Below are 57,671 nucleotides of genomic sequence, written 5' to 3' on the forward strand. Positions count from 1 at the left end.
TGCAGACCCGCCCACGTGCATAGCAGCAGCGTAAGCACAATGGGTCGCGACCGCTGTTCATTCGAGCCCGCCGCGAACCGTCAGTAGATGGCCGGCAGCAGGTCGAACGGGTTTGTGCGGTTGCCGAATTCGTGGCGCAGCGCGTGGCGGGCGGCGTGGTAGCCGTTCTTGCCGTGGACGCCGGGGCCAGGTGGGGCAGCGAAGGTAGACGCCGGGTAGTGCAGTGCGGTCAGGGTGCCAGCGGGGGACGGGCGGAAGATCTTCTGGCGGAGGGTCATTGCGCCGACGGAGATGTCACCGCCGATTTAGTTGGGGTTGTGGGCAGGCACGGTGGCGGTGCGGACGGGAGTTCTGCGGCGGCCTCGAGTTCGCAGGTGGCCGTCACGGTCAGGTGTCGGTGCCGGGCTCTACAGTGCCGAATATGACAGTTGCCGACAGCGCATCGCCGTTCGAGGACCGGGGCGGGTATGTCGTGAGCCCGGGCCCGGGTTGTTCCCCGTCGTTCCGGCAGTACGTGGCGTCGGCTCGGGCGGGTGACGTCGATGCCCTGTTCTTGCTCGAATCGGCGGATGCCGACGCGGTAGAAATGGACGTACTGCTCTACAAACTGCTCAATGTCGCAGCAGATTTCGGCCACCCCGAGGCCGGCTCCTTCCTCGTTGACCTTCTCGAATGTTCCTCTCTTCGTTACGACGACGACCGCTTCGCGCAGGGCGATGCCCATTTCCAGCTCGGCCTGGCCTACCTCCTCGGAGCCGACGGCCTGCCGGTGGACCCCGACAAGAGCCGAGCTCATCTCGAGATGTCACACAAGTGCCGGTGGCCCTTCCACGTGCAGCAGGGAGAGAACCTCCTGGCCGAGGCTCGATCGCTGCTGACCGCTGCCCAGCTGATGGTGTTCGACGAGATCTATCGCCCGGGGTGATCGGGCTGGCCGCGTGGAACGACTGGTCTTTGTCATTCCGTTGGTGTGCTGGTTGCTGGCGGCGCAGTCGGCGCAGCATCGCCTATGGGTAGGCGTCACACTAGCGACGATCGCGGCGACACAACTGGTGGTGTCGTTCCTCGCTTGGACACTCCGCGATGTGCAGTACAGCGTCGAGGTGTTGCTGACCCTGGCTAGCGCGGGCATCCTGGTGGCGGGTCTGATCGCCGACCGACGAGCGGGCGGCATGGCTTCACGTCGCACCGCGCTCGGCGGCGCTCTCGTCGTTCTCTACTGTGTGGCAAGCCCACTCGGTGTTTTGCTCATGCTGTGGTTCTGGTCGGACGGCTCGCCGTCCTATGGCGCGAAACCGGTTCCGGTGCCAGCCGCCGATCAGGTGCTGCCACTACCCGATGGCCTTGTGGTGCTCGCGGATTCGTCCTGGTGCTCGGAATCGCGACAAGGCCCGTGGTACCACCGTGTCCTGTCCATCGGCAGTACCGACGGCACGCCCGATAGCGGGGTCGCCGACCGCCTGCTGCAGCATCTGCGCGACTCCCGCGGATTGCCACTCGAGTTGTATTCGAGCGGTAGCGACGGCCGCGGATGGGACATGTGTAGGAACACGGGATGGTGGCTCGCAGTCGAAACCATTGATCTCACAACGAGAACGCCCGGTCCGCAGCACGGGGCTTCAGCCACCGGCTGGCCCGAGGGCGCACCGGAAGGCTCGGTCACCGTGGTGACAATCGGTATGAGCCATCTGCAATGCCAAGCATGATGCCCCCTCATCGCGACGCTGGCGCCGCATGGTAATCGGACTGGTCCTCGGCGTTTCCAATCGAGGTCTGCAGGAATCTCGGCATGCTAGACCTCGCCGGACTCCGTTTGTCCGGTGCGGATCTGTCTCGCGCGAGGACCCACCGTCATCGGCGCCGCCCCCGGCCTGACCGACCGGGGGCAGTCGGCTCGTTGTCTGATCAGAGACGGGTATTACCTCAGGCGACCAAGCCGAGAAGCTGTGATGCTTCGCGGTTGAAGTCCTGGACACTCGGGACCGAGGCGAACGGCTCGAGGCTCCGCTGAAGGTCGCTCACGGCTTCAAGGGATCGCGACGAGTTGACTGTGGCGGTGAGCTGGACGACAACCTTCTGTTGTTCACGATGGGCGTGGAGGCGGCGGTGGGTACCCGGCCGGGCCCGGTTGGCAGTATCCGCTGATTGCGACCGCTCCACATGCTCGACCACAACGAATCAACCGCGGATCACACGCCCGACTCATCAACAACGCTCTGGCAAAGCAACTGTTCCGACGTCAGCAAGACGCGCACGATGATAGCGGCAGAACGCGCACACGGATAGCGGCAGAACGCGCATGTATACTGCGGCAGATCGCGCACGGCATGTGCAATAATACTGCGGTGACCTCGTCCTTCTCATCGTCGCCGATTGGTCGGATTCTTCCCCGCCACGCCCACTCGGCGGTCCATGAAGCACTGGCGGATACTCGCGTCGTCCTGGTTAACGGAGCTCGCCAGTGCGGCAAGAGCACACTGGTCGCCCGGATAGGCAGGGAACTCGGCGCGACCTGGCGAAGCCTCGACAAACCAGAGACCCGACAGGCAGCCGGCTACGACCCCACCCAGTTCGTCCTCGACGATTCCCTATTGATCATCGACGAGGTGCAGCGTGTACCGGAACTGCTGCTGGCCATCAAGGAAACCGTCGACGCCGATGGACGGCCCGGCCGGTTCCTACTGACCGGGTCCGCTCATGTCATGGCGCTTCGCAGCGTTCCGGACGCACTTCCCGGACGCATGGAAACGATCGAACTCTGGCCGCTGTCCCAAGGCGAAATCGACAGCGCGCCGGACAAATTCATCGATTGCGCCTTCGAACGCGGACCACAGCTACGGCATGACGGGGCCGAGAATCGCGATGACTACATCGAACGGATCGCACGCGGCGGATTCCCCGAAGCTGTTGCACGGGAAGGCAAACGGCGTTCACGGTTCTTCTCCTCCTACGTCGCCGATCTGATCAACCGAGACGTGATGCAACTGTCCGAGATCGAACGCACCACAGAGATGTTCACCCTGGCCAACCTCGTCGCCGCCAGGTCCGGTCAACTCCTGGTGCCCGGCACCCTCGGCAACGAACTCGGCCTGCCCAAGGACACCGTCGCCCGCTACCTCCGCCTCCTGGAAGAAGTCTTCCTGATCAAGCGCATCCCCGCGTGGTCGCGAAACGTGACCACACGCGCCGTCGCAACCGCCAAGGTGTTCATGGTCGATTCCGGTATCGCCACCTATCTGTGCGGTGCCGACCCGCGCGCGCTGCGGGCGGTGAACGGCCCCCTCGGACCACTGCTGGAGGGTTTCGTAGCCGCCGAACTCGCCCGCCAACTCACCTGGTCCGATCAGGACGCCCGCATGTTCCACTACCGCACCCGCGACAACGTCGAAGTCGACATCGTTCTCGAGAACAAACGCCGAGAGGTGATCGCCATCGAGGTGAAAGCCGCCACCACCGTCAAGGGCGAGGACTTCCGCGGCCTCCGCCACCTCGCAGATCGGCTCGGCGACGACCTCCTCGCCGGATACGTGCTCTACACGGGCACCGAAACCCTCCCGTTCGGACCAAAATTCCGCGCCCTGCCCGTGAGCGCCCTGTGGAACGCACGACCATGATCGCCTCCCCGGTTCGCGCAATACCCCGAAAAAGCGGTAGAGCCGCAGCCCATTGACCTGCGGCTCTACCGTTCCGTGGGCCTAACGCTCCACAACCCGAACCCTTTGACAGTTGCAGGTCCAGCGATCGCCATCACGCCGGTGGACACCCGGCGGCGGGTACCGCGTAGCGGTTTACCGATGGCAACGGACGCGGACTGAGTTGACCGGCGGTGCCGGTTGAGCCCTGCCGTACCGTGCAGATCTGGAGGAGGTCCGGCGCGTACACAACGTAAGCGAAGCCCTACCCGCCCACCCTTGGGTTCTAGGGGTCGTCGCAACATCCCAGGTCAGGGGATGCGATGGAGTTCGAGGCTCGTGAAGACCGAAAACCGCAGGGACGCAAGAAGTTCGACCGTGAGCGGGCGGCATACTTGCAGCTCGTGCAGCAGGGTTACAGCAATACGCAGGCATGCGCCGTCGTCGGCGCGCGGAACATGGGTGACCGAGCAGGACCATGCCACTGGTCGAACGGTTGGCCTATAGCTGCCGTTCATCTGCAGGTACTCGAAATCGACTACGCCGTCACCCGCTACCAGAACGGCGAGTCACTGACCCAGATCGGCCAACACCTGGGAGTAGCCCACACAACCATCCGCACAGCACTCCAACGTCGCGGTGTCCCGCGACGCGACAGCCATGGTCGCCAATGACCCCGAACTCAGAGGCAAATCATTCCAGCAGTGGGCATTTCACCGACACGGGCACTTCCACGAACGAGTCCGCTCCATCGAAGACGTCCTGTTGCGACGGATCAGCGTGCCAGCGCTGCAACATATCTCAACGTCATCCGGCTGCTGTGCCGACTATCCGAGGAAACGGACGCACAGATTCGAAAAGATAGGCCAGCTCCAGGAGAGTGCGTTCGTCCCCGTAGGCACCACTGACCATAACCGAAAGTGGCACACCGCATTCGGCAAGTCCGATCGGGATCGAGATGGCGGGGGTGCCCGTGATGTTATTGATCGGTGTGTAGCCGACGTATCGCGTGAGCCTGGCCAGCAGCTCCCCGAATGGGACGTTCGGACTCAGGTAGCCGAGCGGCGGGGCCGCGTGCGTGAGTACCGGGGAGAGGACAACATCATATTGTGTCATGACCTCGTCATAGGTCCGCCTCGCTCGAGCCAGCTGATACATGGCCGAACCCGTACGCTGCCAGCGTTCGCGGTAGTAGCGGCCGAGCCCTCGGGTAAACGGGTCGAGCTGGCCCGAGTCGAATGCCAGGCCGTATATGGCTTTTCCGGTTATCGCGGCCAGTTGCGCGAGCAGCGCCCAGTACAGCAGGAAGTCCTCCACCAGGCGCCGTTCGAATGGCAGACCGAGTTGTTCTACCCGGTGTCCTGCACCTTCCAGAAGCTCCGCCGCAGTATCGACGGTCGCGAGCGTCTCAGCGTCGGGTCCATCGCCCGACCCCACCGCCGTGAGTATCCCGACACGGAGGAGACGGTCCGAGGGTCCGCGTACCATCCCGATAGGCGGAAGATCGCGGTTACACCAAATGCGCTCGGCCGCAGCGACATAGACGGCTGTGTCCCGAACAGTCCTGGACAGGATGCCTTCGGAGATGAGCCGAATCGGGAGGCGTCGGCCCTGTGTGTTGTCCCGATGGCGATATCTGGTCGGTTTCAACCCAATCAGGCCAGTGCATGCGGCAGGTATGCGCAGCGAACCACCGCCATCGTTGCCGTGAGCCACCGGAACCACGCCAGCCGCAACGAGTGCCGCCGCACCTCCGGACGAGCCGCCCACCGAGTGGGCCGTATTCCACGGGTTCCTGGTCGGCTCACCGGACTCGAATTCCGTGGTGGGGTTCAGACCGAACTCCGGCATGGCCGTCTTACCGAGCACCGTGACCCCGGTACTGAGGAACTGCCTGGTGAACGCATCGTCGCCCGCCCTGCGACGCGACGGAACCGCCGCGCTGCCGTGGCGCGTTGGCATGCCTGCCGCATCGGCGTTGTCTTTCAGGAACGTCGGCACCCCGTACCAATCGCCGGCCCGATCCTCGGCGAAACGCGCACGCTCACACCGAAATGCGATGGCGTGCAACTGTCCATCCACCTGGTCGGCGCGGGCCGTCGCAGCGGCGGCAAGTTCCGGTGGACTGACCTCACCCCGGCGAACCAACTCTGCCAACTCCACGGCATCGTGCGCGGCCAACACGTCGTCACAGAACGCATGCACTCGATCCAGCATGGCATCGCCTCAAAGGTGGACAGCGATCAATTCACTTCCAGCGTATTGCCTCCTCCGGCAACCTGTTTCAATTCACCCGAATGTGTCAGAAATGGTAGGTGGCACACCCCACCCTGATCCCTGCTCCGACTGTCACCACCAGGGCGATGTCGCCGCTTCGCGCCAGCCCTGATTCCTCACTTCGGCGCAGCGCGGTGGCCAGCGACGAGGTGAACAGATCACCGGCCTCATCGGTCACGTCGATCGCACGCGATCGCGCTATGCCCACCCGGTCGGCCAGCCTGCCGACGAATGCCGCTGATATCTGAGGCCCACACAGAACTGCGATGTCGGCCATGGCAAGCCCCGCCGCGGCCAGGAATTCGGCGACGGTGACCTCGAGGTATTTCAGGTACAGATCCTCCAGCCAGGGGTCGCGGAGCCTGGCTAGGCGGTGGTCGCCAGACAGCAATGCGAACGTCGTCAACGCATCCACGTGCTCGGTGTAGGTGGTGAAACGGAAATGGCCGAAGCCAGAACCACTTTCAGAACGGACCAGCAGGATCGCCGAGCCGCCGTGCGAGATCCGCTGCCGTGCAGGCAGATCCGATGGATGATCTGGATCCGCCTCGGCAGCCACCACCAGAGCAGCGACCGGGCCGCCGGTAGCCATCGCCGCCGCGGCGACCTGACACGCTTCCAGCGGGCCGGCGGCACCGTCCGCGATGTCGAACGCGAATGTCCCGTGGTCGTTGTGGCCCTCGGGATCGGGATTCAACCGCAACCGGTTGGCCAAGAACGTCGCCGTAGCCGGTTCGATCATGTGATCGTCGCGCAACATCCCGGCGTAGATGAGCAAACCGATATCTTCTAGGGATACACCCGACTCCGCTAGGCACGCCGCCGCGGCCGCGAATCCGAGTTCGACGGCCGTCTCCTCGCCTTCCGCGGACACGCTGGCGGCCGCGGCAATGCGCACCCGGATCGCATCGACGGGCCACCCTGGCGCGGTGTCCGAGGCAGGCGAGACCTTCTCCGCATTTCCGTGTCGCATGCGGTCTGGCAGATCGTCGAATGTGTACAGGGCAGCCCCGATGGTCTGTCCCGATCCCGTGACCCCGAACAGCATCCGGTCTCCCCTGGATAGCTGCTTCCGCTCGATGAGGTCGTTGATCGCGACGATATGCGTGGTTGAGGCCGTGTTTCCCCGTTCGGCGAGATTACAGACGACCTTGTCCGGATGGATGGCGGTACGCCCTGCCAGTCGGTTGATAGCTGCGGTGGCGTCGTTGATGGAAGACCGTGACGTCTGATGCATCAGCACGTGGTCAACCGATTCCGGTGTCCAGCCCTTGCGGGTCATCATTTCCGCCGCGAAGGGTATGGATCTCCGTACCGCTATCGCAGTCTGCTCGACCGCTTTCGTGTACAGAATCGCGCCACCATGTGGCTGATCGGTCCGTTTGCCGACACAGAGGTCGCTGTACTTGCTGAGACTTCGTAGTTCGAGCGCGTGGAACCCGACCCGCCCGTCGCCACCGCGCTCCAATATGACTGCGGCACCGGCATCTCCGACGGTCAGACAGGCGAGTCGGTCGTCGAGCAGGTCGACTATCTCCCGCTGCGCGGTATCGATGATGTGGGAGATGTATTCACCGCTGACGACCATCGCTGTACGCACCGCACCGAGGCGAAGAAACGCATCGGCAACCCACATGCCGGTAAACATCCCGGCGCACGCATTCGAGACGTCGAAGCTGAGCGCATTGTCCAGACCCAGTGCTGCTCGCAGACGCATTGCCGAACTGGGCTCGTAAACGAATCGGTGGTCGGGCCCTTCGACCCGGGAGATGTTCGCGCAGATCAGCAGATCTATGCCTTCCGGACGATGTCGCGACGCGGCCAGGCAGCGCTCAGCGGCCCCCATGGCGAGCTCAAAGGAGAACTCGCCCGGTCCAACCACTCGGCGAGAAACAATTCCAGTGAGCTGTTCCAGCGGGATATCGATCGGCCGATCGCAACCAGCCAAGATCTCCGAGGTCGAAAGAACTCGGTCCGGTAGGTGTACCCCGATACTCTCGATCAGAGTGCCGGATGAGTCCGGCTGCTGCCCGGCGAGTTTCCGAGCGGTATCGGACGCCACGCTAGCCGTACTGGTGCGTGAGACCTCCTCCGGCAGTGGCACAGTGGCCACCGATTCGGGCTCCACCTCGGCGATCGTTGCCGCGATCGCGGCAACGGTTCTGCCGCGAAACAACGTCTCCGGAGAGATCGGCAACCCGCGCTCCCGCGCCCCGGCGCAGATCTCCATGATCTGCGTCGAGGCACCTCCAAGCTCGAAGAAGTCGTCGTGCACGCCCACCCGGTCGATGCCGAGCGCCTGCTCCCACAGTTCGGCCACCGACTTCTCCAAAGCCGAGTGCGGAGCCTGATATTCGTTCTTCAGGTCCGGACGATCCCTGCCGGGGTCGGGCAATGATCGCAGATCTCGCTTGCCGGTCGATGTGGTCGGAATACTCTCTAGCACAAGAAATCTGGCCGGTATCAGTGCCTCCGGCAGGTCGCGGCGCAGCGCGGCACGCAGATCCGTGAAGCTCGGTGGATTCAGGGGATTCGCTGGGACGAAGTAGGCCACCAGCGTCGATTCGCCGGCGGATCCGGTAGTCGTCACGACGGCTTCCCGCACCAGCCCTGTGTGGACGAGCGCGTACTCGATCTCACCGGGCTCGATCCGGACGCCACGAATTTTGACCTGGTGGTCCAGTCGGCCGAGATACTCGATGGTCCCGTCGTCTCGGTAGCGGGCGGCATCACCGGTTCGGTAGATGATCTCAGTGGTGCCTTCGGCGGACGACCATTCGACGAATCGCTCCCGCGTGAGGTCGGGCCGATTGACGTAACCTCTCGCCACCCCGGCGCCTCCGATATACAGCTCCCCCGGCACACCGACGGGAACCGGCATCATGTCCTCGTTCAGGATCGATATGCCCGTGTTGGCGATCGGGCGTCCGATCGGAATCACCGCATCGGCGTCGCCGCGGACACAATCGAAGTAGGTCACGTCGATGGCCGCCTCGGTAGGCCCATACAGGTTGTGTAAGCTCGCTGGAAGCGTTTCGAAGAATAGGTCACGTAGGTCCGCCGTCAACGTCTCACCGCTCGCGATGACCCGGCGCAACCCGGTACACGCGTGCGCTCCGGGATCAGACAGGAACAGCCGCAGCATCGACGGCACGAAGTGCATGACGGTGATCTCGTTCGTCACCACCGCATCGACCAGATAGCCTGTGTCGAGATGCCCCCCGGGCTCGGCGACCACCAACCGAGCACCGGCAATCAACGGCCAGAACAACTCCCAGACCGAGACATCGAACGTGGCCGGCGTCTTGTGCAGCACCGAATCGTCGGCGCCGAGTGCGTAGGCGTGCTGCATCCACAACAACCGGTTCGCGATGCCGGCATGCGTGTTGGCGGCACCCTTGGGTGATCCCGTCGATCCCGACGTGAACATTACGTAGGCGATCGCACCGGGATCGAGGCTCTCGGCGGGCTCGGGGTCGAAGGGACGGGCCGGTCCCTCGGTGTCGGCGGTCACGACGGGCAGCGCACCGGGGACCCGCTCGGCTGTGCCTTTTGTGGCGATCCACGCCGTGATGTTGGCCTCGGTCGCGATTGCCGATAGCCGGGTGGCCGGATGTTCGGGGTCGACGGGGAGGAAGGCAGCGCCGGCCAGCAGCACCGCGTATGGAGCGACGACGGACAACTCCGAGCGCTCGACCGCGATACCGACGACATCACCCGGCCCGACCCCAGCGGCCTGCAGCCCGGCAGCCAGATTCTCCGCGCGTTGCCGCAGTTCACGGTACGTCAGGTGCTCGCCGCGGAAGGTGACAGCAGTGGCGTGCGGGGTTCGTCGTGTTTGCCCGGCAAGCAGATCGTTCAACTTCCGGCCAGCGAATCGCGGGTCGCCGGTGTCGTTCCAGCGGGCGAGGGACGATTCCTCCGCCGTGGTCAACATCGGTATCCGGCCAACTCTTTCGTCGGGTTCGGCGAGGACGCCATCCAGCAGAATGCCGAGATGTTCGGCGAGTCGGGAGACGGCGCGCGAGTCGAACAGATCGGTGTTGTACTGAAGTACGGCTGTCAGCGTGTGCGCCCGTTCAGCGACCATCAGCATCAGATCTACAGGTGCGCCACCTTGGCGCAAAGTGACAGTCTCGAGCTCCAGTTCTCCTACCGCTGCCTCGCCCATCGTCGAGCGGGATGTCTCCCATGCGAAGAAGACTTGGAAGACCGGTGGATAGGAAGGGTCCCGCACAGGCTCGAGGTGAGAAGCCAATTCGAGGAACGGAAAGTCCTGATGCTCCACCGCCTCCAGCACGGTGCCCCGCAAGCGTTGCAGCAGTGTCCGAAAACTCGGGCGGCCACCGAGCTCCGCACGCAGCCCGACGGCATTCACGAAATAGCCGACCATCCGCTCGGCCCTCGGCATGCCCCGGCCCGCGATCGGTGAGCCGATGATGATGTCCTCGCTGCCAGAGTATCGGTGCAGGACTGCGGCGAAAGCCGCAAGCATGGTGATCTGCAGGGTCACGCCCTCGGTGCGGGCAAGTGCCCTCAACCGTGAGGTGCGGTGGTCATCGATCTCGAACTCGTGGACATCGCCGACGAAAGTCTGGTTGAGCGGTCGATCCCGTGCGATCGGTAACGCGAGCCGAGGCACTCCGCTGAGGCGGCCGGACCAGTAATCGCGCAACTCCTGCCCCCGGCTTCCCTCGAGGAGCTGCGCCTGCCACCGCACGTAATCGGCGTACGCGTGCTCGACCTGCGGGAGCACCACTTCCGCGTCCGTATAGATCATCGCGAGTTCGGTCAGCAGAACGTCCAAGGACCAGAAATCCACCGCGATGTGCGCGATGGCCAGCACGAACACATCATTGCCAGGTCCCAGCCGCAGGACGTGGGCTTCCAGCAACGGTCCTGTCCGCAGATCGATAGGGCGCTGCAGCCGCCTGTCCAGCCAGCCGTTCACCCGTTGGGAATGCCAACCTGACGCCTCGACGACTTCGAGCGGAACGCGCCGCTGCGGCCGCACGGAGGCGACCGCGCCATCCGCAGTGGTGTCGTAGGTCGTGCGCAAGGTGTCGTGCCGCGCCGTAAGCGTGTCGAGCGCCGTCCGCAGGCGATCGAGATCGAGAGTGCCTCGTGCTCGGCCCGCGTAGACCAGGTTGTACGAAGCACTCTGCGGTGCGAGTTGCGAGTGCAGCCACAGCCCCCGTTCGCCATGCGACAGCAGACGGTCGGCGCCGCGTTCGGCGCGAGCCTGCAGCAGCTGTTTCAACAGCTCCCGTTTCTGCTCGGCGGTGAGGTCCGCGGTATTGATCCGCGCAGATTCTCCGGCGTTTCCGGTCTTCATCGCGTCGCTTCTCCTTCCTCGGAAAGCAGTTCGGAAAGCAGATCGTCGACCGTGCTGTCGGACATCGAATCCAGTCGCTCCAACAGGTCGTCGGCTTTCGGCTGGGCGGCGGAAACGGGTGGTGTCATGTTGCGCGGCTCAGCGTCCCGGTCGAGCCCGTTCGATCGCGCCTGTCCGATGCGGGTCGCGAGCCATGCGCTGAGCTCGGCGATACTCGGTCCCTCGAGAATCCGGACCAGCGGCACCGTGATGGATAGCTCGCGTTCGATCCGCATCCGGAATTCCATGGCGGCAAGCGAGTCCAAACCCAGATATCGCAACGGCCGATCCGGATCTACGGTCCCCGCGGCGGCTCCTAGCCGTTGCTCGATCTCGCCGGTCAGATAGCGCGCGATGGCGGCCGTCGCCTCGCCCGGCGCGAGGCCCTCGAGTTCTCTCCGCAAGGCGCTTCCCGAATTCGACTGTGATGAGTTCTCCGTCGTAGCGAGCTCGGAGAGGCGGGGCCTGATGGCGCGACCGCCCGCGAGATCTGAGACCCTCGACGTCTGCATCGCTGGAATCACCAGTGCGCGCATCGGATCCGCGAGCATCAGGCGGTCCAGGATCACCAGTCCTTCGGCAGGCTCGATCGCGCCGAGCCCCAACCTTCTCGTGTGCTCGTTCCGATCGGTGCGCGCGGCCAGGCCCACCCGGCCCCACGGTCCCCACGCGACGCTCATCGCCGGCAAGCCGACAGCACGGCGGTATTCGGCCAGCGCGTCCATAAACAGGTTGGCTGCTGCGTAATTCGCTTGCCCTGGCGATCCCAGCACACCGGCCGCCGAAGAGAAGAAGACCATGAAATCAAGGGGTGACTCGGCCGTCACCTCGTGCAAATTCCAAGCACCGTCAACCTTTGGCGCCAGCACCCGGTCGAACGCCGCAGCTTCCGCGCGTTCCAGCAGACCGTCTTCGAGCACTCCTGCGGCATGCAGCACACCTCGAAGCGGTGACCCCGTCTCGGCAATGGCCTGAACCATATCGTCGACCTGGCCGCGGTCGGCGATATCGATCTGCCGCACTGTGACTTCCGCGCCGACGGCCCGCAATCGTTCGATCGCCTCCGCGGCGTCGGCACCGGGTGCACGCCGCCCGGCCAAGACCAACCGGCGGGCGCCACGCCGTACCAGCCACCCGGCCAACTCGATTCCAATACCTCCAAGTCCACCGGTCACGAGGTAGCACCCGTCATCACGCATTAGTGGTGCGTCGACTCGAATTTCGGGCCCGGTGCCCGCAGGTGGCGTCAAAACGATCTTGCCTATATGACGCGCCCTGGCCATGGTTTCGAATGCCGACGCCGCCTCGTCGAATGCGAATACTGTGGTCGGAAGGGGTCGGAAGTCTCCGGCTTCGATCCGTGCGGTCACCGCAAGCAGGGTCTGGCGCAGCTCCCACGGACGGTGGACAGCAAGCGCTGCGAGGTCGACCGTGAAATGGCTAACGTTCGCGCGGAGCTGCCACAGACTCAGCGTCCTCCGCTCGTAGATGTCACGTTTGCCGATCTCGATGAAACGTCCGAAAGGGCTCAATATCGTGAGGCCAGCGGAGGCGGCTTCACCCGCAAGCGAATTGAGCACTACATCGACGCCAGCGCCGCCGGTCGCGGCCAAGACATCTGCGGCGAAGTTCAGCGAACGGGAATCCATGACGTGCTCGATTCCGAGGGAACGCAAGTGATCACGTTTCTCCGCGCTGCCCGCGGTCGCGTAGATTTCCGCACCGAGCCATCGCGCGACCTGAATCGCGGCGAGGCCGACACCGCCTGTCGCCGAATGAATGAGGACCCGTTCACCGGTTCGCAGACGTGCAAGTTCATGCAGGGCTCGATACGCGGTCGCGAATGCGATCGGCACCGTCGCGGCGTCGGTCGGGCTGATAGCCTTCGGAATCGGCACCACGAGCGCGGCCGCTGTCGTGACGTACGAAGCGAAGGCTGGTGCCGCCAACGCCAATACCGCATCGCCGGGCGCAATCTCATCCACATCTGGGCCTACCCGCACCACCTCTCCCGCGCATTCGGCCCCGAGAACAGGACTGATCCCGTTCTCCGGTGGGAGAATGCCAAGTGCCTCGGCGATGTCGTGAAAGTTCAATCCCGCAGCCAGGACTCGGATCTCCACCTCACCCGGGCCCGGTGTTCGGCGTTCGCCGCGGCGCAGGTCCATCGTGTCGAGCAGGCCAGGCGTTGCCTGGACAAGAGCGAAACCCTCTTCGCCGATTGCGGATCGGCGGTGCGGTCGTGGCGCAGGCACGCGGCGCACGCGCGCCACATAACGCTTTCCACCCCGCAAAACGACCTCTGATTCCGAGTCGTTCGAGAGCAGTTCCGTGGCCAGTTCATCAACGACCTCGTCGGAGATAACACCACCTGTTTCGAGATCTATTCTCGTACAGTCGTATTCCGGGTGCTCGAATTCGATCGAGCGCGCCAGGCCCCAGACCGGCGCAGCGGCAATTCCATCGATCCGAACAGGCAGGTCCGCGTCGTCGCGACTTCCCAGCTGCTGGGCGCCGTCGGTGACGATATAGAATCTCGGAACGCCCTCTGGCCACTCGTGCCGCAGTAACGTCTTCGCGAAATCGGCCAGGTCGAGAACATTGGCACGCGCAATCTCGGCCAGGTCCGAGCTGCGTTGCTGTGGTACGAGATACACGATCGCGCCGACAGGATCATGTCGAGCATCCGCTTCGCCGAACACGCTTCCCCGCTGGTGCCTCCGCACCGGCACACCGGCTGCCTCCAGCCGCAGGTGTAACCAATCGGAGAGCAGTTCGTCACCGGCCAGTATCCACGTGCCCGACTTCGCCGCCGATGCGGGCGCATCCTGTGGCGACTCGATCCAGGCAACATCATGGAACCACTCGTCGATCGAACCATTTGCGGCCGGGCGGCCAGAGGACAAACGCTTCACTCGAAATCCGTTGCCGTGAGCAATAGTCCGGCCGTCCGAATCGAAGATCAGGAACTCACCCTCGATGACATCGGAGTCCGTTTCGCTGTTTCCCCGCATCAGCGACGACGTTGCCTCGGTCAGGTCGCCGAAGACGCGCAGCCGCGCCAGTCCTAGCGGCAGGTACACCGCAGTTACATCCGGAATCCTCGGTACGGCCGCCGCCAAGGTCCGTAGGACGGCATCGAGCCGAATCGTGGTCTCCATCAGATGATCTGTCCCCATCGCGGGATCGAAATCGGCCGACGCTACGCCATCGGTTCTGGTGATGCGCAGGACCCGCTGAAACGCAGGACCATAGTCGAGGCCCGCCGCCGCAAGTCCCCGGTAGAAGTCGGCCCCGGAGATTTCCTCGCCCGCTCGGCCGTTCGCATCGAGTAATTCCGCGAACTCCGGCAATACTTCCTGGTCTGCCGATCGTGCGATCGTGCCCGCGGTGATCGGCTCCCATCCGTGTTCGTCGTCCGATCTCCGCGTACCGAACACTCGGAAGGCTCCGGCTCCGGCCAGAACCAGTTGGATTCTGCGCTCGGTGTCTTTATCCAGTGCGACAGGGACATCGAAGGTCATGCCCGAAATTTCGAAGTGGTTGCCGTCTTGCTCGTTCCGTGCCGCCTCGCATGCCATCGCCACGTATAGAGCACCGGGCACAACGGGTGTGCCGTGTACTCGATGATCGGCAAGTGCAGGAACGCTGGGCAGGGAGACGCAAGTCTGCCAGAACACCGTGTCCGCATGCACAGCTGACGCGATGCGCTCCAAGGCGCCGCCTGAGCGGGCTACGCCGGGTTGTTCGCCTTCCGCGGCGATCCAATGCTCTTGGTGCTGCCAGGGATAGCTGGGCAAGCGTACGAACTCGGACTGGGGGTACAACGAGGACCACGGCACGGGATGCCCCCCACAGAACAGCTCGCCGATCGCGGTCAGCAACGCCACCTGCTCCTCGTTATCGCGCCTGCCGGAAGCGACTACGAGCGGTTCCGGCCCGAACGAATCGCCCTGCCGGGCGTTCCAGATCTCGGCGACGGAGGTAGACAGCACAGGGTGTGGACTGACCTCGATGAAGGTGGTGTAGCCGTCGTCGATCATCCGGTCGAGTGCGTCTGTGAATCGCACCGTCTCACGCAGGTTGCGAGCCCAGTAGTCGGCGGTGAGCTGGGATCCGTCGATCGGAGACCCGGTGACCGTCGAGTATTGGGGGACCGTCGAGCGTCCCGTCGCCAGACCGGAGAGGTCGGATGCGAGTCGCGATGCGAGTGGCTCCATCTGAACGCTGTGGGACGCGACGTCGACCTGAACCTGCCGACACGCCACGTCCGACTGCTCGAGCCGGGATATCAAGGCACCGAGCGCGTCCGGTGCGCCAGCCACCACGGTGGACACCGGACTGTTGACGGCGGCGACCGAGACGTCGGAGCCGTTCTTCGCGATCCATGCTTCGACTTCGGCAACCGGCATATCGACAACCGCCATCGCGCCCGCACCCGCCACTGTTCGCAGCAGGCGTGACCGATGACAGATGACCGCGGCCGCCGCAGGCATATCCAGCGCCCCGGAGACCACAGCGGCGGCAACTTCGCCCATGCTATGGCCGACCACCGCAACCGGTTTCACGCCGACCGACTCCCACCACGCGGCGAGGGCAACCTGAACGGCGAACAGAGTGGGCTGCACGACATCGACGTAGCCGAGCTGGGATCGTTCGGCAGATGAGTGGATCTCGTCGATGACCGAACACCCGGTGATCCGGCGAATCTCGCGGTCGCAGGAGGTCAACGCGTCGCGGAACGCAGGCTCGCACGCGAACAGTTCGCGTCCCATTCCCCACCACTGCGACCCCTGTCCGGAGAAGACGAACGCCAGCCGCGACGATTGATGACGCCGCCGTCCGGTGCGGATCATGGGACCGGATGCGCCGCGCAGGAACTGCTCGATCTGCAGCGCGGCGTCGGCCTTCGAGGACGCGACGACTGCGAGCCGGTCATCCAGATGGCTACTGCGCACGGCGGCCGAGTAGCTGAGCGCATTCCACGTGGGTGCGTCATCGCCCGTAGCCTCGAGCAAGTTCAGATATCTCCGAGCGACATCCCGCAACGCGTCTACACCGCGCGCAGAAAGTGGGACGACCGCGTAATCGCGGGGCGAGTCGTAAGCCGGGGCAGGCGACGATGGTTCCGCGGACGACAGCACAGCGTGGGCATTGGTGCCACCGAACCCGAACGAGCTCACCCCGGCAATCGCCTGCTCGGCCGGCCACGGCTCGGGTACGACCGGAACACGAAGACCGGCGGAGGCGAGGTCGATAGCCGGGTTCGGCTGGGTGAAGTGCAGGTTGGGCGGAATCTCGCGGTGCTTCAGTGCGAGTGCCACTTTGATCACGCCAGCGATGCCCGCCGCGGCCTCCAGATGTCCCACATTGGTTTTCACCGATCCCAGCAGACACGTACTGTCCGGTCCCCGATCCGGCCCGAGAACTGCGGCCAGGGCGTTGGCCTCTATGGCGTCACCGACCAAGGTGCCTGTTCCGTGTGCTTCGACGTATCCCACCGCCGACGGCGCGACACCGGCCGTGGCGTATGCCCGGCGGAGCACGTCTTCCTGTGCCCACCGGTTCGGCGCGATCAGCCCATTCGTACGTCCGTCCTGGTTCACCGCGCTGCCACGGATAACCGCATAGATCGAATGCCCCGCGGCGACCGCTTTGGATAGCGGCTCGACGATCACCACGCCTGCCCCTTCGCTGCGCACGTAGCCGTCAGCGGCCGCGTCGAATGCCTTGCAGCGTCCGTCGGCCGCCATGACACCCGCATTCGCCATCGTGATCGCGACCCCGGGTGACAAAGTGAGGTTGACACCTCCGACGACAGCCAGCTCACATTCACCGGCAAGTATTGAACGACGCGCCGTGTGCAGCGCTACCAGCGATGACGAGCAGGCGGTATCGATCGCGACACTCGGGCCATGAAAATCGAAGGCGTACGCCAGGCGATTCGCCGCGACACTCGCCGCATTGCCCGTACCGGAGTAGGCGTCCAACCGATCCTCGGTGGTGTAGTACATCCGGCCGTAGTCATTGGTCGAGACACCAACGAAAGTCCCTACCGAGCTGCCCGCCAGCGCACCGACGTCGAGGCCGGCGTCGGCCATCGCCTCCCACGCCACTTCGAGCAACAGCCGTTGCTGTGGGTCGATGTGACGCGCCTCCGCCGGTGAGATCCCGAAGAAATCGGCATCGAATCCACGCACGTCGGCGAGGAGACCACCCCACTTGACCCGCACATGCTGCCACCTCTCGGGTGGGACCGCACCGACCGCGTCGACACCGTTGACCAGCATCTGCCAGAAGTCTTCGGGACCGTCGGCCCCGGGGAAGCGGCAACCAATGCCCACGATCGCGATCGGTTCTTCCGACCCGGTAGAGGCAGCGGCCGCGACCTCCGTCGGCTCCGATGATGTCGTCCGGCTATGTTTTTCCGCCTCGGCCAAGTGCCGAGCCAGTTCGGAGATGCTGGGGTACTCGTATGCGATGGTCGGCGGCACCTCCCGGCCGAGGTACTCTCCGAGCGCCGTCGCCAACCTGATGCCGCGCACCGAATCCAGCCCGTAGTACGCGAAAAGCTGCGCCGGGTCGATCTTGGCGGCGGGTATCTGAAGTTCGGCCGCAAGCTGAGCGACCATCCAGCGTTCCAGCTGCTGCGCCGACACCGAATGAGCTCCGGCAGTTGGTGTTTCGACCACGGGATCGCTGTCCGGCGATACGAGCGTGGACTGCCGGCTCGCCCACTCTCCGATGACCTTCAGCTCACCGCGGAGCATCTGCTCCCGGCACGCGAACCGCTGCACCTTTCCGCTCGAGGTGTTCGGCAGGCTGTACCCGCGCACCAGAACGACTCGTGACACGGTGACGTCGTGGTCTCGTGCCACCGAGCCGGCGATCGCTCCGCACACCGCATCGTTATCGATCTCACCCTGCCGATTACGGGCGACCTCCTGTACGACGACCAGTTCATCGGAGTCCTGCCCGTCGACCGCGAAGGCCGCCCCTCTGCCGCGCACCAACGCATCATGAGTGTCCTGGACCGTGCTCTCGATGTCGTCCGGGTAGAGGTTGCGGCCGCGAATGACGATCAGGTCCTTGAGCCGACCCACAACGAACAACTCCGCGTCTCGTAGAAATCCAAGATCTCCTGTACGCATATATGTTTCGTCCGCACTGTCGACTCCAGCAGTGCGAGCACCGAAAGTTCGGGCCGAAGCTTCGTCCTGTCCCCAGTAGCCTGTGGCCACAGAATCACCGGCCACCCAGATCTCTCCGACAGTGCCCTCCGGGCAGGGAGCGAGCGTATCCGGATCGGCGACAATCAGCTGCGTTCCGGTTTGGGCCGAGCCACAGCCGACCACCACCACGCCGTCGGGATCGTCGGCCTCGGCGACACTGACAGCGCGCTGCTGCAATGCTTTTCGGGAGAGCCGCGCATAGGTCGGCCCGGTGCTGCGACGCGAGCCGGACACCAGCAACGTACCTTCCGCGAGTCCATAAACGGGCATGAGCGCGGCCCGATCGAACCCCGCGGGCGCAAACGCCTCGGCGAAGCGCTCCATGGTGTCCTGCCGCACCGCCTCCGCTCCACACATCGCCGCGTGCCATCCACTCAGATCCAGTTCGGCTCGCTCCTCGGGCGAAGTGGTCCGGATACACATTTCGTAGGCGAAGTTGGGTGCGGTCGTGACGACATTGGATTTCCCTGAGATCATCCGCAACCATCGGATCGGCTTCTGCACAAACGAAACCGGTGACATGAAACTCGCACCGAACCCCGAGTGAACCGTTCCCAGCACCGCGCCGACCAGCCCCATGTCGTGATGTAGCGGCAGCCAGAATGCCCCGAACGCGTCGTCGACCTGACCGATACCGGTGTTGTGCAGATAGGCCGAACGAATGCTGGTCAGATTGTGAACGAAGTTGCGATGGGTCACCATTACGCCTTTGGGGTCACCCGTCGAGCCCGAGGTGTACTGAAGAACTGCCAAATCGTCCGGATCGGGCAGACACGTGGCCTGGGCGGACGAGTCGGCGTCTGACGGATCGAGGGAGTCGGTCGCGCACCATCGCATAGGTCGTGCCCCGTCGACGGATTCGACTGCGGCACGGTCCCGTTCCAGCGACTTCGCGGAATCCAATGCGAACTCCGCCCCCGAATCGGCGATGATCTTCGAGATGCGGAACGTTTGCTTTTTGCCCACTGGCGAGTATGCGGGAACCGCGACCGCACCCGCATAAAGAGTGCCGAAAAACGCGGCCGTGAAATGGAGCGGATTCGAATGGAACAGAAGCACCCGCTCACCTAGCGCGCCCCGCTCCCTCAGCCAGGACCCGACGGCCTCCGCTCTGGAATGCAGATCTCGATAGGTCCAACTCTCGCTGAGATTTTCGCCGTCCGGAATGTTCGCGATAACCAGGCGGTCGGGATGACGCACTGTCCTGGAGCGCAAGAGATGGGTAAGCGTGGGCTCGAAAAGTTCATCTATGGTCATGCCAGAATCCATCGTTAGTAGTACTGCTGTTCGTCCTGAGCGAGCGGTAACAATCGCGCCGCAGGCGTGATGCCACTACGCCGACATATCGATGTAAAACAGCGCGATCCGGAACTCGGACTCTCGTAGATAGAAAGAATTGGCGATACGACCCCATCGGCGCATCGCGCGTGAAATGGTGTGGTCAGCGTTTGCTTGTTTGACCGGCTGCGAGTTCGGCAACCAGTCTTTCTGCGCCGAACCATCGCTGGACCGTCGCAGACAATGCGGGCGCCGCCAGCGAGAATCGTGCGCCGAGCCGAAGCATAAGTGGGGCCACATCGATCTCCCCGCGATTCCGCTCGATCGCTTGGGCCACCGCGCCCGACACATCATCGGGCCCAACGGTTCCCACGAGGCGTGGCAGGCGTATGTTCCCGGAGTCGGCGAACATGCCCGCGTCGCGAACGAAGCCGGGGAAGATCACCGAGACGCCGATGCCGTCACCGCGCAATTCTTCTCGCAACGACAATGCGAAACCGCGCATCGCGAACTTCGTAGCGTTGTAAACCGACGATCCGGGTGCAGCAGTCTTGCCCGACAACGACGAGACGAAGACCAGGTGACCACTGTGCCGCTCGCGCATCTGGCCGATCAGCGCGTGGGACAGCACCATATGGGACCGGAGGTTCACATCGATCGCCCGGTCGATGCCTCGCGGCGACAGGTCTGCGAGCCGACCACTTCCCGGGAGGCCGGCATTGGCGATCAGGATGTCGACCCGTCCCGCGGCTGCCACCACTTCGGATACCGAATCACGTTCGGCGAGATCGGCCTCGATCGCCTCCCCGGCGAGTTCGGTAGCGAGCTGCCCGAGTACTCGACCATTGCGTCCGGTCGAAATAAGATAACCGCCCCGCCGATGCAAGTCCCGGGCAATCGCCTGTCCGAGCCCTCCGGTGGCCCCGGTCAGCAGGATCCTGCTCCCTTGTATTTTCATTCTTGTCCCACCCCTAGGTCTCAATTAGCCGATTCGTTCAGATATTCTGCGTTCTAGATTTTTGCCAGTCCGTTCGAGCATTTTAGTAGCGAGTAACTTTCCAGCCTTGTTCAATGGTCGGTAGGCGATGCCGTCTTCGATTGGGTACCGGACCGTCGTGGTGACGATGCACTTATCGGCTCCGGCCGGCTCGAAACCGATGACCACCTCTGCTTCGTAACGTTCCACGGAGACCAATGTGAGCAAACGATTCTGCTCCCGTGACCTGATCACGAGGGACACGCTGTGCGTGAGCGCCCCTACAGATATCTGCACAACCAGACCGTCCGGAGTCGTCGCATCGCACCGCGAACCCGAGACCCCCGCGACCCATTCCGGAATCCGGTCGAAATCGATGACATAGTCGTACACAACTCCGATTGGTGCACACAGCGTCATGGAGCCAGCAACGAAATCGGTGCCCACAGTCAGATCCTCGTCTCGTCGACCTGGATCCCGGTCGTGGTCTGGTTGCCTGGAACAGCGCCCGCACCCGACGGCGCTCCCGGAAGTCGCCAGGGCGACCACCAGTTGACCTCCCCCATCAGCACGACGAGCGAGGGCACAAGCGCCATGCGGATCAACGTGGCGTCGATGACCACCGAAATCACCATGCCCAGACCGACGACCTTGACAAGGCTGAGCCCCGACAGCGCGGCGGCGCCGGCGACAACGACAAGGATTGCCGCGGCAGCGGTGACTATCCGACCGGTGCCCGCCACACCGGCGAGTACGGCGCCGCGCGTGTCGGCACCGGCCGCGCGCGCCTCTACCATGCGGGAGATCACGAAGATCTCATAGTCCGTAGACAATCCGAAGACGGTGGCGACAACGACCACGACGCCAGCGAGCGGCAACGGTCCAGGACTGATGCCGAGCGGGCCTGCCATGTGGCCCTCCTGGAATATCCAGGTCAACACGCCCAAGCTGGCCACAAGACTCAGTGCCGACATCACTACCGCCTTGATCGGCAATACCACCGACCGGAAGGCCGCGAACATCATCACGAGGATCGCGACGGTCATCACTGCTGCCATTCTCGGAAATCCAGCGATGATCGCGTCGTAGCTGTCGGTACTGACCGCGTTCTCGCCACCGGCGAGAACCGTTGCACCATCAAGAGTTTCGATAGACCGCAGCGCACGCACCGTTTCCAGCGCCGGGGTCGTGAAGTCGGGGTCGACGAGCACAACATGGACGACCGTAAAGGCATCGGTTCTGTCGGCGGCGATCGCGATCCGAACCCCGCTGGTTCTGTTCGCCTTGGTCAGCAGATCGGACACCGCGGCCGAAGTCGGTGCGCCGCCGTCTCGGCCGCGTACTACCAGGTCCACGCCGTTGGTGGCGTTCGGGAAATTCTGAGCGATTCGCTCCTGCGCGACCCGAGTTGGGTTTCCTGCGGGTAGGCCGGAGCTATCGATATTCGAGAACCGCACGCCGAAGATCGGGAGCGCCAAACAGATCAGCAAGAGCCCGATTCCGGCGGCCAGCAGCGCCGGCCTCTTGATGACGCGCAAACCGAACCCTGCCCAGAAGCGCTTGGATCGAGCCTCATCGAAACGGAGGCTGCCCCGCAACGCCAGCGCGTCGATCCGCCGTCCCAACACCGCGAGAACAGCGGGGACGACAGTGACCGACAGGAGAGCGGCGAAAGCTACCGCCGACATCGCTCCGAACCCCAACGATCGCATCGCCGATAGCGGGAAGACCAGCATCCCCATGAAGGCCGCCACCAGTATCAGCCCTGAGAACAATACGGTGCGGCACGCGGTCGTGACCGTCCGGCGGACCGCCTCGTCGACATCGCCGTGCGCCACCATCTCCTCACGAAACCTGCTGACCGTGAAGAGCCCGTAATCGATGGCCATACCGAGCCCGATGAGTGAGGCGGTGTTGACCGCGAACGAACTCACCTCGCTGAATTCCGAGATCAGCCGCAGCGCGCCGAAAGACGCCAAAATCGTCAGGCCGCCGAGGAGCACCGGCACGCTCGCGGCCACGACGCCGCCGAAGACGAAGACCATCAGGAGCAAAGCGATGGGCAGCGTGATTGATTCGACAAGAATCAGGTCGTGTTTCGATTCGCTGTTGTAGGCGTCGGTCACCGCGCTATAGCCCGAGAACTCAGCATCGAGGCCAGGAACCAACAAGGTGTCACGAAGTTTTTCGAAGCTCTTCAAACGGGCGCCGTCGTCTCCGGTCAGCGTGAGAACTGCGAGCGCCTGGGTGCGGTCGGAAGATAGAAAAGCCGATCGCCTTATTGGGTCCGCGGACCAGTACGACTCGACAGGCCTGGCGAGCAAGCTCGGGTCGACGGCGGCCAATCGGTCCGTGATGTCGCGCGCGAAGTCGGTGATCGGCCGCCCGCCCGTTGCGGTATAGAGAACGACGATATCCGGTGCCCGGCGACCGAGTTCGGCGTCGGCCATCTCCCCCGCGAGACTCGACTGGCTCCCCGGCACCGTGTACCCAGCGAGATTGAGTCGATCGAACACCCCCAGCCCGGCCACCCCAATGAGCACCGCCCCCACGACACCAACCATCGCTACCGAATAACGGTGGCCGACAACGATATTCGCCCACCACTCAAGGATCGAGCGTCGGTTCGGTCGTGTGGAAACGTCGGGCAAGGACATGACTTCCCCCAAAGAAGCGATGCGATCTGGACGCAATCATCGATTCGCGCCTGACCCCGCCAACCCCATGTGATGATCGGCGCTACCATCATGTGCCGTAACTCACGCTATACGGATAGATCACTTCGAGCGAAGGCAACGATGCCGTCCACCCAGGCAAATACGAAGTAGCTGAACCGAACTCACACCCCCGTTCCAGCACACTTGCGAGTTGCTGAGCCGCGACAATGACAGTCAATTGTGTCAGACATCACAACATGCCCCATCGGCTCACGAGGTGCCCGCCGGATCGCAGGTTCGAGTGCTGTTCGGGGCGGCGAACCGGGACCCGGCGGTCAATCCCGATCCCGACCACTTCGACCCGCACCGCGGGTCCTCGCGATCGCTGGCTTTCGGCGGCGGCATACATCACTGCCTCGGCCGCAACCTCGCACGAATCGAAATCACCGCGGTGCTGATGTCCATCGCCGAGCACATGCCGACCCTGGAACTATCCGGCGAACCCATCCGCCGCCGTTCCCTGTCCCTTCGAGACTTCTCATTTCTGCAAGCCCGCCTGCGCTGATACGTAAACTTTCCTCGATGGGGTGGCACCGCACAGCGGTGCCACCCCATCGAGTTTCCGGCCCAGAACTAGCCGCGCCTGCGCTTGTTGTAGAGATACATGGTCAGCGGGGCGAAGATCACCACCAATATGGTCGAGGAAAACAGCACCAACAGCAGATGCCCCACGGTCACGTCGCCCTTCATCAGGCCACGCGCGGCCGTTGCCGCGTGACTGACCGGATTGATGTCGACGATGATCTGCATCCAGCGGGGCATGGTGTCGGAATCCACGAACACGTTGCTCAAGAAAGCCAGCACCATCAACAACATGCTGCAGGTGAGCAGCGTTTCCGTCTTCTTGGCGACCACGCCGACCACGGTGAAGATCCACGCGAACGCAAAGGAGAACGCCAGCAGCAGCAGGATGGCCAGGATAAAGCCGACTGCCCCCGCCTCCGGCCGGTAGCCGAGCAGCATGCCCAGACCGGCGGTGAACAGCAGCGCGAACAGATAACGCCCCACATCGGCGACCATGGTGCCGACCAGTACGGCCGGCTGCCAGAACGGCATGGTCCGGAACCGATCGAAGATCCCCTTGACGATATCGGAATTCACCGCGATACCGGTACTCGCCGTCTGCGTGACCGCGCCGACGACCAGCACGCCGGGCAGAAAGTATTGCAGATAATCGTCCGTCGACCCAGCGAACGCACCACCGAACAAGTATTGAAATACCAGCAGGAAGATGACCGGCATCAGCATGATGTCGAAAAGCTGCTCGAATGCCGAGTTCTTCATTTTCTGCAGCGCCCGCCCGGCCAGCGTCAGCGTGGCTGTCCAGGCATTGGGCCGTGGCGGTTCCGCGCTGGCCAGGAGCACCGAGTCCAAGCGTTCGCCGACGCCGGCTCGGGGGGGCACGATGGTGTTCGCGGTGCTCACGCCGCACCCTCCTCGGTCTCGGTGGTGCCGGGTTCCTCGGCGGGATGGCCGGTCAGGGCCAGGAAAACCTCATCGAGACTCGGCTGGCCGAGCGCATAACCGACAATCTCGACCCCGGACTGCGACAGCACACCGAGCGCCTGGGCGACGCGTCCGGTATCGGAGACAGCGGCGGACAACGTCGCCGGGTCCGACCCGAGGTGCACGGAGACACCGAGGATCCCCGACAGAAGCGATTCGGCTTCGGCCCGCCGTTCCGGCTCGCGCACCCGGACGTACAACGCGCCCGAGCCGACGGAAGCCTTGAGCTCACTGGGGGTGCCCTCGGCGACCACCTTGCCGTGGTCGATCACCGCGATCCGGTCCGCGAGCTGATCGGCCTCGTCGAGGTACTGCGTGGTGAGCACTACCGTGGTCCCTCTGGCGACCACGGCGCGGACGAGGTCCCAGACCTGGTTGCGGCTACGCGGATCCAGGCCGGTGGTCGGCTCGTCGAGGAAGATCAGCCGCGGCGTGCTGACGACGCTCGCCGCGATGTCGAGCCTGCGCCGCATGCCGCCGGAGTAGGTCGCGGCCTTTCGGTCGGCCGCGTCGGCAAGACCGAACGCGTCGAGGAGATCGCCTGCCTTCTGCTTGGCAGTCGGGCGCGAGTACCCGAGCAACCTCGCCAGCAGGACCAGATTCTGCCGACCGGTGAGATCTTCATCGACCGAAGCGAACTGCCCGGTCAGGCTGACCAACTGGCGCACCGCCTCGGCTTCGGCCACGACATCGTGTCCGAACACCCGGGCGCTACCACCGTCCGGCCGCAGCAGCGTGGCGAACATCCTGAGCGCGGTGGTCTTCCCAGCCCCGTTGGGCCCGAGAACGCCATAAACGCGTCCGCTCGATACGGCGAGATCGAGACCGTCTACCGCTCGAGTTTCTCCGAAGACCTTGACCAGGCCGTCGGCCTCCAAGGCAAGAGAGGAATTCAATTTCAGCTCCCCAGAGAATAGTTGACCCAAACCCGCGGACTGGACGCGTTTGATATTGCCGGATCCATTGATCTGCCCACCGGATCGGGTGGAGCTCGCTGCCCCGATCAGGAGGTTACCCGAGCTTCTCGACGACCGCATATGAACATCACAATCAGGTAACTTATATCATCTGACCTGCGGCGCAATATTGCCGACTATATAGCGAGACGGGCATACACTATGCGACCGAACGGTCTGTTAAATATTAATCTATTCGAAGCGCAAGCGCGGAACGCTTCGACTAGTAGCAATGCCGCTCACATAAGGGTTTGGTCTGTTCGTCAAGTTGCGAAGCGGCTGGTGTGATGCGGAGTCGTTTGTGTCGCTTGGCGTGTCGTGAAATGGGAACTCGTGACGGTTCATAGTACGGCGGAGTCGTTCCACGGACGAACGGTAGGCCGTCGCTCCACAACGCCAAAGTCATCTCTCCTTGCCTGTCAGCCTTCTTCGACGGCTCGTGTCCCCGGCAGGGTCATGACCCGAATATACGAGCAAACGGCAGTGCATACGGGTCGCGTCACAGATGTGGCTTGGAGCAGGAGCGTAGGGGGCAAATCCAGCCACCCCGCGAGCAGCGGCTTGCCCAGCTCAGGCCCTGATCCCACATATTCCTCTGCCTCTCGAAGCAGACTGCGCGGGTTCGATTCCCGTCCATGGAGATGGTGGACAGTGGGCACGGACGCCGCCGAGCACTACTGTCGGACCAGTGCCCGATAGCCCGCCGCTCACCTACAAGAGGCCCGGGGTCACCGCGCCCGCCGAGGAAGTCTGGGACGCCGATCTCCCCGGGTATCGGCGGTTCAGCGTCACGGTGCCACTCGGCAACGGCGAGGAATTGTGGCAGCGGGTCAGGGTGGATGTGCTGAACTGGGAGATCAAGCAGCGCAGTGGTTTTCGTGTGGAAGCCGCAGACGGCTCGGGCTCGCCTACCGCATGGGAAGGCGGCCGCTATCGGATCGTCGCGCGTATCGGACCACTTCGCATCGTCGAACCCGCGCTCGTCGTCGCCGTGGTCGATACCCCCGACCGCTGCGGATTCGCCTACGGCACCCTGGCCGGGCATCCGGTCTCGGGTGAGGAGGCGTTCATCGTGCACCGCGATCCCGATGGCGGTGTCCACCTGACGCTTCGTTCCGTGACCGCGGCGGCACCACACGGTTTGTGGCGGAAGGCTTTTCCGGTCCTGCTGCTCGCTCAGCGCTGGTACCGCCGCCGATACCTGCGCGCATTGCGCTGACGCCCTATCGCGCCGGGAAGCGGCGACGATCAGTGCGACGTATCGCGGAAGACTCGCTCGCTGATCGCGTGCAACAACTTCACGTACCAACTCCAGCGGGCGGGCCTCGCGACGGTGCCGGTGAGATCACGCTCGGCCTTGTCGAAGCTGTCCTCGAGACAGGCGTCATGGAGCCAGCGGAACGCCAGGGGCCAGGTGAGGCGGGCGGGGCCGGTGGGCTGGATGGCCAGTGTGCGCCAGAGGGCGACGGTGCCGTCGGGGCCGGGGTGGACGGTGAACTCGTGGAAGCCGTCGAAACCACGCGGGCCGGTGAATCCGAACCGGACCCACTCGCCGGGCACGTAGTGCTGCACCGTGTACCGCACCGGCCCGTGGCCGCCGACCGCACCCACGCCGAGTGGCCGGTCGAACTCCATCGGCGGCCACTCTCCGGTCGGCCACAACCGGTCGTCCGGCCCGGCGAGCGAATCGATCAACGCTCCCGCTTCCGCCGCGGTCGAGAAAGCCGCCCGCATCGGCGACTCGGAAGCTGCTGCGGCGGCAGCGGAGCACGAATCAGCCCGCAGAGTGGCAACGCTCAGAACGCTCTCGGGTTTCGAACCCGTAGCAGGGCTCCGGGGCACGGTGGCGGAACTCAACACCGCCGCGATCATCCAAAAGACGATGGCCGATCTCAACCCCACATTCGACCCGACAGCGGCGCTCCGGAACACGATGGCGGATCTCAACATCGCCGCAGGGATCCAAGAGACGGTTGCGCCAGCGGTTCGGGCCAACACGACAACGGGCACTCCGGCCACGTCACCGTCTAGAAAGCCGCTGGAGATGACGACTGATCCAGCAGGACCTGTCGACGAATCTGAGGCAGCAAAGAAACCAGGTTCCGAGGCTACGAGCATGGATAACGACTGAGTTCAGCAGGAGTCGCGTTAACCCGATACCCCGGTACGCTCATTCCAGGGCGAAATCCGCTTCGATAAGCAGTTGACCGGAGCGAATTCCTCGGTCACCCGGGTTCCCATCTTCGTTGTGCCCTGCTGTGGGCACAACGAAGAAGGCCCACAATCGGATCGGCACTGGCCGACCGGAACCGCTAGATCGCGTAGGAACCTGCGATGACCAGGCGTTTTTCGGTTGCCCATGTTTTGTGTGTCCTGCCGAGGGCACGAGTCTGCGACGTTCAACCGTCGAGCCGGAAGCGACAAGCCAATGGGCCAGACCCACAGGCGAAACGGTTGCAGCGTAAGGAAGTTTGGATCGGAATTCTTGGCGTATTCTTGGTCGCAGCCTGCAGACAGAACAGGTCAGGCACGATGACCGTGCCCGACCTGCTGGTTATGCCCACCCATCTGGACTCGAACCAGAAACCTGCCGTCAGCAGTTCGAGGTGTCTCCATGATCACCGCTGGCTCCGCCTTTGGTTGGCAGTCGGCTTCGATTGAGATGGGTGTGGCGTGGAACAGCCCGCGAGTGCCGCGCCGAGATCTTCACCGAACTTGACGACCTCAAGGGTTGGGCGGCTGACTACCTAGCCGCACAACAGATCTTGGCAAGTTCTGGATACCTGTCCAGGTTCACGTACCTGCGCTCGTTGGTGGCTTCGGAGGCCAACTCCTAGGCGGCCGAGGCGATGCCCGGGGATGGATCGCCGAGGGCGGACAGCACAGGGCGAACCGAATTCCCACGTCACCTGAGTTCCCATCTTGGATGTGCCCCGCCGGGTACCGGTACCTGCGACTCTTGCTGAAAGCAGCACCGTAACAACCGGTCTCGGCCCGTGCACTACAGTTTCGCGGGCTGGTCACCATCTCGAAGCGTAAGGGGTTCTTCGCGGTCGCTGGGGATGTGAGCCTGTCACTGTGGGGCCGCCGCGGTCCAAACGCTCGCGGCGCCCGCTGCGGTGTCTGTCGATTATGGGCAGGTGAATTGTTGTTCAAGGCAGGGGTAACTGGGGGGCGACATCGGGCGCGGTCGACGAAAATGGTTCGGATCCAACACGTTCGGGGGACATATTCAGGTGGACAACTTTCCGGTGCAGGTCGGGCTGCTGGTCGCTGTGCTCGCGGTGTCGCTGCTGGTGTTCGTGCGGGGGTTCGTAGTCCGGCGCAGACAGATCGGCTTCCGCGTACCGCTGAACTCTCCGGTGACCGGCGAGATCGAGTCGGGGTTCCCGGGGGTGCTGTCGGGCCTCGGCGGGTCCCAGATGCCTGTGAAGGAACTGTCGATTGTGCTGATCCGCATCGAGAATATCGGCGTGACCAGTATTGAACCCACTGATTACGCGATGCCTGGTCGGGTCGGGCTGCAACTGTGTTTCCCGCAGTGTCAGGTGGTCGGTATGGCGGTGGCTGAGCTCAGTGACCCGTCGCTCGCGGACCCTTTGGGTTGCTACCCGGGCATCGGTGTCCGCGAGGACATACACGACGTCGGCATCATCGATCTGCCCAAGGTGCCGATGAATCGTGGGGACTTTTACACGATCCTTGCGGTCCTGCGGCGCAAGTCGGGATGGTCGATCAGCGGCTCGAACGGCGCATACCCGGAGCCGACGCTGCACGGCAAGCTCATAGGCGGGCGGGTCCGGCAGGTCCAGGGAACTGAAGGACAGCAGGCGCTGGGGCCGTTTCGTGGTTACGTTACTGGTGCGCGCCAACTTTGGAAGGGATTATTTATGAGCGTCGGGGTTGCCGTGCTGGCTGCTGCCACGGCCGCAGGCGACGAGCGTGGTATCGAGATCGCCGCTGTGGCAGCCTCGTCGGTTCCGGTTGTGGGTGCGGCGATGGTGGCGATGTCCGGATCGGAGCTCGGCAGTCTCGCCAATACTGATCTGCGGCGGACCCTACTGGTGTCGCAGGTATTGGCGGGATTGGCGGTGGTAGGTTTCGGCGTCGCGGTCGTACTGGGCATTTTCGGGCTGGGAACCGAGGCCAATGCCGTGTACGCAGCCCTAGCCGGAGGAACACTCGGTGGTGTGTCGCTGATGGTTGGGCATCGAGCATCGACCGCCCGACGCTATGCGCTGACACTGGAGATGGTGAACAGTATCGAAGACCCACATTTGCGGGACCGGACCCGAGCCCAGATTGCACTCGAAGTCAGCCACCGTGGGCCTGTTGGGCCTCCCGGCCAGGGCGAGATTGAGGCACCTGCCGACCAACACCGAGAATGAGGTTGTTGCTCTGAGTGCCCAATGATCCAGCTGGTGGCAGTAATCGCCCGGACGCCGATCACCAGCGAGCCTGGCGTGAACGCATGGCTGGCTGTGCTGGTGAATTCCGACGTCGATCATCGGCCAACTGTGACGTCGCGCAGCACGGTCGAGATCCGTTGGCATCGGCGAAAACTGACGTCACCGATTGGTGTGTCCCGGTGCCTCGGCGTGCCTACCGAACGCACGCTCATGCCGATTTCCGGGCATCGTCTGGTCCCGGGAAGATCGTGCTCATGACCGGATGGCAACTGCACGTGTCCCTGACAGAGCTGCGCAAATCCATCGACTTGCTCATCAGCGGCGGTCCACTCCCTGAGAACTCGACTTCCCCCACATGCGGCCATCATCATGACACGCAGCTCAGCCATGTCGGTCAACGCTGGCCGAGCACTCCGTTCAGCGAGGGCTGCCTCATCGAACTCAACGAAAACAATGTCGGGTACGCCCGCTGTACACGGAACCTCGAAGAGCGCATGCATTCGTTTGGTGAACAGTGTTGACGTCGCCAGATGGGCGAGCATGTCAGCTTCAGCACGGAACCGGTTCGCAGATACGGGCAACGGCGCTGTCACATCAGTCACTCTAGTCACACCGCCTCGGACGAGCCCTCCCCCTGAGGATGCTGACTTTACATGCCTACGACCCAACATGTGTCCACCTCATAGGCGACGGGATCCAGGTTCCAGGACCTGGCACGGCATCACCGCCAACTGCGAGATACTCCGCATCGACTACCAAACTGTCCCGAGCACGGTTCGCGCGTTCGACCTGCCGGGGTGCGCAACCTATGGTCACAGCGGGCGACGCCGCAAGATCATGCGGCGAACTTGACCCGCCCAAGAATTCCATCCCGCGACCGAAAACAATCACTGGACGGCGGAGTGAGATCCCCGGACAGGTTCTCACTGTCGACTGCGGCCGCATCGCCCATCGCGGCGGATCGGAACCACGACAGGGCGGTCCGCACGCCACATCCATCAAACACACAACCAAAACGGGGGGTTTACGGGGGGCCAGGACCGGAAAACAGGTCAGGCCCAGTCATTGACTGGGCCTGACCTGCTATTTCTGTGGAGCTAAGGGGACTCGAACCCCTGACCCCCACAAAGAGGTTCATGAGACTCATCGGTCCGGCGAGGCATCGATGTTCGGCGCAGACACCAACGATCACCCCCGCGACGGCAACGGAGGTGACCGCACCGACAGGCTTCGATATCGACGAATTACGTTCGGCCACAATGGAAATACAGCGCACAACGAGGAACACCCGTCAGGACCGAACTGCACGGCTTCCCCACCGAGCTACCCCGAACGCACCCCCACAACGAATACTCAACCCTCAATGACCCGCTCGTCAGAACGTCGAGTCGACCGGCGGCAACGCAGCCTCCCGGCCCACTGCGCCCGAGACGGTCCGTGACATCCGAGCCGACGACTGAACAGGGGAAAGGCTACGCGATCCACGATGCCCCATCGGCTCCGCAAGCAGTCCTCCCCCAGTAGGCACCCGACGCCGACATCACATCGACGACGAAAGCGCGGGGTAGCCGGGGGGCTGGCTCGAGTCTGCGCCCACACCCTCGAACCACCACCAAACGATACGCAACCTGCACCACGAGTTACCTCGAACGCGCGGCAATGTCGATGAGCGTGCGTTTGCCGAACACGCCGCGCCGAGGCGCATCGCGCCTATTGTGTGCACGCGAGAGCAGAAGCAGAACCGCAGGAGAGGCGGAGCCGCTGTGTCACATGAGGACAACAAGCAAGCGGCGCACCGCGCTCTGGTGGACCGCGTCCTGAATGGACAGGCAGAGCATCTGCGGACCCGCATGCCATGCCTTCCGCCACGCCGAATCGCTCAGCACCGCAGCGCAATTAGGCCAAGATTGCAACGATTTCACGCCGAAGTCTGCCACACGAATGTCTGCCCACATCGGTCGCTGGGGTCGTCGAGCTCCAGCAAGTCTGTGACCGGACCGGGGAGCCTCGTCAACGAAATCGGCTCGGGCGACCGATGATCGGCCGGTCGAGTTCGGCTGTGGTTGGATGGGTGCGTGCTCAACGGTTCCGCGGTCAATTCGGCGGTCGATCGTGTCTTCACCATGGCGACGGTGGAGGAGTCTCAGTCACTGGATGGGTTGGTGGAGGCCGTTTCTCGGTTTCGGGGGCGGCCGTTGCGGGTGATCGAGGATTCGGCGCTGCCGGCTGGGGTGTTCGCGCAGTGGGTTCACTTTCGGGATCACGATGAGGTGAGTGTCGCGTCCTGGGTACAGACTCGGGATCGGACTGTCGCGCACGAGCTCGGTCATATCGTGCTGGGGCATCAGGGTCGGCCGGTGCTGGAGCTGGCACAGGCCGTGCTGCCGGCAGAGGTGCACGATATGGCTGCGCTGATGTTGCGCAGAGAGTGCGGGAATTCGGCTGCGGCCGAAGAGGAATCGGCTGCGGAACAATTCGCGAGCCTGCTGTTGAATCGGTTGCAGAGGATCGGTCGCAAAGAGCCGCGGTTGCGGTCTCGCTGGGGTGAGGCGCTGGGGTGAACGCAATGGTTCTGGCGCCCTTGATGTGGATCGCCGTGGTCAGCCGGGCGTGGCGGTGGTGGTGGTCGCGCAGCTGGGTGCTGGGGAGCACGGCGGTTGCATTGGGCGTTGTCGCCGTGCATTTGAGTCTCAATATCCCGGCGGTGGAAACGCTGGTGCAGGCTGTCGTGCCGATTTCCAATTTTTCGACCGGACTGCGCATGGTGCTGTTCAATCTGATGGCTGCCTCCTCGGGTGTGCTGGCATTGGCCGTGACGAGCGATCCGGAGAGGCTGGTGCGCGGGGCACGCGTACTCGGCCTGATCGCGGTGGCCGGTTCGGTGGTGGCATTGGCGATTTTCGCCTGCGCGCCAACGGTTCCGCAGGCGGCAGGGGGATTCGAGTTCGACATCTCGTACAGTCATCTGCCCGGATACGCCGAGGCTGGCATCGCCGGTGCGCTGTTCCCGGCGTTGCTGTGCCCGGCGCTGATGGTGATGACCGCCCGTGCAGCGGACGTGCGCAGCCTGACCGGCTGGAGTTTGACCCTGCTGTCGGTGGGGCTGGCGGCGGCGACAGTGTGGGCGTGGATTCGGCTGAGCTACTTCGTGGCGGCGCGCTATCTCGGTGCGCCACAGCTGCCGGCGGTGTTCGAGGTGACCCGGGCGGTTTCCGCGGTGGGCGTGCTGGTGATCTTCGTCGGCATGATGTTGTCGCCGATCGTGTCGTGGGTGCGTGCGAAGCGGACCTTGTGGGCGATCGGCCCGCTACATCGGGAGTTGATGTCGCGCCGGCCCGGGGTGCGCCAGCCGTCCCGCCGGGGCAGTAGCGCCGATGAGCGGGCCGGTGACCGGGTCACCGAGTTGCTGGACGCGTTGAGTATGGAAGCCGAGAGCGCCGCACAGCCCAGCGGTTCTGTCGCCGATATGACGGAAGTGGCTGCGGCAGTGGCAGATTGGCTTCTACACGGGCGGCTGTCGCCCGCGTTGAGTAGCGCCGGTATTCGATCGGCGGTACTCGAGGCGGAGCTCGACCGCACGTGGGCGTTGACCTTGGCACGGAAATATCGGGATGGACAACGGGAGGTTTCGGCGTGACGGAAACGATGGCGCCGCAGGCGCGCGCGGCTCGGGTGATCACTGAGCTCGGGGCGCCATGGGTGATCAATATCGTTACCGGGACGGTCGCCGGATTTGCTGTGGGCGCTCCCGGGTGGGGGCTTTTCGTCGCCGCGATCACGGGTGGGATCCCGATGATCATCATCCTGGCCGGTGTGCGGCGCGGTATCGCGAGCGATCACCATGTGACCGATATCGACGGTCGGCGCTGGGTGATTCCCGCGATTCTGGGCATCGTGGGTGTGGGCCTGATCGTCGAGATCATGCAGGGCGCCCCGCGCGATCTGATCGCATGGACGGTGGCCGGGCTGGTTGTCCTGTTCGGCATCGGAATCGTGACCGTGATCGGCAAATGGAAGGTGAGCGTCCATACCGCCGTGAGCGCGGGAACCACGGTCCTGCTGGCGTTGATCGCGTCACCGTGGTTCCTGGCCGCCTTGCCGCTGACTATCGTCAATGGATGGTCACGAGTGTGGCTGGGTGACCACACTCGCGGACAGGTCGTCGTCGGCTCCTTCGTGGGCGCGGCGCTCGCCGCTGCGGCCTATCAGCTGGCGTCCTGAAATCAGCGGTCCGCGTCGCCTTCGGCAGTGCTGCGGCGGAGCTCCCGGAACCCGACCTTGAACACCCTGGAAGGGTCGTAGCTGCGGGCCGCGACCTGTTCGGCACCCGAATCGCGGATCGCACTGATCCAATCAATATGACGCCGGATCTCCGCATAGGACTCCGGTGACCCGAAATAGTCGATCGGAACGCGGAATACGGTGGCGATATCGGTCACCGTCGGCAACGTGGGTGAACGTCGCTTACCTGACAACAGTTGTGACATGTAGCCGGTGGTCATCCGGCCACCGTTGGCCCGGATCATGTCGACCACCTCGGTCTGACTGTATGGGCCCCGTCCGCGCGGATACACCGTCGCGAAGAGAAACCTCAGTCGTTCGGCAAACGCCGGGCCGACTTCGGGTTCCGCTGGCGCGTCATTGTTTTCGAGGTTCGACATAGCCCCGGACCTCCTCCTTCTCGATCGCCCGTCGGCGCACCCGCCCGGCAAACTCCATGGCTACCTTATCCACACTCACAACTTGCTTCTGCAACTTGCAATAGCAAGCTACGCCGCTTAAGGTCACCATAGCCGTCCTGACCGGTCGGCATGGGACAGTCCCGTCCATCAGGGAGTCCCGGTTCGCTCGTGAAGGGGGCAAGCGAACCATCCGAGGTTGGCAGGGCCGGGTTGTGCACACTGGCGTGCATCCCGGCACCTGCTGCAGGGGGTTCGAGTCAGCAGGCAGCACCCTCCGGCGCCGACTCGGCCGATCCGGAGCAGAACAACGGGAAGCCGATGCCCATGATCCGCCCCGACGGACTCAGCGACCCGACCACCACGGTGGCGTTCTCCATGGGCCGGTGAATCCCCCCGTTACCTTCTTCGTGGTCCTGAACCAGGGCTACGGTCGCCAGGCCCGGTATGACTTCTTGCCCCTGTCTCCCGCATGATCCGGGGGGTGGCGTCGCCGCGGCCTGGCGGCGTCGATGGACCGCTGATGGGGACAGGGCCGAACGTAGGGCGAACATCACGCGGTCGGGCTCGATTCGGCCGGAAAACGATTGCCACCGTTGGCTCCTTATCGTGGTCGACTCAGCGGTCCCCATCTTCGACCCGGCGACAGAAGCGTCTCGACGAACTGCCCGCCTGCTCAGAGCCGCAGTCCCACCCGGTTCGTCGGTTGCCCGACGGCACGTTTCTACGATTTTTCTACGATTTTCAGGCGGGTCAGCACGGGCAGCTGTGGTAACGAAAGGAGATCATCGGGTGCCAGAAACAGTCATCTACCTGCATGAACAGGGAAGGCATGGGAAACGTTGGGCGACGTCGGGAACCTGCGGAAACGCTGTGCCGACTTCATGACCAACAAAGCCTTGGACGAAGCGCTAGGCTTCATCCCAGCCACAGGCATACTGCCCGGCAAAGACAACGGCACTGCCTGCCTGCAGCGGGTATTCAGCTTCGATCATCAACCGCCCACCCGAAAACCGCAGGTCATCCCCGTTCCCATGTTCGATGTGCCCTGCCGGGGGCACGAACCTGCGACGACGGTAACCACAGCAGGTACACGACCGCCCCCGTCGCACCGGTCAAACAGAATCCAGTACCCAAAACGGGGGGTAAGCGGGGGGTCAGACACAAAAAAACAGGTCAGGCCCGGTCTGAGACCGGGCCTGACCTGTTATTTCTGTGGAGCTAAGGGGACTCGAACCCCTGACCCCCACACTGCCAGTGTGGTGCGCTACCAGCTGCGCCATAGCCCCGAGATGTTCGCGTTCGGTTTCCCTCGCGCTTGAAGAAAGTTACACCACTGCGTGTCAGCAACCAAATCGCCTAGATATGGGGCTAGCGGGGTGACTGACGGGGCAGTAGAATCGAACATATGTTCGAAGACAATCGGATCTCCTCCATGGACTTCGGGGCCATGAGTGACGAGGGGCTGATCGACGCCCTTCGGACGGCGCACGGAGCGGTTGCGGCGGCGCAGGCGGCCGAGGTGTTCGCGGTGCGGGAGTTGTATCGGCGGCATCGGGCCGAGAGTGCGGAGCCAGGGCCGGGCGGGGTGCGGGCCGGGGAGTTCGCGGCGGCCGAGGCGGCGGTGGCGTTGCATGCGGATGAGGCGACGGCGGGGGCGCTGATCGATATCGGGCTGGCGCTCGAGGAGTCGTTACCGCGGACGCGGGTGGCATTCGGCGCGGGGCGGATCGATCTGGCGAAGGTGCGGGTGATCGTGGACAGCACGCGGGCGCTCACGCAGGAGGTGATCGATGCGCTGGAGCCGAGGTTGATCGAGGCGGCGGGGCGGACCAATCCTTTGCGGCTGCGGCAGGCCGCGCGGCGATGGGCGGCGCGGCTGGATCCCGGTGGGGCGCAACGGCGGCGAGAGCGGCGACAGGATGATCGGGATGTGCGGATCAGGGCCGTGCAGGACAGTATGGCGGTCTTCGACGGGCTATTGCCCGCACCGGGAGCGCAGACGGTGGCGATGCGGCTGCGCGAGATGAGCCTTCAGGTGTGCGCGAGAGATCCACGGACCATGCCGCAGCGGCGCGCGGATGCGTTGGTGGCGTTGGCGGACGGATCGGGCGGGTTGCGGTGCATGTGTGGGCGGGGTGAGCGGTGTCCCAGGTCCGGGACGCCGATCGAACAGCCGCGCAGGCCGCTGATCCAGATCGGGATTCCGGCCGATTCGCTGTTCGGAATGCGGGAGGCGCCCGCATTCCTCGCGGGGTACGGGCCCATCGACGCCGCACTGGCGCGGCTACTCGCCGAGCAGGCTCACTTCCAGGTGATTCCCAAGCAGACCGAGGACGGCGATCCGGCGACGACGGTGGACGTCGCCCGGCAGGAGTCGGAAGTGCGGGCGGTCGATGGGATGTGCCGGTTCCCGGGGTGCGTCATGCCCGCGGCCGAGTCCGAACTGGATCAGCACCCGCCCTTCGGTATTCGGCGACGCGGGCCTGCCTCGCGCGCCCATTACGCCGTGCTGTGCTCGCGACACCACCGCCTGAAGTCATTGGCGGACAGCGGGAAGTCACGCTGGCGCGCTTGGCGGGCCGACCTCGACCGGTTGCAATGGACAGCACCGACCGGCGACGTGCACACCACCGTGCGCGAAGGCGCTCGATATCTGTTCCCGCACACCGATATCGACGCTCCCCCGCCGCTGAGCACCGTGGTGCACCGATTCGATCCGGAAGCCGAACCGCGACCGTTCTCGGGCGACCGTCCGACCGCCGAGGATCTCTCGTACCCACTCGCCGGTCATCTCCCGCTGCACGGGCAGCTGTCCCGGCTCGCACCCGAGGACGACATCCCCGAAGACGCCCCGGAACCGACCGGGACCACCCTCTGAGGATCGCCGGTAGCCCAGAGCACCCGCCGAGGTAGGCGGGTGACCCGAAGTAGGTGGCTACGGCGCGACCCCGGTTCGTGAGGGGAACCGGGGTGCCTCACCCGCCGCATCCGTCCCAACCGACCTCTACCCCTTCGGCGAATACGCAACTACCGCCGAAATCGGCGGTATCGAACCCGCCCCGTGCGCGCCGAAGCGTAGTGAACGGCCGATTCCGACCACGGTGCGGAGATGGACGTACTCGTCGAGCCAGACTGTGTGCGCCGACACGCGGCATCGATCGACGAAACTGGCGAGCATGCTGGTCGAGGCGGCCGCGGATCAACGGGTCAGATCGACGACCCAGGTCTCGTTGTTCACGTCGATCCGGTCGGCGCCTTCGAAGATGGCGGGTGTCGCGGCGCGCCCGCCCAGCCGCGAATTCAGGTCATCGAGCGCGGTCTTGGCATTCGCCTTGGCCGCGTCGACCTTCGCACCGGAACCGACGCATTGCACGACGCCCTCGGGAGCACCGGCGGCACGGGCCATCTCGGCCAGCTCCTGGTTGGTGAGGTCGCCGCTGCCCTCCCTGGGCTGCCTGCTGACGAACATCAGCTCGTGGAACTTCGAGTAGGTCGGACCCGAACCGGCCTCGGCCACGCACTCGTTCGCGGCGATGGCGCGGGTCGAGTAGTCCTTGCTGCCGGAACGGGGGTCGAGGAAGTTCACGTAGTGGTAGCGGACGGCGAGCTTGCCCTCGTCGATCTGCTGCGCGAGTTCCTGACCGTAGATGCGCTCGACCTGACCGCAGGCCGGGCACAGCGGATCCTCGTAGACATCGATCGTCTTCGCGGCATCCGGGCGGCCGAGCAGGACCGCACCGTCCGGTGCGAGCACCGAGATCACGGCCGAGTTGTGCACCGGGCCGTACCCGTCGTTGCGCACGGTGGCCTCATCCTCACGACCCCAGCGCATCGCCAGGATCACGATCAGCACGATGAGGACGATCGCCACACCACCGAGCGCGTAGGTGGTGGTGCTGGACATCGGTCGCGGCGTGTATTTCGGAGACGACTGACTCACGCCCACCACTCTGCCCCAACCGCCCGCGCCGCCTCCCGCCGGGAGGTCGGATCGGTGTGTCCACGCACCTGGACGGCACACACCGGCTAGCTGGTCCGCAGCACCGCGGCGTCGGCGAGCCAGGACAATGCCCCCGCGACCTCGACGGGGAACGGCGCATCGATCAGCGCGTGCTTGGCTTGTTCCCACCGCGTCGTGATCATCTCCTCCACCCGGGGCCGTGCGGCGGCGGTCAGGATGGCGCGGCAGGAATCCGCCTGCCGCTCATCCAGATCCGGGTTGCCGAGCAGCTCGCGCAACCGTGCCGCATCGGCCGTGGTCGCATGTTCGAGAGCCAATGCGACCAAGGCGGTGTGCTTGCCGTCGCGCAGGTCCTCCAGATTGGATTTGCCGCTGCGCGCGGGATCGCCGTACACGCCGAGGAGGTCGTCGCGGAGCTGGAAGGCCTCGCCGAGCGGACGGGCGTATGCGGTGAGCGCCACCCGGACCGCGGGTGACGCGCCCGCAAGCGCGGCACCGAGTTGCAGTGGGCGATCGCAGGTATACGAAACGGTCTTGTAGCGAACGATTTCCAGCGCGCGGTCGAGATCGCTGCTCGGGCAGGCGGTGGCAAGCAGGTCGAGGTACTGGCCGTACATCACATCGGCGCGCATGGAATCGAGCACTGTCAGCGCGGCCCCGAGTTGTGACGCGGTCAGCCGCGCCGTATGCAGGAGTTCCGCGGCCCAGACCATCGCGAGATCGCCCAGCACGATGGCGGCATGGGTGCCGAAGCGATCCGGATCGCGGCGGTCGCGGTGCCGATCGGTCAGCGTCCGGTGGACGGTCGGGCGGTCCCGACGGGTGTCGCTGTCATCGATGATGTCGTCGTGGATGAGCACCGAGGCGTGGAACAGTTCGACAGAAGCCGCGGCACGCACCACCGGCTCCGGCACCGCGGGGTCTCCGCCGCCCGCCAGCCAGCCGAGAACGCACAGTAGCGGGCGTATTCGCTTGCCCCCGGCGAAGAGGAAGCCGTGCAGCGTGACGATCACCTCTTCGGGAAGTCGTGCGGCCGCGCCGCTGCCCGCCTTCTCCCGCACGAAGGAGTCCAGCTCCGCATCGACCCGCGTTCGGATCGCGTCCAGATCCAGCGTCGTCGAACCGATGGCCGTCCCGGATGTCGCACTCATGGCACCACACTTTCGCCGAGGTGGGTTGGGGTGAGAAGTTCGTCGATACATGCGCCCCCGGTGCCCAGCCCGCTCGGGCGCAGCAGTGCCGACAGCCGGGACGCGGCGGCGGGGACAGGCGAACCAGCCGGGCGATACCGTGCTTCGAGCTCCGTCGCCCGGTACCGGCCGGTTACCTCATGCCAGTGCAGGATGCCCGCCATCCAGTCCTGGAGTTCGACGACGCGCCGGTCCAGACTCGCGCGCGCGGCGGCATCGAGGTCCGATTCCGTGTAGAGGACCGGCATTTCGACGGTGACAATGCGGTCGAACTGCCGAATCCGCGCCGTCAACAGGTCATTGACCATGCCGACGGCCTCGTCCCTGCCGCATTCGAAGAAATTGCGCAGTACCCGAACGGCATTGTGGAGGTCGCCTTCGTACTCCGCCTCCTTCTGATAGGAATACAGATCGTTCACCAGGGCCCCGAAATCGGCGGCCGTGTTCTCCAGGTCCAGGATGGTTTGCTTCCGACGGACCTCGGACAGCACCGGATCGCGCTTGGACAGACGCGACATCGCCTTGGTCACGTCCGAACCGAAGGTCCGCCGACGCATCTCGATGTAGTCGACCGGATCCGGGATGCGGTCGGCGACGTCATTGATGACCTCCCATTCGCAGCCCTCGATGAAACGCATAACCGCTGAGCGCAATTCGAGGCGCTGTGCGCCGTTGAGGTCGGCCGTGGTCCGCTGCCACAGATCGGCCAGCCCGCGCTCCATGGTGTTGGCCGCCGGTGGACAACCGGAATCGTCCAACGGCATGGAGTCCGACAAGCGTGTGGTCTGCGCTCGGGCCGCCGCCGCATTCCGGCGTCGGCCGAACACCTGCGGATAGTAGTCGTCGAGGTAGGTGCCCCAGGCCAGCCAGGCGGCGGAAATATCCAGCTCATCGGCGGTGGCATCGGGGTCCATACCTGCCGAGCACAGCGCGAAATCGAACTGGCACAGGTCATTCGGTGTCCACAGGGGAAGTCCGCCAAGGTCGGGCACCGGCTCGTACAGACCGATTTCGCGGCCCCACACCAGCAGGGTGGTCCGGGCGGAGTCCAGCAGTGGATTCAATCGCAGCGGGTAGGGCATGTAGATCTCCGGTAGCGGAGTCGGTCCGACCGGTTCGAAGCGTGCGTGCACGAAGCTCCTCATCCGCACCCGCTCCGAACGGGGTACGGACGCGGGTACGCGCGCGGCGGAACTGCCGAGGCCGGTGGGCCGTGAGAATCCGATTCCGGAACCGGCGGCGACCGTACCGCCCTTGTTCATGTACCTGCTGGAGCGCATATGCCATTCGTGGCCGCCGGATTGCCAGTCCTGCAAGCCTTTCGCGTAGGCGTATACGGCCATCTGTTCAGCGGGTCCGACCGTATTTCTGGCGAACAGCATCGGCACCTCGGTGAGCGCGGTGTGCTCGAACTGCTGTAGCCGCGAGGTCAGCAGGTCGTTGACCAGATTCGCCGCGGACTGGGTGTCGTAGCCGAAGAAGCGCTCGACCACGAGGATGCCGTTGGCGTTCTCACCCTCGGCCCGCACCTCCCGTTCATAGGAGAAGATGTCGTTGCGCAGGTGCACCGCATCGGCAAAGGTATCGCGCAGCACCTCCAGCGGCCGGGTTGCCGCGAGGCTCGCGGGCACCTCCGCGCCGACCGCGTGTTCCACCAGGTTGGCCGACCACGGCGCGCCGCCGACCTGACGGCGCATCTCGATGTATTCGATCGGGTTCGCGACACGGTCCTCGGAGATATTGGCCAGCTCCCAGCGCGATTCCTCCAGCAGTGCCCGGGTCGTCGCGGCGAATCGGCGACGCCAGTCCATCGACATCGGCGGCACCGTGCGGGCCCACAGGTCCGCCAACCCCCGTTCGACCGGGTTGGTCGGCTCCGGTGTCGGCCCGCCGTCGAGCGGCATGAATTCGCGCAGCCGATCCAGATAGTCCTTGGCGCCCTTGGTATCCCGGGTCCGCTTGAACAGTTCGAGGAAGTGATCGTCGAAGTAGAACACCCACACGTACCAGTCGGTAATGAGATCCAGCTCCGGTCCGTCGCAATCCGGATGGGTGTACGCGCAGAGCAGTCCGTAGTCGTGTCGCTCCAGATCGCTCGGACCCCAGATGCGGTGTCCGAGTTGATCATCGAAGAACCCCATATCGGCCGCCCACCGCCTGGTGTGTGCGCGTGCCCGGTCCACATTCGGGTTGAGCCGAGCCGGATAGGGCATATAGAACTCGGGAAGTTCGAAGGGCTGCAAGGCATCTCCTGTGGTCGGCATGCGGCTCATCGGTCCCGGCGAGAAGCCAGGTGGGCCAGCGCCACCAGGTCCTGCGCGGTGGACACATCGGTCAGCGCGGCGATCGCGGCTCGGACGCGCTGCTCGGCGTCCCGCAGCGCCCGGCGGCGTCCGCCCGCCGACTCCACCAGCGCGGCGGCACGTTCGGTATCCATCGATGCGGTCTCCGAACCGCTGTGATACATGGCGGCCAATTCGGATGCGGCATGCGTGCCGGAGTCCAGCGCGGCCACCACCGGCAACGACATACTGCGGCGGGAAAGGTCGTTCGCGGGCTTTCCGGTGACACTCGGATCACCCCAGATGCCGATGAGGTCGTCGACGAATTGGAATGCCATGCCGAGTTCGCGCCCGAAGGTGGTCATCCGCGATACGGCCGCCGCATCCGCGTCGGCGCACAGGGCACCCAGGGCGCAGGCACAGCCCATCAGCGACCCGGTCTTGGCCATCGCCATCCGGGCGTACTCGCCCACATCGACGCGGCGATCGGCGCCGAATCGGCAGTCCTCGTGCTGACCACGGCACATCTCGATCACGGTCATCTCGAGCCGGGAGACCGCGGAGGTCGCCAGCCGATCCGGCAACCCGGCCACCAGCGTCCGGACCGCCAGTGCGTGCAGCGCGTCACCGAGCAGGATCGCATCGGGCACACCCCACAGCTTCCATACCGTCGGCCGGCCCCGGCGGTTCTGGTCGGCGTCCATGACGTCGTCGTGCAGCAGCGTGAAGTTGTGCACCAATTCGACTGCGGCAGCGGCGGTTACCGCTGACAGCGGAGCGCCTCCGCATGCGGCCGCGGCACAGATCGTCAATGCGGGCCGCAGCGACTTTCCCGGTTGGGCGAGGGTCGGCACGCCGCCGCTGTCCCACCAGCCGAAGTGATAGCCGCCCATCAGGCGTAAGGGCTCGGGCAACGACGAAATCGCTTCGCGCAGAATCGGTTCGCATAGTTGTCTGGTATTCGTCAGGATCTCGTCGGCCCGGCGGTGAGCCGCCGCCGCAGTCATCTCGACCATCGGCATACACCTTCCTCTGAGGCATGCAGCCGAATTCCGCCCATCGTCGATGGACGGAGTTCGATTGCCGGGCAGTCGATTCCGATCCCGACATGGCCGGTGACGGAAACGATCCACCCGAAGACGTGACCGGGGGTGCTGGATCAGTCGGCTTGCCGGGCGACCAGGACGTTGTCGAGCACCCCGAGCGCGTCGGGGACGAGGACGGCGGCGGAGTAATAGCAGCTGACGAGGTAGGAAATGATGGATTGGTCGTCGATGCCCTTGAAGCGGACGTTCAGACTCGGCGCGTATTCGTCGGGGATCCCGGTCTGGTGCAGGCCGATAACCCCCTGATCCTTTTCCCCGGTGCGCAGCGCGAGGATGGAGGTGGTGGCAGTGCCGCTGACCGGGATCTTCCCGCAGGGGAAGACGGGAATGCCGCGCCAGGCGGGTACGCGGTGTCCGTCGATCTCGACCGGATCGGGGTAGATGCCGCGTTTACTGCATTCGCGCCCGAATGCGGCGATGGCTTTGGGGTGGGCGATGAACAGTGTGGTGTTGCGGCGCATGGACAGCAGTTCGTCCATATCGTCGGGGGTGGGCGGCCCGGATTCGGTGTAGATGCGTTGCTTCAGGTCGCAGTTGTGCAGGAGCCCGAAGTCGGGGTTGTTGACCAGGTCGTATTCGCGCCGTTCGTAGAGCGCTTCGACGGTGAGCCGCAACTGCTGCTGGATCTGGTTCATGGGATCGTTGAACAGATCGGCGACCCGGGAGTGCACGCGGAGCACGCTTTGGGCGAGACTGAGCTCGTATTCGCGCGGGCTGGCGTCATAGTCGACGAATGTGCCCGCGAGCAGCGGTTCGCCCGCATGCCCCGAGGCGATCTCGATATCCGCTTCACCTTTGGCGTTCTGTGGTTTCGCGGGTGCGGCGGCGACCCGCGAGAGATGCTCGCGCAGAGTGGGGATGGTGTCGAGTAGTTCGTCGAGTGCCTGCCGCCCGAGGACGAGCATCGTGGTTCTGGTGAGGGTTTTGACGGTGACCGGCCAGATCGCCGACGGGTCGGTGAGGGTGTCCTCGCCGTAGAAGTCGCCGCCGCCGAGAAGTCCGAGCACGGTGTGTTCGCCGAATTCGCCGGTGCCGATTTCGGTGAGTTTGCCGTGCACGACGAGTACGACCTGATTCATGGGGTTGCCGAATTCCGCCACAACGGTGCCGGGTTCGAGGTCGCGCTGTTCGAAACGGCCCGCGAGCGCGCTCAACGCTTCTTCGTCGTCGAAATCGCGCAATTGCGGGAGCTCGGTCAATTCCAGTGGGATAACCCGGGCTTGGGCGCCGTCGACGATGAATTCGACCTCGCCGTTGCCGACGGTGTGGGTCAACCGCCGGTTCACCCGGTACACGCCGCCGTTGACCTGCGTCCACGGCAGCATTCGGGTCAGCCAGCGGGAGCTGATCCCCTGCATCTGCGGTTCGGACTTGGTGGTCGTGGCCAATTGCTGGGCGGCAGTGGTCGACAACGACTTACGAACATTGTTTTCCGTATGGACAGGCATATCGATGGTCATGCGTGGTCCTCACCTCGAGGTGGTCACCGGGAGACGGAGCGATCGCGGTGGTGCGGATCTCGAATTGTCGAAGACTGCGGGGCACCGCAAAAGAAACAGGCAGCACTATGCCTGCGGACACTGATCACACGAGCGAATCAACTTACGGGACAGCGTATTCCGAACGGGATCGATGCTAAGCCGGATCAGCCGCCGCCCGCAGCCGAAATTCGAAGATCCCGAGCGGTCCATTCCGCGGATGGTAACGACATGCACTCGATCGAGAAGCTCACCCGCAACATCATCGGATGAATCGGCCGCCCCTAGGCCGATTCGACCTTCGAGAGGCTCGTGGCCTGCCGATCGGCGCGGGCCTCCGGTTCGTCCCCGCAGCCCTCGGCGGCGCGGTGAGCCAACTGGTACTCGGCGTCGTCGCACGGGACATCCGCGACATGGTCCGGCTCCCGGTCGATTTCGGATTCGGCCGCGATCCGCCGTTGCAGCGGCTCCGGCACCAGCGACCACCACACTCCCGCAATCGCGAGCAGGGCTCCGGTAGCCGTCAGCGCCAGACCGTAGGACGTCTGCTGCGCGAGGGCGCCGACCGCGACGGGTCCGATAACCGTGCCGAGGTCGGCCGACATCTGGAAACCCGCCAGCACGGGCCCGCCGCGCGCCTTCGGCCCGATGATGTCGGCCAATGCGGCCTGCTGGGTCGGGGTGAACATGCCGGAACCCACCCCGGCCACCACCGAAGTCGCCAGCAGCCAGCCGAGATTCGGCGCATAGCCGAGTCCGGCGGTGCCGAGCGCGCAGATCAACGCCCCGGCGACCAGGAACGGCTTGCGTCCGAACCGGTCGGAGAGTCCGCCGGACCAGAACAGCACCGCCACGTTTCCGGCGGCGAAGGCGGTCAGCGCGACACCGGCCATACCGGTCGGCTGGTCGAGCACCTCGACAACCAGCAGCGGCACCAGTGCCATTCGGACACCGAAGATGGCGGCTCCGTTCGCGAAGTTCGACCAGAGCACCGCGCGGTACTCCGGGCGCGCCAGCGCCGCACGGAAACTCATCAGTCGCAGTTCACCGGAGGTCTCCGGGGCGGCGAGATGGGAATTGCGCAGGCTCAGATAGACGGCGGCGCTGACCCCGAGCAGCGCGATCGCATAGATGACGAACGGCGCGCGCAGTCCGAGCCCGGCCAGCGCGCCACCGACCAGCGGACCGCTGATCGAACCGACCAGGAAACTCGTCGACCACAGCCCGGAGACCCGGCCCCGATGTTGCGGCGGCGAGATCCGGATCACCAGCGCCAGCGAGGAGACGGTGAACATGGTCGACCCGATGCCGCCGACCGAACGCAAAACCATCAGCTGCCAATAACTCTGGGCCAGGGCGCTGGCCCCGGTGGAGGCCGCCACGATGAGCAGCCCACCGAGGTAGACCGAACGCTCCCCCAGCCGCTGCACCAATCGGCCGCTCACCGGGGCGAACAGCAATCGCATGGCGGCGAACGCGCTGACGATGGCGGAAGCGGCCGCCACCCCGACCCCGAAGCTCCTGGCGAATTGGGGCAACACCGGTGCCACCAAACCGAATCCGATGGCGATGATGAACGCGGCACCGACCAGCACCCAGATTTCGGTGGGCAGTGTGCGCTCGCCACCCGCCGATGTGGATCTACTACTCACCCGACAGCGCCTGCCCGACCATCTCCTCCGCGGCCGCCTGCACCTGGGCCAGGTGCGCGGGACCGTGGAACGACTCGGCGTAGATCTTGTACTTGTCCTCGGTGCCCGAGGGGCGGGCCGCGAACCAGGCGTTCTCGGTGGTGACCTTGAGCCCGCCCAGCGGCGCGCCGTTGCCACGGGCACGGGTGAGGACCGCGGTGATCGGCTCGCCCGCGATCTCCTTGGTGGTGATCATGTCCGGTGTCAACTTCGCCAACAGCTCTTTCTGTTCCACGGTCGCGTTGGCGTCGATCCGGGCGTAGGCGGGGCTGCCGTAACGGCGTTCGAGTTCGACATAGCGGGCAGACGGGCTCTGTCCGGTGACGGCCGCTATCTCGGCGGCCAGCAGCGCCATCAGGATGCCATCCTTGTCGGTGGTCCAGACGGTGCCGTCGTGCCGCAGGAACGATGCGCCCGCGCTCTCCTCGCCACCGAAAGCCAGACTGCCACTGAACAACCCGGGCACGAACCATTTGAAGCCGACCGGCACCTCGTGCACATCGCGGCCGAGCACGCTCACCACCCGGTCGATCATGGACGAGGTGACGACCGTTTTCCCGATCTTGGTCAGCGCATCCCAGCCCATCCGGTTCGCCACCAGATATTCGATCGCGACGGCCAGGAAGTGATTCGGGTTCATCAGCCCGCCGTCCGGGGTGACGATGCCGTGCCGGTCGGCATCGGCGTCGTTGCCGGTCGACAGGTCGTAGTCGTCCTTGATCGCGACCAGCGCCGCCATGGCATAGCGCGAGGACGGATCCATCCGGATCTTGCCGTCGCTGTCCAGCGTCATGAACCGCCAGGTCGGATCTACGAACGGGTTGACCACCTCGAGTTCGAGGTCGTAGCGCTGCCCGATCTCCTCCCAGTAGTCGACGCTGGCCCCACCCATCGGATCGGCGCCGAGCCGGATGCCCGCACCCCGAACCGCGTCCAGGTTCAGCACATTCGGCAGATCGGCGATGTAGTGGTCGAGATAGTCGTACCGCTCGACGCTGGTCTCCATGGCCTGGCGCAGCGTGGTGCGCTTGACCTCGGACATGCCGTTGCGCAGCAGTTCGTTGGCGCGAGCCGCGATCGCGTCGGTGGCTTTGGTGTCGGCCGGACCACCGTGCGGCGGGTTGTATTTGAAACCGCCGTCGCGCGGCGGATTGTGCGACGGGGTCACCACGATGCCGTCGGCCTGATGTTTGGCGCCGCCGCGATTGTGCCGCAGCACAGCGTGACTCAGTGCCGGGGTCGGGGTGTACCTGTCGCGGGCGTCGATCACCGCGGTGACCTGATTGGCGGCGAGCACCTCGAGCGCGGTTGTCCACGCGGGCTCCGAGAGGGCATGGGTGTCCCGGGCGAGGTACATCGGACCGGTGATGCCGCGGGTAGCCCGGTACTCCACGATCGCCTGGGTGATGGCCAGGATATGCGCCTCGTTGAAGGCGGTGTCCAGGCTGGATCCGCGATGGCCCGAGGTACCGAACGACACCAGCTGCGCGGGATCCGACGGATCCGGGATGCGGCTGTAGTACGCCGTCACCAGCTGTGCGATGTCTTCCAGGTCGGTGGGCCGCGCGGGACGCCCGGCTCGATCGTGAGCCATGCTCGGGTCTCCCTTCCGTGTCGGCTGTGCCCGGCTCGTCATCAGGATCATGTCCACAACCACTGGGTCGTGGACATGGCGGCGTACACCGCGGCCAGGCCGGCCGCCACACTGATCACTACGTTGCCCACCGCAAAGAGGTAGGCGCCGTCGGTGAACAGCCGGATCGTCTCGTAGCCGAATGTGCTGAACGTTGTCAGCGCACCGCAGAAGCCGGTTCCGGCGGCGGCCAGCACCGGGCTGGCCGCGCCGGCGCCGATGAGAGCGCCGAGCATCGCCGAACCGACAATGTTAACGGTGAAGGTGCCCAGCGGCAGCAGGGATTCGAAACGGGCTGCGACGGCGCGGTCGATCAGATAGCGGGCGGGCGCGCCGACCATTCCGCCGAGCAGCACGAGCAGCACGATATTCATCGGCCCGCCCCCGGGGCCGACTGCCATATCTCGATCGCCGACATGGCGACGTTCACCGGTGCGAGGATCTCGGCGTTCTGTTCGACGAAGGCGCGCAACCGCTCGGTCTCGTCGACGATCATCACCAGCACGGGTAGGTGCTCGGCCAGGTCGAGGATCCGGCTGGTGTGGATGTGCGAGGAGGCGCCGTATCCCTCGACACCGCGCCAAACACTGGCACCGGCCAGACCCGAGTCGCGGGCCCGGCGCACGATCTCGTGGTACAGCGGACCGTGGCGCCACTTGTCGTCCTCGTCGAGCAGCACCGTCAACCGCGCCGCCGGCTTCCATTGTCCCGCCGCCGGATCCGCGCCGACCGGTGAACCGCTATTCATCGCGCCCGACCCCTTCCGTGGGTGTTCGAAGTTATCCACCGTGCCGTCCCCGCCGCGTAGTTCCGAACACCAACCGCGCCGCGACCATGCCGAGTACCACCGCTGCGAGCGCCGCCACCACCGTTCCCCCGAGATATCCGAGCGCCTCGACCATCGCGCCCGATTCGAGCAGTCTACGAATCTCGAGGCAGTAGGTCGAAAAGGTGGTGAATCCGCCCAGCACACCGACGCCGAGGAAGGGGCGTAGCAGTCTGTGGGCTACCCACACCTCGGTGATCAGAATCATCAGAATTCCGATCGCGAAGCATCCCACGACATTGACGGCGAACGTCGACCAGGGCACCTGTCCCGCACGCACCGGCCAGTGCACCCCGACGGCATAGCGCAGCAGCGCGCCGAGTCCGCCGCCGACCGAGATCACCAGCAGCACCGTCGACTCCACGGCCGGGGTACGGGCCTGCCGACCCATGTGCTGACCTCCTGCCGCGCCGAATGTCACCGGCGCAACTCTATCGGTTGGACGGTGCGCCGGTCCGCGCCGGGACACCGCGCGAACTACGAACAGCGACGTTCGTTGACATGTGGACCCGATCGACGTACGAATGCCACGAAGGTTTCGCCGAAGTTCCATCCACCCCTCACATATTCAGGTCGGGAGCGATCGATGGCGGCACGACGGGCAGTTTCGAAGACCCATCCGGACGGGGCGCAACCTCATCACCCGGGGCTGCGGCAAATCTTCGGCAGACGAATCTCGGACAGACGACGCGTGCTGCGTCGCCTCGCGGCGGTCGCCCTTTCCGCGACGGTGGCGAGCATCGCGTACGCGCCACCCGCCACCGCGGCGCCGATCTACCCGATCCCCGACGGAGACGCCTTCTATTGGGCGCCACCGGATCTGGCCGCCTTCCAACCCGGCGACGTGCTGCGCAGCAGGCCGATGCCGACCGACGCGTACCCCGGCGCCACCGCCTGGCAGCTGCTGTTCCGCACCACCAATTCACAGAACGCGCCGATCGCGGCCGTCACCACGGTGCTGATTTCGGCGGGCGGCGGCAACGACCGGCCCCTGGTGTCGTATCAGCCGATCATCAATTCGCTCGGCACCCAGTGCGCACCCTCGCACAGCCTCTTCGACGGCAGCATGGATGAGGCGCCCGCGCTGAACCTGCTGCTGGCCCGCGGCTGGGCGCTGGCCATCCCGGACCACCTCGGCCCGACCAGCGCGTTCGGCGCGGCTCAACTCGGCGGCCGCGTCACACTCGACGGCATCCGCGCGGCCAAGCGATTCGGGCCCGCGGGCCTCGGCGCCAGCCCGGTCGGCCTGGCCGGTTATTCCGGCGGCGGTATGGCGACCGGTTTCGCGGTGGCGATGGCCCCGGACTACGCGCCCGAACTGCCGATCGTCGGCGCCGCCCAGGGCGGGGTCCCGGTGAATATCGGCAAGCTCGCCCGCGACCTCGGGGCCATGCCGAACCCACTGTTCGGTCTAGGCTTCGCGGCCGCGATGGGACTGGAGCGCGAATACCCGGGCGAAATACGGCTCGAGCGGATCCTCAACCCGGCAGGCGACGCGCTGGAGGCGCAGATCGCCAACGCGTGCAGCAGCGAGATCATCAGCGCCGGCGCGAACCGCAGCTTCCGCGATGTCTTCTCCGGCGCGATGGATGCCGATCCGGACACCGTCCGAATCCTGCACGAGAACAGCCTGGAGACCTATCCCGGCGTGCCGCGGGTACCGATCTACCAGTGGCACGGCACCGCCGACGAGGTGAACCCGTGGCTGGTGCGCGAGGTGACCGGACGCTATTGCGCCGCAGGCACTCCGGTGCTGCTGGACCTGATTCCCGGTGCGGACCACAATGGCGCGATCTACACGGGCGCGCCACGGGCGTTCAACTATCTGAGCGACCGGTTCGCGGGACTCCCGGCACCGAGCAACTGCTGACAACACAGCGCCCGCGTCGCATTCTTGGGACGCGGGCGCTGTGCCGTTCGGGCTGAACGTTCGGCTCTCAGTGGGCGAGTACCAGCTCACCCTCCGCGGGCGCGGGAACCTTGTTCGGCATCAGCACCCCGGCCAGCACCGCACCGACCACGAAAATCGCGGTGGCCCACCAGAAGCTGGTGGTGTAGCTCTCGATCTGCGCCTGCGCCACGGCCATCGGGTTCGGCTGCCTGGTCGACAGGTAGTCGGAGGCGGCCGAGGCGGCGATGGTGCTCAACAGCGCGGTGCCGATCGAACCACCGACCTGCTGGCTGGTGTTGATCATGGCCGAGGCCACACCGGCGTCCTCGTGGTCCACTCCCGCGGTCGCGCCCTGGAAGGCGGTCGCCATCGCGCCACCGAGGCCGAGGCCCATCAGGATCAGCGCCGGCAGCACGTGGGTGGTGTATCCGGTATCGAGGCCGATCCGGGTCAGCCAGGCCATACCCGCCGCGGCGACCAGGAATCCGGCGGTCACGACGACCTTCGGACCCACCTTGGGCAGCAGCAGCGAGGGCGTGGTCGTCGAGGACAGGATCATCGCCGCCACCATCGGCAGGAAGGCCAGGCCGGTCTTGATCGGCGAGTAGCCCATGCTCAGCTGCATGTAGTAGGTCAGGAACAGGAAGATCGCGAACATCCCGATACCCATGACGAATACGGTCATGTAGGAGCCGCCGCGGGTGCGGTCCAACACGATGCGCAACGGAAGCAGCGGGTGCGCGACCCGGGTCTCCACCCAGACGAACACCGCGAGCAGCGCGGCGCCGCCGATCAGGAAGGCCAGGGTGACCGGGTTGGTCCAGCTGGTCGACTCGGCGTGCGAGAAGCCGTACACGATGCCGAACAGCGCGGCGGTCACCACCACGGTGCCCGGAATGTCGAGCTTGGGTCGTTCGGCGGCGACATGCTTGGCCAGCAGCAGGACCGCGCCGACCAGTGCGACGGCCGCGAAGGCCAGGTTGACGAACATCACCCAACGCCAGGAGGCCCATTCGGTGAGCATGCCGCCGAGCAGCAGGCCCAGTGCGCCACCGGTACCGGCGACCGCACCGAAGATGCCGAAGGCCTTGGCGCGCTCGGCGGGTTCGGTGAAGGTGACCGTCAGCAGCGACAGCGCGGCGGGCGCCAGCAGCGCGCCGAAGACGCCCTGCCCGACCCGGGCCGCCACGAGCATCTCGAAGCTGGTGGCCGCGCCACCGATGGCGGAGGCGACGGCGAAGCCGATCAGGCCGACGATGAAGGTATTGCGCCTGCCGAACAGGTCGCTCAGGCGGCCGCCGAGCAGCAGAAGACTGCCGAAGGCCAGTGCGTATCCGGTGACCACCCACTGACGATCACCGTCGCTGAAGCCCAGATCCGCCTGGGCCGCGGGCAGCGCGATATTCACGACGGTCGCGTCGAGCACGACCATGAGCTGTGCGACGCCGAGGACGGCGAGCACCCACCAGCGCAGGGCGTGTGAGCCCCGGCGGCCGGAATCCGGCTTCGCGGGTGCCCCACGGTCGATCGTGGTAGTCATACGTTCCCTTTGCCTCGAGCCTTGATGCGGAGATATCCCCTCCGCTTAATGTCAGTAGCTTACACAAGAACGGAGACAGGACCTCCACTTAATCCCGGGCATTGCTAACATGGGGGTGTGAATCACGCCACGGCCACTGCCCCACCCCGGCGTCTGCGTGCTGATGCGGCGCGCAATCAGCAGCGGATCGTCGCCGCCGCGCGCGAACTCTTCGCCGATCACGGCCTGGAAATCACCCTCGACGATGTCGCCGAGCGAGCGGGTGTCGGCGTCGGCACGGTCTATCGCCGCTTCGCCAACAAGAAGGAACTGATCGCCGAGGTCTTCGAGCAGAATATGGACGAGTTCGCGGTGGCCGCCGAAGAGGCGCTACAGCATCCCGACCCATGGGGCGGACTCGTGCAGTTCTTCGAATACGCCTGCACCCACCTGGCCACCAATCGCGGCTTCAGTGAAGTGATGCTCGAATTGGAAGACGATCTGGAGCGATTCACCGCGGTGCGCGATCGCATCAAGCCGACCGTCGCCGGCGTCATCGATCGCGCCGCCGCCGCGGGCGTACTCGCCCCCGGTGTCGAGGCCTCCGATTTCTTCGCCCTCATCCATATGGTCGAGGCGGTGGGACAGTTCTCCAGGCCGGTCAACCCGACGACGTGGAAGCGATATATGGCGATCGCCCTCAACGGCGTGCGCGCGGACTCGGTCCCACGCAGGCCACTCACCGTACCTCCGCTCAGCGATGACGAAGTCGAACTGGCCAAGACCCACGTCTGCACCGGCCGTCGCCGGTAGCACAGCCGTAACAGGCGAAAACACCACCTGAGGTAGCGCGCGTCGCAATCCATCCCCTACAGTTGGACACATGACCAACTCGTGGGTGAACTGGGCCGGCGATCAGCACTGCGCGCCGGCGACCATCGCCGCACCGCGCACCCTCGACGAGGTTGCCGAAACCCTGGAACTCGCCGCGAGACGCGGCCGCACCGTGCGCGTCGCGGGGTCGGGACACTCCTTCACCGACGCCGTTCTCACCGACGGCGTGCTGATGAACCTGTCGAATATGAACCGCATTGTCGAGGTCGACAGCGCCACCGGATTGGTACGGGTCGAAGGCGGCATCACTCTGAACACGGCCAGCAGCGCGCTACACGCCGCGGGCCTGGCCTTCCCCAACCTCGGGGATATCGACGTGCAGACCATCGCCGGCGCCACCGCGACCGGAACCCACGGTACCGGCGCCACCCTGCAGAACCTCTCGGCCGCCATGCATTCCATCGAATTGATGCTCGCCGACGGCAGCCGGGTGGAACTGAACGCCGAGACCGATCCGGACGGCTGGCGGGCGGCGCGGGTCAGTGTCGGCGCCCTCGGTGTCGTCACCGCCGTGACATTGCAAATGGTTCCGTCGTTCGTACTGGAAGGTATCGAGCGTCCGGTACCGATCGAGGAGATCCTTGACGATCTGGACTCCCATGTCGACGGCAACGAGCACTTCGAGTTCTACATGTTCGCGCACAGTCCGCTGGCCATGACCAAACGCAACAACAAGGTCGACCTGCCGGAGCAACCGCGCGGCAAGGCCGTCGACTGGTTCGCCGATATCCTGATGTCCAACTACGCCTTCGACGCGCTGTGCCGCCTCGGCAAGTGGCAGCCCGGCCTGGTCCCGTGGATCCACCGCAGCGCCGCCTATGCGGGCAGCTACCGCCGCCAGGTGGACCGCTCCTACCGGGTCTTCGCCTCCCCCAGACTGATTCGCTTCACCGAGATGGAATACGCCATCCCGCGCGCGCATTCCGCCGCGGCGATTCGCGAAATCAAGGAATTGGGTAGGAAATTCGACACGGCCATGCCGATCGAGGTGCGGTGGGTCGCCCCGGACGACGCGTTCCTGTCCCCCGCGGGTGGGCGCGATACCTGCTATATCGCCGTGCACCAGTACCGCGGCATGGAGTGGGAACCGTATTTCCGTGCCTGCGAGGCGGTTTTCGACAAGTACGAGGGGCGCCCGCATTGGGGCAAGCGCCACTTCCAGACCGCCGACACCCTGCGCGACAGGTATCCGCACTGGGACCGCTTCGCCGAGGTGCGCCGCAGGTTCGACCCCAAGGGCATGTTCACCAACCCCTACCTGGACCGCGTCCTCGGCCCGGTCGGCTGAATCGGCTTCGCCCGCACCGTCAGTCGGCCAGTAGCTCGGCCACGATGCGTGGCACCGCGGTGCCGATCGGCTCGTTGACGACCTCGGTGGCGATCGCGTCGTAAGGCGTCGGCTCCGCATTGACGATGACCAAGTCGGCGCCGCTGTCGACGGCGACCGCGCACATCGAGGCCGCCGGTTCCACCTGCAACGAGGTGCCGATCGCCAGGAAGATATCGCTGGTCTCGGCGGTGAGCATGGCCTTCATCATGCTGCGGCGGTCCATCTGCTGGCCGAACATGATGGTCCCGGCCTTCAGGATGCCACCGCAGTCGGGGCACGGCGGATCGGCCTCACCCGCGGCGACGCGCTCCAGCGTCGCGGCCATACTCGTCTCGAAATCGCACCGGACACAAACGACGTCGAACATATTGCCGTGGATCTCTATGACCCGCTCCGGTGGCGATCCGGCGCGCTGATGTAGACGGTCGACGTTCTGGGTGATGATCGTGACGGCGCGCCCGGCGCGTTCCAGCTCCGCCAGGGCGGTATGCGCGGCATTCGGCCGCGCCTGCCACGCCGGGTTGTCGCGCCGCGCCAGCCAGGACCGCTGCCGCAGTTCGGGATCGGCCAGGTAGTTGTCGTAGGTCGACAGCAGTTCGGCGATGGGATCTTCGGTCCACACCCCGCGCGGACCGCGGAAATCGGGAATGCCGGAATCAGTGGAGATTCCGGCCCCGGTGAGCACCCCGATCCGTCCCGGGCGCTTGCGCCACTCGGTCGTCATGTCAGCCAGCGTAGGGCGCGTCACGCGGCCGGACCACCGGCTTCTCCGGTCGCCCTAGAGAATGAGAGAGTGTTACGATAATCATCTCATTGCATTGTCGGACCCGGCCACCACCGGGCCCACTCGAGACCGAGTCCGATCAAAGGAGATCGATATGACCGCGGCCGTCGCCACCGAATCCACCATGCCCGTGCGCGCGCCATTCGGCCCCGGCACCCGCATGTGGGACGAGACCGGGCTGATCACCTTCTCCCTCACGGCGGGCTCCGCCTTCCTGCTACAGACCATGGAGCCGACCATCTCCGCGGTGGTCGACGCGCACTCCACCTTCCGCACCGACCCGATGGGTCGCGCCCTGCGGAGCATCTCCTCGGTGATGATGTGGATCTACGGCGGCGAGGAGGCGCTCGCCGAGGCCGACCGGCTGCGCGCCATGCATGCCTCGCTCAACACCACCGATGCCGCGGGCGTGCGGCACACCGCACTCGCCTCCGGCCCGTGGGCCTGGGTGCTACACACGGGCACCTTCGCCTTCACCGAGAACGCCGAATACTTCGCCCGTCGCCCACTCACCGCGGACGAGAAGGAGGCCTACTACCGCGAGACCGTCCAGCTGATGCGCAATTTCTCGGTGGCGCCCAAAGAGATTCCGGAGAACTACGCCGCCTTCGAAAAGTTCTTCGCCGACATGGTGGAGAACCGGTTGGAAGCGACGGATACCGCGCGGGCCTACCTGCGGGTGATCCGCTCCGTCGCCCCGCCGAAGCACCTCCCGCGGGTCCTCGCGCCGCTCTGGCGGGCCGCGGTGGCGCCGGTCGGCAGACTGCAGCACTTCGTCACCGTGGGCACCACACCGGAGCCCGCCCGCCGCAAGCTGGGCCTGCAATGGAGCGCGGCCGACGAGCGCAAGCTGCGCGCGCTGGGCCGGCTGATCGCATACCTGATACCGCTGCTGCCCGAACGGCTGCGCTACTTCCCGATCGCATACGAGGCCCGCAGACTGGAACGCGATCGCGCCCGGCTGCGCCGGATGATCGACCTGCGCCCCATGTGATCGACCCCGCCGAAGGCCCGCCGCGCACCGCCGCGGCGGGCCTTCGCACGTGCGCAACACGCGGAGTGCCGATGATCGTCGCGCCTCGCCGCGCGCGGTCGCAGGGAACGACGCGGGCAGAGCGGAACCACCCCCGACCTGCACGGCAATTTTCTGGCAAGCTATCAGTTATGCGCGCGAACGGTCCGAGGACCGCCCACACGCATCGGGCCGATGTCCGTATCCCTTACGCTACGACAGCGTTTCGGCCCGAGCAGCCCTCCGGACGGTACGCACCGGGACGACCCGTCCGGCGTCACGGCACACCCTGGTTCGCTCTTGACATCCGAAAGGCGCTCGATGGCCCACAAACCCAGCGTGCTGTTCGTCTGCGTGCACAACGCCGGACGATCTCCCATGGCCGCGGGATTCCTCACCGAGCTCGCCGGTGATCGCATCGAGGTCCGCACCGCGGGCAGCACCCCCGCGGCGAGCGTCAATCCCGTGGCCGTCGCGGCCATGGCCGAGATCGGCATCGATATCGCGGGCCAGACCCCGAAACAGCTGACCGATGAGGCCGTCGGCATTTCCGACGTCGTGGTCACCATGGGCTGCGGCGACGCCTGCCCGTACTTCCCCGGCATCAGCTACCGCGATTGGGTGCTACCGGATCCGTCCGGACAGAGCATCGAGGTGGTGCGCACCATCCGCGACCGCATCCGCATCCTGGTGGAGAACCTCATCGCCGAACTCGTCCCCGCGCCGACACACTGACGCCGCCGGTTCGCTGTCCGATTCGTTCAAGACCGCACCGCACGCCGTCTCCTACGCTGCCAATATGACCCCACAACTGGACTTCATCGGCATCGTGGTCTCGGATATGGCCGCCTCCCTCGCCTTCTACCGCCGGCTCGGGCTGGAGTTCCCCGAGGACGCCGAGACGGCCCCGCATACCGAGGCAGCGTTGCCCGGCGGGCTGCGCCTGGCCCTCGACACCGAGGCCACCGTGCGCTCCTTCCACCCCGAGTGGGAACAGCCGACCGGCGGGGGCCGCATCGGACTCGCCTTCCGCTG

General features: G+C 65.1%; 42 protein-coding genes and 1 tRNA gene (1 of these 43 running past the window's edge). 18 read left to right on the forward strand and 25 right to left on the reverse strand.

All coding sequences use genetic code 11. The features are described from left to right. Positions 1–80: 80 nt before the first annotated feature. Positions 81–278: a hypothetical protein gene (locus tag AB0H61_RS21475; RefSeq protein ID WP_357307135.1), complete on the reverse strand. Its 198-nt coding sequence runs from the start codon at positions 276–278 to the stop codon at positions 81–83. A 143-nt stretch (positions 279–421) separates the two neighbouring features. On the opposite strand from AB0H61_RS21475, the gene AB0H61_RS21480 reads away from it, so the two are divergent. From AB0H61_RS21480 to AB0H61_RS21495, 4 genes are all read left to right on the forward strand, one after another. Then, positions 422–925, forward strand: a complete 504-nt coding sequence (locus AB0H61_RS21480; protein ID WP_357307137.1) for a hypothetical protein — start codon at positions 422–424, stop codon at positions 923–925. Between the two features lie 13 nt (positions 926–938). Then, the gene (locus AB0H61_RS21485; protein ID WP_357307139.1) at positions 939–1,706 is read left to right on the forward strand and encodes a hypothetical protein; all 768 of its coding nucleotides are present in this window, start codon (positions 939–941) and stop codon (positions 1,704–1,706) included. 735 nt (positions 1,707–2,441) lie between these two features. After that, the gene (locus AB0H61_RS21490) at positions 2,442–3,614 is read left to right on the forward strand and encodes an ATP-binding protein (RefSeq protein WP_357307297.1); all 1,173 of its coding nucleotides are present in this window, start codon (positions 2,442–2,444) and stop codon (positions 3,612–3,614) included. A gap of 341 nt (positions 3,615–3,955) precedes the next feature. Beyond that, positions 3,956–4,306: a helix-turn-helix domain-containing protein gene (locus tag AB0H61_RS21495; RefSeq protein WP_357307141.1), complete on the forward strand. Its 351-nt coding sequence runs from the start codon at positions 3,956–3,958 to the stop codon at positions 4,304–4,306. 133 nt (positions 4,307–4,439) lie between these two features. Here AB0H61_RS21495 and AB0H61_RS21500 read toward each other — a convergent pair whose 3' ends face one another. The 6 genes from AB0H61_RS21500 to AB0H61_RS21525 form a co-directional block, all read right to left on the reverse strand. After that, positions 4,440–5,849, reverse strand: coding sequence for an amidase (locus AB0H61_RS21500; protein WP_357307143.1), 1,410 nt, complete (start codon positions 5,847–5,849; stop codon positions 4,440–4,442). An 85-nt stretch (positions 5,850–5,934) separates the two neighbouring features. Beyond that, complete coding sequence (locus AB0H61_RS21505) at positions 5,935–11,244, reverse strand: amino acid adenylation domain-containing protein (RefSeq protein ID WP_357307145.1); 5,310 nt, start codon at positions 11,242–11,244, stop codon at positions 5,935–5,937. Continuing rightward, positions 11,241–19,784, reverse strand: a complete 8,544-nt coding sequence (locus AB0H61_RS21510; RefSeq protein ID WP_357307147.1) for an SDR family NAD(P)-dependent oxidoreductase — start codon at positions 19,782–19,784, stop codon at positions 11,241–11,243. The genes AB0H61_RS21505 and AB0H61_RS21510 overlap by 4 nt, the downstream gene beginning before the upstream one ends. 172 nt (positions 19,785–19,956) lie before the next feature. Then, a complete protein-coding gene (locus tag AB0H61_RS21515; protein ID WP_357307149.1) occupies positions 19,957–20,751 on the reverse strand; it encodes an SDR family NAD(P)-dependent oxidoreductase in 795 nt (264 codons plus the stop codon). Between the two features lie 24 nt (positions 20,752–20,775). Continuing rightward, positions 20,776–21,216 (reverse strand): SRPBCC family protein, encoded by a 441-nt coding sequence (locus tag AB0H61_RS21520; RefSeq protein ID WP_357307151.1) that lies wholly within the window; start codon positions 21,214–21,216, stop codon positions 20,776–20,778. Positions 21,217–21,218: 2 nt separating this feature from the next. Then, positions 21,219–23,426 (reverse strand): MMPL family transporter, encoded by a 2,208-nt coding sequence (locus tag AB0H61_RS21525; protein ID WP_357307153.1) that lies wholly within the window; start codon positions 23,424–23,426, stop codon positions 21,219–21,221. Positions 23,427–23,703: 277 nt separating this feature from the next. Between AB0H61_RS21525 and AB0H61_RS21530 the strand changes: the two genes are divergently transcribed. Continuing rightward, positions 23,704–23,991, forward strand: a complete 288-nt coding sequence (locus AB0H61_RS21530; RefSeq protein WP_357307155.1) for a cytochrome P450 — start codon at positions 23,704–23,706, stop codon at positions 23,989–23,991. 68 nt (positions 23,992–24,059) lie between these two features. On the opposite strand, the gene AB0H61_RS21535 is transcribed toward AB0H61_RS21530, so the two are convergent. Both AB0H61_RS21535 and AB0H61_RS21540 read right to left on the reverse strand, forming a co-directional pair. Continuing rightward, the gene (locus AB0H61_RS21535) at positions 24,060–24,911 is read right to left on the reverse strand and encodes an ABC transporter permease (protein WP_357307157.1); all 852 of its coding nucleotides are present in this window, start codon (positions 24,909–24,911) and stop codon (positions 24,060–24,062) included. Beyond that, positions 24,908–25,894 (reverse strand): ATP-binding cassette domain-containing protein, encoded by a 987-nt coding sequence (locus AB0H61_RS21540; protein WP_357307299.1) that lies wholly within the window; start codon positions 25,892–25,894, stop codon positions 24,908–24,910. The genes AB0H61_RS21535 and AB0H61_RS21540 overlap by 4 nt, the downstream gene beginning before the upstream one ends. A 742-nt stretch (positions 25,895–26,636) precedes the next feature. On the opposite strand from AB0H61_RS21540, the gene AB0H61_RS21545 reads away from it, so the two are divergent. Beyond that, positions 26,637–27,167, forward strand: a complete 531-nt coding sequence (locus AB0H61_RS21545; protein WP_357307159.1) for a DUF1990 domain-containing protein — start codon at positions 26,637–26,639, stop codon at positions 27,165–27,167. A gap of 29 nt (positions 27,168–27,196) precedes the next feature. On the opposite strand, the gene AB0H61_RS21550 is transcribed toward AB0H61_RS21545, so the two are convergent. Further along, positions 27,197–27,682, reverse strand: coding sequence for an SRPBCC family protein (locus AB0H61_RS21550; RefSeq protein WP_357307161.1), 486 nt, complete (start codon positions 27,680–27,682; stop codon positions 27,197–27,199). A 109-nt stretch (positions 27,683–27,791) separates the two neighbouring features. On the opposite strand from AB0H61_RS21550, the gene AB0H61_RS21555 reads away from it, so the two are divergent. Next, on the forward strand, positions 27,792–28,079 hold the full coding sequence (locus AB0H61_RS21555; RefSeq protein WP_357307163.1) for a hypothetical protein: 288 nt from the start codon (positions 27,792–27,794) through the stop codon (positions 28,077–28,079). A 1,105-nt stretch (positions 28,080–29,184) separates the two neighbouring features. Then, the gene (locus AB0H61_RS21560) at positions 29,185–30,336 is read left to right on the forward strand and encodes a hypothetical protein (protein WP_357307165.1); all 1,152 of its coding nucleotides are present in this window, start codon (positions 29,185–29,187) and stop codon (positions 30,334–30,336) included. Between the two features lie 116 nt (positions 30,337–30,452). Here AB0H61_RS21560 and AB0H61_RS21565 read toward each other — a convergent pair whose 3' ends face one another. Further along, positions 30,453–30,950, reverse strand: a complete 498-nt coding sequence (locus AB0H61_RS21565; RefSeq protein ID WP_357307167.1) for a hypothetical protein — start codon at positions 30,948–30,950, stop codon at positions 30,453–30,455. A gap of 1,482 nt (positions 30,951–32,432) precedes the next feature. On the opposite strand from AB0H61_RS21565, the gene AB0H61_RS21570 reads away from it, so the two are divergent. The 3 genes from AB0H61_RS21570 to AB0H61_RS21580 are packed head-to-tail and all read left to right on the forward strand — an operon-like array spanning position 32,433 to position 34,578. Then, entirely contained in the window at positions 32,433–32,918 is a 486-nt protein-coding gene (locus AB0H61_RS21570; protein WP_357307169.1) for a hypothetical protein, read from the forward strand. Then, positions 32,915–33,994 carry a hypothetical protein gene (locus AB0H61_RS21575; RefSeq protein WP_357307171.1) on the forward strand — a complete coding sequence of 360 codons (1,080 nt, stop codon included), beginning with the start codon at positions 32,915–32,917 and terminating at the stop codon, positions 33,992–33,994. Before AB0H61_RS21570 ends, AB0H61_RS21575 begins: the two co-directional genes overlap by 4 nt. Then, positions 33,991–34,578 carry a phosphatase PAP2 family protein gene (locus tag AB0H61_RS21580; protein WP_357307173.1) on the forward strand — a complete coding sequence of 196 codons (588 nt, stop codon included), beginning with the start codon at positions 33,991–33,993 and terminating at the stop codon, positions 34,576–34,578. Before AB0H61_RS21575 ends, AB0H61_RS21580 begins: the two co-directional genes overlap by 4 nt. Positions 34,579–34,580: 2 nt before the next feature. Here AB0H61_RS21580 and AB0H61_RS21585 read toward each other — a convergent pair whose 3' ends face one another. Together AB0H61_RS21585 and AB0H61_RS21590 are read right to left on the reverse strand one after the other, a co-directional pair. Beyond that, complete coding sequence (locus tag AB0H61_RS21585; protein WP_357307175.1) at positions 34,581–35,018, reverse strand: helix-turn-helix domain-containing protein; 438 nt, start codon at positions 35,016–35,018, stop codon at positions 34,581–34,583. Positions 35,019–36,252: 1,234 nt separating this feature from the next. Beyond that, positions 36,253–36,325, reverse strand: a tRNA-Ala gene (locus AB0H61_RS21590). Between the two features lie 119 nt (positions 36,326–36,444). Here AB0H61_RS21590 and AB0H61_RS21595 point away from each other — a divergent pair. After that, entirely contained in the window at positions 36,445–37,917 is a 1,473-nt protein-coding gene (locus AB0H61_RS21595; RefSeq protein ID WP_357307177.1) for a DUF222 domain-containing protein, read from the forward strand. A gap of 321 nt (positions 37,918–38,238) precedes the next feature. Here AB0H61_RS21595 and AB0H61_RS21600 read toward each other — a convergent pair whose 3' ends face one another. From AB0H61_RS21600 to crcB (AB0H61_RS21645), 10 genes are all read right to left on the reverse strand, one after another. After that, complete coding sequence (locus AB0H61_RS21600) at positions 38,239–38,979, reverse strand: thioredoxin domain-containing protein (RefSeq protein ID WP_357307179.1); 741 nt, start codon at positions 38,977–38,979, stop codon at positions 38,239–38,241. Positions 38,980–39,065: 86 nt separating this feature from the next. Further along, positions 39,066–40,151 (reverse strand): polyprenyl synthetase family protein, encoded by a 1,086-nt coding sequence (locus AB0H61_RS21605; RefSeq protein ID WP_357307181.1) that lies wholly within the window; start codon positions 40,149–40,151, stop codon positions 39,066–39,068. Then, positions 40,148–42,454, reverse strand: coding sequence for a germacradienol/geosmin synthase (locus tag AB0H61_RS21610; RefSeq protein ID WP_357307182.1), 2,307 nt, complete (start codon positions 42,452–42,454; stop codon positions 40,148–40,150). Before AB0H61_RS21610 ends, AB0H61_RS21605 begins: the two co-directional genes overlap by 4 nt. A gap of 5 nt (positions 42,455–42,459) precedes the next feature. After that, positions 42,460–43,488, reverse strand: a complete 1,029-nt coding sequence (locus tag AB0H61_RS21615) for a polyprenyl synthetase family protein (protein WP_357307184.1) — start codon at positions 43,486–43,488, stop codon at positions 42,460–42,462. Between the two features lie 143 nt (positions 43,489–43,631). Further along, positions 43,632–45,038, reverse strand: a complete 1,407-nt coding sequence (locus AB0H61_RS21620; RefSeq protein WP_357307186.1) for a family 2B encapsulin nanocompartment shell protein — start codon at positions 45,036–45,038, stop codon at positions 43,632–43,634. A 302-nt stretch (positions 45,039–45,340) separates the two neighbouring features. Further along, a complete protein-coding gene (locus AB0H61_RS21625; protein WP_357307188.1) occupies positions 45,341–46,708 on the reverse strand; it encodes an MFS transporter in 1,368 nt (455 codons plus the stop codon). Then, entirely contained in the window at positions 46,701–48,341 is a 1,641-nt protein-coding gene (gene pgm / locus AB0H61_RS21630; protein ID WP_357307190.1) for a phosphoglucomutase (alpha-D-glucose-1,6-bisphosphate-dependent), read from the reverse strand. Before pgm ends, AB0H61_RS21625 begins: the two co-directional genes overlap by 8 nt. A 47-nt stretch (positions 48,342–48,388) precedes the next feature. Then, positions 48,389–48,754 (reverse strand): fluoride efflux transporter CrcB, encoded by a 366-nt coding sequence (gene crcB, locus AB0H61_RS21635; RefSeq protein WP_357307192.1) that lies wholly within the window; start codon positions 48,752–48,754, stop codon positions 48,389–48,391. Next, positions 48,751–49,128, reverse strand: a complete 378-nt coding sequence (locus AB0H61_RS21640; protein WP_357307193.1) for a DUF190 domain-containing protein — start codon at positions 49,126–49,128, stop codon at positions 48,751–48,753. The genes crcB (AB0H61_RS21635) and AB0H61_RS21640 overlap by 4 nt, the downstream gene beginning before the upstream one ends. 31 nt (positions 49,129–49,159) lie before the next feature. After that, positions 49,160–49,627, reverse strand: a complete 468-nt coding sequence (gene crcB, locus AB0H61_RS21645) for a fluoride efflux transporter CrcB (RefSeq protein ID WP_357307195.1) — start codon at positions 49,625–49,627, stop codon at positions 49,160–49,162. Between the two features lie 273 nt (positions 49,628–49,900). Here crcB (AB0H61_RS21645) and AB0H61_RS21650 point away from each other — a divergent pair, with 273 nt between their 5' ends. Continuing rightward, positions 49,901–51,076, forward strand: a complete 1,176-nt coding sequence (locus AB0H61_RS21650; RefSeq protein ID WP_357307301.1) for a lipase family protein — start codon at positions 49,901–49,903, stop codon at positions 51,074–51,076. A 67-nt stretch (positions 51,077–51,143) separates the two neighbouring features. On the opposite strand, the gene AB0H61_RS21655 is transcribed toward AB0H61_RS21650, so the two are convergent. After that, complete coding sequence (locus AB0H61_RS21655; protein WP_357307197.1) at positions 51,144–52,637, reverse strand: MFS transporter; 1,494 nt, start codon at positions 52,635–52,637, stop codon at positions 51,144–51,146. Between the two features lie 117 nt (positions 52,638–52,754). On the opposite strand from AB0H61_RS21655, the gene AB0H61_RS21660 reads away from it, so the two are divergent. Both AB0H61_RS21660 and AB0H61_RS21665 read left to right on the forward strand, forming a co-directional pair. Continuing rightward, complete coding sequence (locus AB0H61_RS21660; protein ID WP_357307199.1) at positions 52,755–53,429, forward strand: TetR/AcrR family transcriptional regulator; 675 nt, start codon at positions 52,755–52,757, stop codon at positions 53,427–53,429. A 70-nt stretch (positions 53,430–53,499) separates the two neighbouring features. Then, a complete protein-coding gene (locus AB0H61_RS21665; RefSeq protein ID WP_357307201.1) occupies positions 53,500–54,798 on the forward strand; it encodes a D-arabinono-1,4-lactone oxidase in 1,299 nt (432 codons plus the stop codon). Positions 54,799–54,817: 19 nt separating this feature from the next. On the opposite strand, the gene AB0H61_RS21670 is transcribed toward AB0H61_RS21665, so the two are convergent. Continuing rightward, positions 54,818–55,564: a Sir2 family NAD-dependent protein deacetylase gene (locus AB0H61_RS21670; RefSeq protein WP_357307203.1), complete on the reverse strand. Its 747-nt coding sequence runs from the start codon at positions 55,562–55,564 to the stop codon at positions 54,818–54,820. Between the two features lie 154 nt (positions 55,565–55,718). Between AB0H61_RS21670 and AB0H61_RS21675 the strand changes: the two genes are divergently transcribed. From AB0H61_RS21675 to AB0H61_RS21685, 3 genes are all read left to right on the forward strand, one after another. After that, a complete protein-coding gene (locus AB0H61_RS21675) occupies positions 55,719–56,618 on the forward strand; it encodes an oxygenase MpaB family protein (RefSeq protein ID WP_357307205.1) in 900 nt (299 codons plus the stop codon). A 339-nt stretch (positions 56,619–56,957) separates the two neighbouring features. Then, positions 56,958–57,371, forward strand: a complete 414-nt coding sequence (locus AB0H61_RS21680) for an arsenate reductase ArsC (protein ID WP_357307207.1) — start codon at positions 56,958–56,960, stop codon at positions 57,369–57,371. Between the two features lie 64 nt (positions 57,372–57,435). Then, positions 57,436–57,671, forward strand: partial view of a VOC family protein gene (locus AB0H61_RS21685; protein ID WP_357307209.1) — the 5' portion only. 157 nt of this gene lie beyond the right edge of the window; 236 of the gene's 393 nt are visible here — the first part of the coding sequence; it begins with the start codon at positions 57,436–57,438; the stop codon falls past the right edge of the window.

The organism is Nocardia sp. NPDC050710, assembly GCF_040654375.1.
GTDB lineage: Bacteria > Actinomycetota > Actinomycetes > Mycobacteriales > Mycobacteriaceae > Nocardia.

Excerpts from the sequence above, each read along its gene's own strand:
- AB0H61_RS21475 (WP_357307135.1), bottom strand. The coding sequence starts at position 278 with ATGACCCTCCGCCAGAAGATCTTCCGCCCGTCCCCCGCTGGCACCCTG.
- AB0H61_RS21480 (WP_357307137.1), top strand. The coding sequence starts at position 422 with ATGACAGTTGCCGACAGCGCATCGCCGTTCGAGGACCGGGGCGGGTAT.
- AB0H61_RS21495 (WP_357307141.1), top strand. The coding sequence starts at position 3,956 with ATGGAGTTCGAGGCTCGTGAAGACCGAAAACCGCAGGGACGCAAGAAG.
- AB0H61_RS21500 (WP_357307143.1), bottom strand. The coding sequence starts at position 5,849 with ATGCTGGATCGAGTGCATGCGTTCTGTGACGACGTGTTGGCCGCGCAC.
- AB0H61_RS21505 (WP_357307145.1), bottom strand. The coding sequence starts at position 11,244 with ATGAAGACCGGAAACGCCGGAGAATCTGCGCGGATCAATACCGCGGAC.
- AB0H61_RS21510 (WP_357307147.1), bottom strand. The coding sequence starts at position 19,784 with ATGGATTCTGGCATGACCATAGATGAACTTTTCGAGCCCACGCTTACC.
- AB0H61_RS21515 (WP_357307149.1), bottom strand. The coding sequence starts at position 20,751 with ATGAAAATACAAGGGAGCAGGATCCTGCTGACCGGGGCCACCGGAGGG.
- AB0H61_RS21525 (WP_357307153.1), bottom strand. The coding sequence starts at position 23,426 with ATGTCCTTGCCCGACGTTTCCACACGACCGAACCGACGCTCGATCCTT.
- AB0H61_RS21550 (WP_357307161.1), bottom strand. The coding sequence starts at position 27,682 with ATGCGGGCGGCTTTCTCGACCGCGGCGGAAGCGGGAGCGTTGATCGAT.
- AB0H61_RS21585 (WP_357307175.1), bottom strand. The coding sequence starts at position 35,018 with ATGTCGAACCTCGAAAACAATGACGCGCCAGCGGAACCCGAAGTCGGC.
- AB0H61_RS21595 (WP_357307177.1), top strand. The coding sequence starts at position 36,445 with ATGTTCGAAGACAATCGGATCTCCTCCATGGACTTCGGGGCCATGAGT.
- AB0H61_RS21605 (WP_357307181.1), bottom strand. The coding sequence starts at position 40,151 with ATGAGTGCGACATCCGGGACGGCCATCGGTTCGACGACGCTGGATCTG.
- AB0H61_RS21610 (WP_357307182.1), bottom strand. The coding sequence starts at position 42,454 with ATGCCGACCACAGGAGATGCCTTGCAGCCCTTCGAACTTCCCGAGTTC.
- AB0H61_RS21615 (WP_357307184.1), bottom strand. The coding sequence starts at position 43,488 with ATGGTCGAGATGACTGCGGCGGCGGCTCACCGCCGGGCCGACGAGATC.
- AB0H61_RS21620 (WP_357307186.1), bottom strand. The coding sequence starts at position 45,038 with ATGACCATCGATATGCCTGTCCATACGGAAAACAATGTTCGTAAGTCG.
- pgm (WP_357307190.1), bottom strand. The coding sequence starts at position 48,341 with ATGGCTCACGATCGAGCCGGGCGTCCCGCGCGGCCCACCGACCTGGAA.
- crcB (WP_357307192.1), bottom strand. The coding sequence starts at position 48,754 with ATGAATATCGTGCTGCTCGTGCTGCTCGGCGGAATGGTCGGCGCGCCC.
- AB0H61_RS21640 (WP_357307193.1), bottom strand. The coding sequence starts at position 49,128 with ATGAATAGCGGTTCACCGGTCGGCGCGGATCCGGCGGCGGGACAATGG.
- AB0H61_RS21655 (WP_357307197.1), bottom strand. The coding sequence starts at position 52,637 with ATGACTACCACGATCGACCGTGGGGCACCCGCGAAGCCGGATTCCGGC.
- AB0H61_RS21665 (WP_357307201.1), top strand. The coding sequence starts at position 53,500 with ATGACCAACTCGTGGGTGAACTGGGCCGGCGATCAGCACTGCGCGCCG.
- AB0H61_RS21670 (WP_357307203.1), bottom strand. The coding sequence starts at position 55,564 with ATGACGACCGAGTGGCGCAAGCGCCCGGGACGGATCGGGGTGCTCACC.
- AB0H61_RS21675 (WP_357307205.1), top strand. The coding sequence starts at position 55,719 with ATGACCGCGGCCGTCGCCACCGAATCCACCATGCCCGTGCGCGCGCCA.
- AB0H61_RS21680 (WP_357307207.1), top strand. The coding sequence starts at position 56,958 with ATGGCCCACAAACCCAGCGTGCTGTTCGTCTGCGTGCACAACGCCGGA.